The following is a 55,583-nucleotide window of genomic DNA, read 5'->3' as shown; positions in this document are numbered from 1 at the left end:
CGTGCCCTTCATGATCGCGGGACCGCTCGGTCTCGTGGGCCTCTATATCCGCATGAAACTGGAAGAAACGCCGGCGTTCAGGAAGGAAGCCGAGACACGCGAGGCGCATGAACGGTCGCGTCCGAAGCAAACGTTCGCCGAGCTTCTCTCGCAGCAGTTCAAGCCGATGATGCAATGCGTCGGCCTCGTGCTGATCTTCAATGTCACAGACTATATGGCGCTGTCGTACCTGCCGAGCTTTCTGTCGGCCACCCTGCATTTCGACGAAACGCATGGCCTCTTTCTCGTGCTGCTCGTGATGGTGCTGATGATCCCGATGACGCTCTTCGCGGGCCACCTTTCCGACCTGATCGGCCGCAAGCCGGTGATGCTGTTCGGCTGTATCGGGCTCTTCGCGCTCTCGATTCCCGCGCTTGTGCTCGTGCGCGCGGGCGCGCTGCTGCCGGTGTTTCTCGGGCTGCTGATACTCGGCGCGCTCCTTTCGACATTCACGGGCGTGATGCCTTCAGCGCTGCCCGCGCTCTTTCCGACGCGCATTCGTTTTGGCGCGCTCGCCATCGGCTTCAATGTGTCCGTGTCCCTGTTCGGCGGCACGACGCCGCTCGTCACGGCATGGCTCGTCGATGCAACGGGCAATCTGATGATGCCCGCGTATTACCTGATGGCGGCATCCGTGATCGGCGCGGTGTCCGTGCTCGCGTTGCGCGAGACGGCGCGCGAGCCGTTGCTCGGCTCGGGGCCGTGCGTCGCGACTAAAGCGGAAGCGCTCGCCCTCACGCGCAAGAAGCTGAAGGTCGTTCGGTCGGGCAAACGCGAGCGCGAGGTCGTGCCGCAAAAGAAGCGCGCATGAACGTCGCCGCATTCATGCTGCAAGCGCGTTCTTCAACGCTTCGAGAAACCTCACGTAAGCGGTCGCGCCCGGGTCCGCGTGCCCGATGCTGCGCTCCTGCACCCACGCGGCGCGGCCCTTTTTCGATTGCATCGTGGCGGTCGCGCTGACCTGCTCGCGGGCCTTCGCGATCATCGCGTCGAGCGCGTCCGTCGCGTTGCCTTGCGATGCGGCCAGCACATCGAGACTCGGCACGAGTGCATCGAGCACGGTCTTGTCGCCGACCTGACTCTTGCCGCGCTCGATGATGCGCGCCGCCACCGCCTGGCCGATTCCGAGCGCTTCGTCGCGCCCGATCGCGTCCTTGTCCTTCACCGTCTTCGCGGCAGCGAGCAGGCCACCGCCGACGAGCGCGGCGAACGTCGATGGATTCGCCGTCGAAAACGCCTTGGCGGCGGCAAGCATGACTTCGTTCAGTGTCGCCTCTTCGGGCAGCGCGCCCAGTGCCTTCACGACCGCCGCCGATCCCGACTGCACCGTGATCCCGAGATCGCCATCGCCGAGCGCGGCATCGAGATCGCGCAGTTCGTCGGCATGTGCGGGAAGCGCGTTCAGTGCGCGCGTGAGGATGTCCCGCAGTTCCTTGCTCGTTACGCTCATCGCAGCTCCTTTCAGGACTCGGTGCCGTCGCGGAAGAACGGCGAACGCGCGGGCGCTTCGAGCAGCGCTTCGAGTTCGTCGTCGAGCAGCATCACCGTGATCGATGCGCCCGCCATTTCGAGGCTCGTCACGTATTCGCCGACATACGAGCGCGCGATCTTGAGCCCTTCGTCGGCGATGAGCTTCGCGCAACGTCGATACAGCAGATAGAGTTCTTCGAGCGGCGTCGCGCCGAGGCCGTTGACGAGCAGCGCGACGCGCGAACCCTTCGGCGCGGCGAGATCATCGACGATCTGCCGGGTGATGCGCTCGGCGATGGCATCGGCGGATTCGAGCTTGCCGCGATGCGTGCCCGGCTCGCCGTGTATGCCGATCCCGATCTCCATTTCGCCTTCGGGCAACGTGAATGTGGGCTTGCCGGCGGCGGGCAGGATGGTGGGGGACAGGCCGACGCCCATCGTGCGGCAGTTCGCGTTGGCCTTGGCGCAGATGCGCGCGACATCATCGAGCGAATCGCCGCGTTCGGCCGCCGCGCCTGCGCATTTGAAGGCGAACACCATGCCCGCGACGCCGCGGCGGTCGTCTGCGCGGTCTTTCGGCGCGGAGGCGACATCGTCGGTCAGCACGACCGTTTTGATGTCGATGCCTTCGGCGTCCGCGAGGTCCGCTGCGAGGTCGAAGTTGAGCACGTCGCCGCCGTAGTTGGCATAGACATAGAGCACGCCGGCGCCGCCGTTGACCGCTTTCGTTGCTTCGAAGATCTGCTCCGATGATGGCGATGAGAATACGTTGCCGACCGCTACGCCGCCGCACAGGCCCTCGCCGACGTAACCGAGGAAGCCGGGCATGTGGCCCGAGCCACCGCCGGTGATGATGCCTACGCGGCCTGGTTTTGGAGCGTCGGCTCGGACCAGCGCGCGGTGGTCTTCAGTCGCCGGTTTGATCCATTTCGGATGGGCAAGTAGTAGTGATTCGATGATTTCATCGACGAAATTTTCGGGCTGGTTGATGATCTTTTTCATGGTTTTGTGGCTCCTTTGTCTCGTTGGTTCGTTTGCGCTTGCGCTTGCGCTTGCGTTTGCGTTTGCGTTTGCGTTTGCGTGGAATCCTGTTTTCTTGTCGGTCTATTAGCACTGCCCCTGTGCGGGGCGGCAGTCACTTTCTTTGCTGCTGCAAAGAAAGTAACCAAAGAAAGCAGCTCCACACGCCCGCGGTCACACGCAGTTTGGCCACGCTTGCCAGCCCATCGTGGGCTGCCTAAGTGTCGCCCTCAAAGGACTAACCGGGCTTGGATCGCGCACGGTCTGTCACCTCGCGTCGCATGGCGGAGCGGTTCAGCACCAAATGGCTCCAGCCCGCTTCGCGGCCGTTGGGTCAATCGGGTCCGCCCGAACTTTCTTTACTAACGCCTCCATCTCACTGCAAGTGCCGACCGATGTTGTCCCTTGCAGACCCAGCGGCAGCGCGTAGCGCTGTGCCGAAGCTATTTCGTGCTGAACCTGTGTCCTTAGAGCACTAGCTTGTCAGACCGTGCGCGATCCAAGCCCGGCGGGGCCTATGAGGGCACTCTCTACAGAGCCCACGATCGGCTGGCAAGCATGGCCAAACTGCGTGTGACCGCGGGCGTCTCGAGCTGCTTTCTTTGGTTACTTTCTTTGCAGCAGCAAAGAAAGTGACTGCCGCCCCGCATAGGGGCAACGCTAATAAACCAACAAGAAAACGGGATCCAGCGAAGCAAAAAAAAACATCAAACCTTCCTCCGCTGACTAAGCGCATCAAGCAACACAGCAGCAAAAATAACGCCGCCTTGAATGAACTGAGTCCAGAACGGATTCACGCCGAGCAACGAGAGGCCCACGTTGATGACGCCGATCAGCACCACCCCAATGAACGTCCCGACGATAGAACCGCGCCCGCCCGCAAGCGAGGTCCCCCCAATCACAATCGCCGCGATGACCTGCAACTCGAGCCCATTAGCCGCCGAAGGCAAAGCAGAATTCAGCCGCCCGGCAAGCACGATCCCGGCAATCGCCGCGGTCACGCCCGCAAGCATGTAAGTAAAAAACACGACACGCCTCACAGGAATGCCAGCAAGCCGCGCCGCTTCCTGATTGCCGCCGACGGCAAACACCTGATGCCCGAACGTCGTCTTGCGCAACAACACATGCCCGGCGACGAACACGACCAGCATCACGATCATCGGCATCGGCAAGCCCGCGACCGTCTTCGCACCGAACATCGTGAACGCGTTGGGAAAATCGAACTTCGTGCGGCCATCGGAAATGGCGAGCGTGAGGCCGCGCGCCATCGCCATCGCCGCCAGGGTGACGATGAAAGGCACGAGCCTGAGCCACGAAATCGCGAGCCCGTTCAGCGCGCCCGCGAACGCGCCCACCGCAAGCGCGACGCACAGCCCCGCAACGCCCAGGCCGACCGCGCCCGGGCTCGACCCCGCCATCACGGTTGCCGCCACCATGCCGCTCAACGCGACGAGCGAGCCGACCGACAAGTCGATGCCCGACGTGATGATGACGAACGTGCCGCCCACCGCCGCGATGCCCACCACCGACACCTGCACCATGATGTTCGTGAGCGTGCTCGTGGTGAGAAACTCCGGCGATGCGATCGACAACGCAATACAGATGATGACGAGCGCCGCGAACAAAGGCCCGATGCCGCTCCTCAATTGACGGATCACGCGGCGCGACAGCGCCTCCGTGTCCGAACGTTCGGCTGCCGTGGAGGTCATGCGCCTGCTCCTGTCGTTGCCCACTGAATGACCGTTTCCGAATCCGCCTTGTCGCGCGCGATCTCGGTCACGATGCTGCCGCGATACATCACCAGCACGCGATCCGACATGCCGAGCAACTCCGGCAGCTCCGAACTCACCATGACGACGGCCGCGCCCGCGCGCGCCATCGTCACCATGTGCGCGTAGATTTCGGACTTCGCGCCCACGTCGATGCCGCGCGTCGGTTCATCGAGCATGATGACGACGGGACTCGTCGCCGTCGCGCGGCCGAGAATCACCTTCTGCTGATTGCCGCCCGACAGCGTCCCCGTGATCTGCAGCACCGACGACGCACGCACGCCGAAGCGCGCGCTCGCATCCTGCGCGAGCTTGCGCTTCTTCGCGCGGCTCACGAAGCCGCCGCTCGCGAGCGCCTTCAGGCTCGACAACGCGACGTTTTCTTCGATGTTCGCTTCCAGCACGAGCCCTTCGAGCTTGCGATCCTCCGACGTATAGACGAGCCCGTGACGCACGCCTTGCGTCGGCGAATGATTGGTGATCTTCCTGCCCTTCACGAGAATCTCGCCATTCGTCACAGGCAACGCGCCGAAGATCGTCTTCAGCAATTCCGTGCGTCCCGCGCCCGCGATGCCCGCAATGCCGACGATCTCACCCGCGCGCACGGAAAAGCTCGCATTGCGCAGAAGCGGCGCGCTCGCGAGATGGCGCACTTCGAGCACGACAGGACCATATTCGCGCGGTTCCCACGGATAGAACGATTCGAGATTGCGCGCGACCATCGCCTGTACGAGATCCGCTTCGGTCCATTCGGACATCGGACGCGCGCCGACCGTTGCGCCATCGCGCATCACGACGGCGGAATCCGCAAGCTCGAACACTTCCTCGAGATGATGCGAGATGAAGATGATGCCCATGCCTTCCGCGCGCAGCCGCCGCACCACCGCATACAGGTTGGCGATGTCATGGCTTTGCAGCGCGGCGGTCGGTTCGTCCATTACGAGGATGCGCGCATCGCGCGCGATCGCCTTCGCGACCTCGACGAGTTGCCGCTTGTTCAAGGGCAGATCGCCGAGCCGCATCCACGGCGGCACGTTGTCCAGGCCGACGCGCGCCAACGCCTCGCGCGCCATCGTGTTGGCCTCGCGCATCCTCACGAAGCCGTTGCGCGAAGGCATGCGGCCGAGAAAGAGATTCTCCGCGACCGTCATGTCGTTGATGAGCGAAAGCTCCTGATAGATGACGGCCACGCCCGCATCGATCGCCGCATGGGTGCCGCGCGCGAGCGGCATGCCGTCGATGTCGATCGTGCCTTCGTCGGGTTCATACGCGCCCGACAGCACTTTCACGAGCGACGACTTGCCCGCGCCGTTCTCGCCGACGATCGCGAGCACATGTCCCGCGTGCAGATCGAGGCTCACGCCGCGCAGCGCTTTCACGCCGGGAAAGCTCTTGACGATGCCCTGCATGCGCAACAAGGGCATCGCTGCATTCGAAGCGGCGCTCGCTCGCGCCCGGGTTTCGACTCTCATGTCGTGCGTTCCGTGTGCGGGCCGCGCGTCGCTGAAACACGCGGCCCCCGGTTGCCCTTACTGCTTCACTTCCTCGGACCAGAGGCCGTACTTCTTTACTTCATCCGAGTCGATGTTCGACTTGTCGATGAGCATCGTCGGCCACGCATAGTTCGCGGGCACGTCCTTCTTCGCGTTGTAGTCGGCGATGAACTGCAGCGACTTCGCCGCCATCTGGATCGGGTTCTGCGAGATCGTCGCGTCCTGCTTGCCCGCGCGGATCGCGGAGAGCGCCTGCGCGGTGCCGTCGGCGCCGATCACGAGAATATGCGCCTTGTCGCCGAGCGGCTTGTAGCGGCCCGCGTTGTCGATGGCCTTCTCCGCGCCCACGGTGTTGTCGTCGTTCGCGCCGAAGACTGCATCGATCTGCGGGTATTTCTGGAGGATGCTGGTCATCGCGTTGAGCGACTTCTCCTGATCGAAGGCACCTTCCTGACGCGCAACCACCTTGATGTTCGGGTACTTCGCGATCTCCTCGCTGAAGCCCTTCTCGCGATCCGTTGCGGCGGTGGTGCCGACGAGACCGATCAGATCGACGACGTTGCCCTTCTCTTCGCCGTAGCGCTTCTTCAACTGCTCGGCGATCCACTTCGCCCCCGTCTGCCCGAGCGCGACGTTATCCGACGCAACGAACGACGTGACCTTGCCGCCATCCGAGCCGCGATCCAGCGTGAAGACCGGGATGTTCATCGAGTTGGCTTTTTCGACCGCGGGAATGATCGCCTTCGAATCGATCGGGTTGAGCACGAGCGCGGTCACGCCCTGGCTCAGCAGATTGATCGCATCGTTGACCTGCTGTTGCGCGTCGCCGTTCGCATTGGTCTGCACGAGATCGAAGCCCTGATCCTTCGCGCCGCGCTCGACGCCCGCCTTCAGTCCGACGAAGAACGCGTTGTTCAATGTCGCGATCGAGAAGCCGATCTTGGGCTTGCCGCCGGCGGCGGTTGCGGCCGGCGCGCTCGCCGGGGCGCTGGCGGGCGCGCTCGCGCTCGCCGCCGAACTCGTGCTGCTCGTCGATGACGTGTTGTCGCTCTTCGAGCATCCGCTCAACGCGGCCGCCGCGCACAACAATACGGCGCCGCCGGACTTTCCGAACGTTCCCCAACTGTCGAATCTTGCCGAACTCCATGCCATGGCTGTCTCCGTTGTACGAGTTGTTCAATGCGAGTTTCGTTGCGATGAGGCTTCGCTTCCCGTCACGCGTTTCAGCGATCCTCCGTGTTGCGCCTGCCGTAAGTCTTGAACTTCTCCAGCACTTCATCCATCTGTTCGTCGGAAAGCAGGGGCGGCGGGCCGATCTGCAACGCCAGCAGATATTGCTTCGACAGCACCTCCACTTCATGCGCGAGCCACACGGCGCGCGCGAGGTCCGCACCGAGCGCGATCACGCCATGATGCGCGAGCAGGCACGCGCGGCGATCGGCGAGCGCGGCGAGCACATGGTCGGACAACTGCTGGCTGCCGAAGACGGCGTAAGGCGCGCAGCGTATCGATTTGCCGCCCGCTGCCGCGACCATGTAATGCAGCGCGGGAATATCGCGCCCATGAATGGCGAGCGCGGTGGCCGCGATCGAATGCGTATGCACGACTGCGTCGATATCGTCACGCGCACGCAGGATGTCGCGATGAATGCGCCATTCCGACGAGGGCCGTTCAATGCGCAGAAGCTCGGCATCGTCGGCGATATCGAGCGGCAGCCACACGATGTCCTTCTCGTCGAGTTCGCGCGCGCTCACGCCGCTCGGCGTGATCAGCAAGCCCGCGCGATATCGCGCGCTCACATTGCCGGACGTGCCCTGATTGATGCCGAGCCGCTCCATCTCGAGCGCCGTCCCGACGATCGCGCGGCGCAGCGCGCTTTCATCGGCCGCGCTCATGCGGCGTTCCCCTCTGCGGCGAACAGCGTTTTCAGCGAGCGCTCGAACGGCGCATGCACGATGCCGCGCTCCGTGACGAAGCCGCTGACGAGCGCATGCGGTGTGACATCGAACGCGGGGTTGCGCGCTTTCATCGCATCGGGCGCGATGCGTCGTCCGGCGAGGTGCGTGACCTCCTCGGCATCGCGCTCCTCGATTTCGATGCCTGATCCGCTCGGCGTGCGCAGATCGAGCGTCGATGAAGGACAGGCGACATAGAACGGAATGCCGTAATACTGCGCGGCGATGGCGAGCCCCAATGTGCCGATCTTGTTGGCGAAGTCGCCGTTCGCGGCGACACGGTCCGTCCCGACGATGACGACATCGACGAGTCCTTGCGACATGACCGACGCGGCGGCGCTGTCCATGATGAGCGTGACATCGACGCCCGCCTGCTGCAATTCGAACGCCGTGAGACGCGCGCCCTGCAGAAGCGGACGCGTTTCATCGGCATAGACCTTGAACGCGATGCCCGCGCGATGCGCCGCGTAGATCGGCGCGGTGGCGGTGCCGATGCCGCTCGTCGCGAGCGCGCCCGCATTGCAGTGTGTGAGCACGCCGCATCCTTCGCGGATAAGCGGCATGCCATGCTCGCCGATGCCTTCGCACAACGCCTGATCTTCTTCGTGTATGCGCTTGGCTTCCGCGACGAGCGCTTCGTAGAGCGTCGCGGCATCGCTCGCATCGACATCGCGTGCATGACGCAGCATGCGCCGCACGGCCCAGCTCAGATTGACCGCCGTGGGCCGCGCCGTTTCGAGCCAGTTCGCATGACGTTCCAGCTCCGTTCTGAACTGCGCGACGGGCAGCGCGGTCGATCCGCGCATCGCGATGCAAAGCCCATAAGCGGCCGCAACGCCGATCGCCGGCGCGCCGCGCACACGCAACTCGCGAATGGCGCGCCACACCGCTTTCACATCGGCGATGTTCTCCACCACGATCTCATGCGGCAAACGCGTCTGATCGAGCAGCAGCAGATCGCCGTCGCGCCATTCGATCGTGGGTGGAAGCGTGGTGAACAAGGGCTGCGAAGCCATGAGATCTCCTGTCACATCGTCGCGGTATCGCGCTGAATGTCGCGCGCGAGCGCCGCCACTTGTTCGATATCGCCGAGCGTGGCGCGCTCGACGAGTAACGCTTCCGCGCAACGCAGGCAGCGCACTTCGATATTCGCCCGCGCTTGCGCATCCGGAATGCGCGTGACTTCCGCGACCTTCGCCATGCCGACGATGCGGCGAATCATCTTGCAGCCCGCGAAGCCGAGCGTATCGGCCAGCAGCCGCCGCATGAAGTGCGTGCGGTACGCCGTGAGCGCGCGGCTCTCCGCGTCCCCGCCGATGAAACGCCGCTTGCTGCGGCTTTCGTGATCGCGCCACAGTTCGACGAATTGCGCGCTGAAACCGCTCCAGATGCGCATCATCTGTTCGAGCAGCCACTCCTGATACGCGACGGGATCGCGCCCGTCGATGCGCCCATGCCAGTCGCGCGAGAAATACGCGAGCAACAGATTCGCGATCACCGCGCCGACATCGAAGCCCATCGGTCCATAGAACGCGAACTCGGGATCGATCACGAAGGTGTCTTCTTCGTTGACCATGATCGAACCGGTATGCAGGTCGCCGTGCAGCAAGGTCTCGGCGTGATTCATGAACGCCCACTTCATGTCGGCCGCCGCGATGCGCAATGGCGCATGCGTTCTCAGCCTTTCGATCGCAGCTTTGGGCAGCGCGGGACTATAGACGTTCGACGGATGATCTTCGAACGGAAACGTGAACACGAGATCTTCGGTGATCTTGCACAACTCCGCATTGACCGCGGCGCTCGCGGCCTGCTTCTTGATGTCGGGCGCGAGAAAGAGATCGGAGCCGTAGAAGAGCGTGTGCGCGAGATAGGTCGAGAGATGATCCGCGAGACGCGGATACATCGCGCCATCCATCAGCCCTTGCCGCAGGATGCGATGCGAGGCGAGGTGTTGCATGACCACGAGAAAGCGCTTGCTGTCCGCGTGATACACCTTCGGCACATGACGCGGACATAGCGCGCCGAAGCGCCGCAACGCAGCGACTTCGTGCTCCATGCGCTGACACGAAAGCGGCCACGTCTTGCCGACGAGCCGCAAAAACGGCGGCGCCTGCTTGACGACGACGCTGCGCCCCGGCGCTTTCGCGTTCGTCACGAAGTACACGTAGTTCAGATTGCCGTCCCCTACTTCGACGACTTCGAGATCGTCGGGGTCGCCCAGCAGCGCGCGCACGTCGGGCACGCCGCCGAGATAGGCGGCGAGTTCCTGCGCGGTGAAAGCTTCAAACTCCATCGGTGTCTCCTCCGATGTTGCCCGGGCGCGTGCATCTTGCTCAGCGACGCTTGCGCACCAGATCGAACTTGAAGATGCTCGTGTTGTAGTAGTCGTTGCTATAGCAAAGCGGCTCGCCGCTCTGATCGAAATCCACTTCGTCCAGCAGCAGAAAAAGGCCGAAGCCATCGCCCAGTTCCGGCAGATCGCGCGGCGTGAGAATGGTCGGCTGTATCGACGTATGCGTATGCGACAGCCGCCGCCCCGTGCGCGCGAACATACCGAAGAGCGATTCGCCCAGCTCACCCTCGGCGGCATCGAACACGTGCTTCGGAATCGTGTCGATGCAATACGCGGCGATCGCGTCATCCGCGCGCCGCACGCGCTCGATTCTCACGCACGGGTCGCCGTACTTGATGGCGAGCTTTTCCGCGAGACTCTCCGAAGCCGCGACAGTATCCATCTGGATGCGGCTCGTCGATGGCACCGCGCCCACACTGCGAATCATGTCGGTCACCGACATCAGATCATCGAGGCCGCCGTGCAGCTTCAGCGAAATTTGTCTGATGAAGGTGCCCTTGCCTTGCTGACGCGACAACAAGCCATGCGAGATCATCTGCGCCACGGCTTCGCGCAGGCTGGAGCGGCCGACGCCGAGCAGCTCGCAAAGCTCTATCTCAGTGGGAATCTGATCGCCGGGCTTGAGCTTGCGCTCGCGGATCATGGTGAGGAGCGACTCCTGGATCTTGTCGCTCATCGATCGCTCGACGCTCAGGCGCATGAAGGTCTCTCGGATGACAGTCCATGAAATATACATCAGACGTCTGATGTTTCTCTAAGGACTTTCCCGAAGCGCTTAATGCCTTAAACGCACGATTTTCATGACGCAGGTGCAGCACGAACAAGCCCGTCACGCGCAGCGCGACGGGCATCGCAGTGCACGAATTTTCGCGCTACGCCGGCGTGGCAATGCGGATGAACGGCGTGATGTTTTTCATCGCGCGCTCGACGTAGGCTTCCTTCTCGCCGACGGGCGCGACGTAATGCATCGCGCTGCGTGCCGCTTCGATGCCTTCGAGCCGAGCGATCATCCAGGCCGCGAGATATTGCGATGCGAGGCATCCGCCGGCCGTGGCGACGTTGCCGTTCGCGACGAACGGTTGATCGAGCGTGCGCACGCCCGCTTCCTCGACCCACGGCTTCGTCGTCACATCCGTGCAGGCGGGAACGTCCTGAAGCAGGCCGAGCTTCGCGAGAATGAGCGTGCCCGAGCATTGCGCGGCCAGCAACTGGCGTGCGGGATCGAGTTTGATGCGCGCCATCAGCGACGCATCGGCGACGACCTGGCGAGTCAGCCTGCCGCTGCCGACGATCACGGCGTCGGCATTCGCGGCTTCTTCGAGCGTGGCTTGCGCCTTCAGCACGACGCCGTTCATCGAACGCACTTCTTCGGATGGACACGCAATCGACACGGTCCAGTCCGGCTTTTTCACGCGATTGAGAATGCCGAGCGCGATCAGCGAATCCAGTTCGTTGAAGCCCTCGAAAGTGAGAATGGCAATGTGCATGATGTGCTCCTTTCAGCGCATGTGTGGCATGTGCGCATGCTACGGTCGAAAATGAATACAATCAAAAAATTGTCATGAATACATCCGCTTAGGCCGCTCATGCCGAAACCGCCGCGCTACAAGCAAATCGTCGACAGATTCGTTGAGGACATTCGTTCCGGTCGCCTCAAGGCCGGCACACGTCTGCCGACGCATCGTGAACTCGCCGCGCGCGAAGGACTCGGCATCGTGACCGCGACGCGCGTCTATGCAGAGTTGAACGCGATGGGTCTCGTGAGCGGCGAAACGGGACGCGGCACCTTCGTGAAGGAAACGACGCTCGCGCGTGAACTCGGCATCGATCAGGTGGCCATCGCCGCGGACATGGTCGATCTCAACTTCAACTATCCCGCGCTGGCGAGTCAGGCGGAGTTGCTGCGCAATGCGTTGCGGCAGTTGTCATCGGCGGGCGATCTGGAAGCGTTGCTGCGCTATCAGCCGCATGGCGGACGCGCGCGCGACCGGGCGGCGGTCTCGCGTCATCTCCTGCGCGGCGGCCTGGATGCGAGCGCGGATCGCGTGATGCTCGTCGATGGTGCGCAGCACGGCCTCGCCACGACCGTGATGGCGATGCTGAAACCCGGCGACGTGGTCGCCGTCGACACGCTGACCTATCCCGGATTCAAGTTGCTGGCCGAAGCGCATCGGCTCGAACTCGCCCCGCTGCCGGCGTCGGGCGCGGGCCCCGATCCGGACGCGCTCGATGCGCTATGCAAGCGGCGACGCGTGCGCGCCATCTACACGATGCCGACGCTGCACAATCCGCTCGGCTGGGTGATGACGGCGACGCGGCGCAGGCAACTCGTATCGATTGCGCGCAAGCATGGCTTCGTCATCATCGAAGATGCGGCTTACGCCTTTCTCGCCAGCGATGCCCCGCCGCCGCTCGCCGCGCTCGCGCCCGAACTCACGGTGTACGTGTCGGGATTTTCGAAGAACGTGGCGACGGGCTTGCGTGTCGGCTACGTCGTCGCACCGCCCGAATGGGTGCCGAAGATCGAACGCGCGATCAGAGTGACGACCTGGAATACGCCCGGGGTGATGACGGCCATCGCGTGCGGCTGGCTCGAGGACGGCACGGTGGACAGGCTCGAAGCGGACAAGCGCGCGGATGCTTCGATGCGTCAGGCGATCGCGTCGAGCGCCTTGGGACGATTGAAGCGGGTCGCGCATCCTGCTTCGTATTTCGTATGGCTGCCGATGCCTGGGGACGTGCGCGCGGACGGTGTCGCGGCGGCGCTGATTAAAGAGCGGATCTCGGTGTCGCTGGCCGGGCCGTTTTGCACCGCGGCGCAGGTGCCGCATGCGTTGCGGCTCGCGCTGGGATCGGTGGATGCGGGGACGTTGAGGGAAGCGTTGGGAAGGGTCCGGGAGATCGTCGAATCGCAGGTCGATATTTAGCCCGCGATCCGAATAACCTAGCACCACGGTTGTTTTTTCCGGCGTAGTCACGCCGCGCTTTGCAGCATATCGAGAAAGGCGCGCACTTTCGCGCTCAGCAATCGCCGCGAACTATAGAGCGCCCAGATTTCGACGGCCGGTCCCGCATCGAGTCCGAGCCTCGCGAGCCGTCCAGCGGCAATCTCGGGTTCGACCAGCAAGCCCGGCAATAACGCCACGCCCGCGCCTTCGAGCACGGCCTCGCGCGCCATCAGCAACGACGACAGGCGCAAAACCGGCTCGGGCGTGATCGTGCGCTCGCGGCCGTCGCCGCCTTGAATTCGCCAGGCCGTGCCGCCCGCGCGCGCGAGCACGACGGCAGGCAAGGAAGATGCGCCTTCGTCGATCGTGAAGCCGCGCGCCGCGACCAGCACGCGCCGGTCGATCGCAATGCGGCGTCCCACGAGCAATTCGTCGGCGTCGGGATCGATGCGGATGACGAGGTCGTATCCGTCCTGCACGGGGTCCGCGACACGATCCTCCGCGACGATCTCCAGCTCGACCTGCGGATACGCCGACGCAAAACGCGACGCGAGGCGCGGCAGCACGACATGCGCAAACACGATCGGCGCGCTCACGCGCAGGCGTCCGCTCGGCACGGGCGCGCGCGAGCGAATCGTTGCGCCCGCGTCGTCGATTTCGGCGAGCAGGCCGCGCGTGCGTTCGTGCAGGACACGGCCTTCCTCGGTCAGCCGCAGCGTGCGCGCGCCGCGCTCGATGAGCCGCACACCGAGACTGTGCTCCAGGTCCGCGACGCGCCGCGAGAGCGTGGCTTTCGGGCGGCCCGTGCGACGTGCGGCGGGTCCGAAGCCACCGTGTAACGCGACGGTGTTGAAATCGGCGAGTGCGGTCAGGTCCATGATCGTTCCATCGTTGAGACGAGCTGTCCCGAAGCAGGGTCTATCGGCTCGAAACCGGAACAATTATCGTAGGCGCTGTGTTCAACGGATCCAAGGAGATCGACATGACTATTCTCGTGACGGGCAGCACCGGCGTGATCGGCACACAGGTTCTCGACCATCTGAAGGACGGTGGCGCGAACGTGCGCGCGCTGACGCGCTCGCCGGAGCGCGCGAGTTTTCCGGCGGGCGTGACGGCGGTGAAGGGCGACCTGACTGAAATCGGCGCGCTGCGCGAGACGATGAAAGACATCGACACGCTCTTTCTTCTCGCGCCGAACGCCCCGGACGAACTGACGCAGGCCCTGCAGGCAATGAGCATCGCGCGCGAGGCGGGCGTGAAGGGCATCGTGTATCTGTCGGTGTTCAAGGGCGATGCCTACACGGACGTGCCCCATTTCACCAGCAAGCACACGGTCGAGCGCATGATCGAACACTGCGATCTCCCCGCGACGATCCTGCGCCCAGCCTACTTCATGCAGAACGACATCCGCCTGAAGGATGCACTGCTGCATCACGGCGTATATGGCATGCCGATCGGCGCCAAAGGCATTTCGATGGTGGATGTCCGCGATATCGGCGATGCCGCCGCGCGCGAACTGTTGCGCCGCGAACGCAGCGACGCGCCCTTGCCGCGCGAAGCCTATGAACTCGTCGGCCCCGATGCGCTGACGGGCGACAGCATCACAGCGATCTGGCGCGATGCGCTGCAACGCGAGATCCGCTACGGCGGCGACGATCTGGACGCGCTCGAAACCCGCATGAAAGGCGCGGGCCCGGATTGGCTCGCCTACGACATGCGTCTCATGATGCAGCGCTATCAACAGGATGGCGCGGTGGCCTCGGCACAGGAAGTCGGGCGCCTGACTTCGCTGCTCGGCCGTCCGCCGCGTGACTATCGCGATTTCGCCGCCGAAGCCGCACGCGAATGGGCCACGCAATAAAGCGAAGTGAAAACGCCGGGCTCGGCAGAAAGACGCCCGGCCCGCGACGCAGAATTCACCGCAAACGTTTGCCCGATATTTATGTTCCAATTGACGAAATTATCCGTCTTGCAAACTACGATGCCTCCGCGATTCACGATCGCGATCCATCGATTGGACATGGCCCATGCGGACTCAATACGAGGCGTCGAGCCCGGAAAGCAATATCAAGGCGAAACATGAGCAACTGGCGCATTTCCAGCGATGGTTCGCCACGTTCGCGAGCCTCGCCCATTCGCGGCTTCCCTTGTCCGCTTATCTGCAAAAAGTCACCGACACGCTGAGAGAAGTCGCGGGCGTCGCGTCCGCCGTGGTGGAATGGATCGAAGGCGACTCGCTCATCTATCGCGCGGTGAGCGGCGCGGCGGCGGCGCACATCGGCGTGCGGCTGCCTACTGCCGGCAGCCTGTCGGGCCTGTGCATCACGCGCCAGCAGGCGCTCATCTGCCGCGATTCGGCGACGGACCATCGGGTCGATCGCGCCGCATGCGAGGCGGTCGGCGCCGTGTCGATGGTGGTCGCGCCCGTCGTCTACGAAGGCCGCTCGGTTGCGGTGCTGAAGCTCATCTCCGGCGAGGCCGATCATTTCGGGCCACCCGATATCAGCATTCTCGACGCGTTTTGCGCGTGCATCGCGGAGACCATCGCGCGCGAGGAAATCGCGCAGGAAAACCGCAAGCTCGTGAAGGAAAACGCCAGCGTGACCGCGGATCTTTCAGTCGAGTCGTCGCTGCGCATCGAATTCGAAAAGAAGCTCGCCGACGCCATGCGCCGACGCCAGACCGTGCTCGACAACGCGCATGTCGCGTTCGTGTCGATGGACGAGGCCGGCATGGTCGTCGACTGGAACGAGGCCGCTACGCTCCTCTTGGGCTGGAAGCAGCAGGAAGTGACGGGCCGCGAGCTTGCCTCGCACATCGTGCCCGAGCGCTTTCGCGACGCGCATCGCGCCGGACTCACGCGCTATCTCGCGACGGGCGAGGCGCGCATGATCAACCGGCGCTTCGAGCTGCCCGCGCTGCGCCGCGACGGCAGCGAGTTCGCCGCCGAGCTGACGATCAGCGAAGTCTGGTACGAAGGCCAGCGCCAGTTCGCGTGCTTCGTGCACGACATCACCGACCGGCACGTCGCGACCGAGGCGAACGAACGTCTGCGCCTGCTCATCGACTCGGTGAGCGACTATGCGATCTGCATGCTCGACCAGAACGGCCATGTGCGCTCGTGGAACGACGGCGCGCGTGCGATCTACGGCTTCTCGGCGGCCGAAGCGATCGGCCGGCATTTCGCGCTCTTCTACACATCCGACGAACACGGGCGCGACCGTCCCGGCGACGACCTCGCGCTCGCCGCGAAGCGCGGCCGCATCGAGCACGAAGACTGGCACGTGCGCAAGGACGGCTCCGAGTTCTGGGCGCACGTCATGCTGAGCGCGCTGCCCGGCAACAGCGACGGCGAGCAGAGCTTCGTCAAGATCACGCGCGACATGACCGCGCGGCGGCGTCTCGAGGAACTGGAAGCATCGAGCCGGCGCATGAACGAGTTTCTCGCGTTGCTCGGTCACGAGCTGCGCAATCCGCTCGCGCCGATCCGCAACGCGGTGAGCATCCTCAAGCTCAAGGCGTCCGACGATGCCGAGGTGGTCCGCAGCCGCCAGATCGTCGATCGTCAGCTCGCGCATCTGACTCGGCTCGTCGACGATCTGCTCGAAGCCGGGCGCGTCAGCTCGGGCAAGATCCGCCTGACGACGGCGACCGTCGATATCGCCGATGTCGTGCATCTGAGTGTCGAGGCCAGCCAGCCGCTGTGCGACGAGCGCGGGCAACGCATCGACGTGAAGGACAGCGGTCAGCCCCTTTTCGTGAACGGCGATGCGACGCGGCTCGTGCAGGCGCTCAACAATCTGCTCAACAATGCGTCGAAGTTCAGCCCGCCCGGCTCGACGATCACGCTCGAAGTCGGCCCGCGCGGCGGCTCGGTGCTGGTGCGCGTGACCGACGAGGGCCGCGGCATTTCTTCCGAGGCGCTCGGCACCGTGTTCGATCTTTTCGTGCAGGAGCATCCGCCGGGGGCGCATCCGGACGAAGGCGGTCTCGGCATCGGCCTGACGCTCGTGCGCGCGATAGCGGAACTGCACGGCGGGCATGTCGAGGCGAAGAGCGGCGGCGCGGGACGAGGCAGCGCGTTCTCGCTCTGGCTGCCGCTCGCCGAGGCGCCGGCGAGCGGCGCACCGGCAGGCGGGACGCCGCTCGCCGTGACGAGCCGTCAGCTCGACGTGCTCGTCGTCGATGACAACCGCGATTCCGCCGACAGCATGACGCTGCTCGTCGAGCTGCTCGGCCACAACGCGCGCGCCGCCTACGACGGTCCGGGCGCGCTCGATTTGTTCGAAGCGCTTCGGCCGCAGGTCGTGCTGCTCGATCTGTCGATGCCCGGCATGACGGGCTTCGACGTGATCCGCCGCATGCGTCAGGACGGCGACAAGCCCGGCGGCACACGCGCGATCGTCGCCGCGATGACGGGCCTCGGCTCGGACGAAGACATGGCGCGCACGCGCGCCGCCGGTTTCGATGCGCACCTCGTCAAGCCGGTCGATCTTCCGGAACTGGAGCGCGTGCTGGCGCTGGCGGCGCGCGTCTGACGATTTCCGGCGCGCCGGGAACGGCACGCACGCGCGCGGGCGTTTTCGCGAGGCGATACGGCACTTTCCGCACCGGCCAGAACGCGCCGTTAGCATCGGCGTCGCGCAAATCGTCGAACTCACCGGGCAGTTGCGTGGCAGGGCCGGTGCGCGGCAGCGTCCGGGCGCGAAGGTCGCGCTCGCGGAGAACAACGGCGGTCAGCTTGCGGGCGATTCGGCCGTCGCGCTGGTCACGATTCTCTCGACGTAAGCGCGGTGCATTCCACCGTCACATTGCCCCGCTCCTCGAAGCGCGCGAGCACCGGCGCTTCGGCCAGCGCGTCGGTGACGAGCGTCCAGTTGCGCTCGAGCGGCGTCCAGTGCTGCTGGCTCGCGCGCTCGAGCTTGTTCGACGTGACCAGCACGAACACGCCCGCCGCCTGCGCGATGATGCATTCCTTCAGAAACGCCTGCTCCGCCGTCGCTTCGCACAGTCCGCGTCCGGCGACGACACCGTCCGCGCCGAGAAACGCCTTGTCGAACGTGACGCGCGTGAGCGCCACCTGCGCGATGGGCCCGAGCGTGCTCATGCTCGATGGCCGCACGTCGCCGCCGATCAGCGTCACGCGCACGTCCGCCGACGCGAGCACATTGACCGCGAGCAGATTGTTGGTCACGACGTGCACTTCCGAACGGCCGGCGAGCCAGCGCGCGAGCGCCGCCGTGGTCGTGCCGCCATCGAGGAAGATGGTGTCGCCGTCCTGCACGTGACGCGCGGCCGCGCGCGCGATCGCCTCCTTTTGCTCGCGAAAACTTTCGCGGCGCGTATCGAGCGATTCTTCCGGCTCGTGCATGCCCACCGATGCCGCGCCGCCGTACGTGCGCACGATGCGCCGCTCCTCGGCGAGCGCGCGCAGGTCGCGGCGCACCGTCGCTTCCGACATGCCGAAGTGCTCGCACAGCGCGGCGACATCGTTCATGCCGGAAAGCACGGCCTTGAGCATGGCTTCGCGGCGTTTTTCGACTTTCATCCTGTTCCCTGAGTTCTTTGCGGTTCTGACGGCGACGCACAGTGTAGCGAACCGGCCGGGTCCGTCGAATGCTGGCGGTTCATTCTGAACGTATCGCAAGCAATTTGATCGATTCGATCAGAGTAAACCCGCACGACGACGGATTTGCGCGAAATACGCCGAAGGACTACACTCCCATACGCTCGATTCGATCACTTTATGATCGAATCGCGCAAAAACCACTCTGGAGACTTGCATGGCTCAGATTCATATCAAGCGCGCCGTCGAGCGCGTGCCTGGCGGCATGATGATCGTCCCGCTTCTGATCGGCTCGCTGATCGCGACCTTCGCGCCGAACATGCCGAAGTTCTTCGGTTCGTTCACGAACGCGCTCTTCACCGGAGCGTTGCCGATTCTCGCGGTGTTCTATGTGTGCATGGGCGCGAGCATCAACGTGAAGGCGACGCCCTATCTCCTGAAAAAAGGCGGCGCACTGTTCGCGACGAAGGTCGGCACCGCGGTCGTCGCGGGCGTCGTGCTCGGGCACTTCCTCGGCGAGCAGCCGATCACGTCGGGCGTGTTCGCGGGCATCTCGACACTCGCTGTCGTCGCCGCGATGAACGACACGAACGGCGGCCTGTACATGGCGCTGATGGGGCAGTACGGCCGTTCCGAAGATGTGGGCGCCTACACGATCATGTCGCTCGAATCCGGCCCGTTCCTGACGATGGTCACGCTCGGCGTCGCGGGTCTCTCGGCGTTTCCGTGGCCGACGCTCGTCGGCAGCATCCTGCCGCTCGTGGTCGGCATGCTGCTCGGCAATCTCGATCGCGAGATGCGCGACTTCCTCGGCCGCGCCGTGCCGGTGATGATTCCGTTCTTCGCGCTGGCGCTCGGTGCGAGCCTCGATCTGCACAAGGTCTGGCAGGCGGGCCTGCTCGGCATCGGCCTGGGCTTCGCGGTCGTCGTCGTGACGGGCATTCCGCTTTATTTCGCGGATCGTCTGACGGGCGGCACGGGTGTCGCGGGCGCGGCGGCGGCGAATACCGCGGGTAACGCGGCCGCCGTTCCGGCGCTGATCGCGGCGGCCAATCCCGTCTATAACGAAGCGGCCAAATCCGCAACGCTGCTCGTCGCGGCGTGCGTCGTCGTGACGGCAATCGTGTCGCCGATATTGACCGCGTCGATTGCGAAACGCGTGAACGCGCAAAACGATGCGCGCTTGGCATCGAAGACACGCGAGGCCACGCAATGAAGAGCTTGTTGATCGTCGCCGACGATCTGTCCGGCGCCGCCGATTGCGCGATCGCGTTCGCGGCGGCCGGACTGAAAACCGTCGTCTCGCTCGATGAGAACGCATCACACGCGAACGCAAGAGTCATCGCGGCGGACACCGACACGCGCCGCCTCGCGCCCGCCGACGCCGCGAAGCGCACGGCGAGCACCTGGCAGACGCTGCGCGCGCCGGGCCGGCGTCTCTACAAGAAGATCGATTCGACCTTGCGCGGCAACTGGAGCGCGGAAGTCGCGGCGCTGACGCGGCTCGCCGGACCGGCGATCGTCACGCCCGCGTTCCCGGCGACGGGCCGAACCGTGCGCGATGGCCGTGTGTTCGTGCGCGGCGTGCCGCTCGAAGACACCGAAACGTGGCAGCTCGAACACGCCGGGCAAAACGCGGGGTTGCGCGCGATGCTCGACATGGTCGGCCTGCGCGTCGCGCACGTTTCGCTCGATGCGTTCCGGGCCGCGCCGCACGACGTCGCCGCGATGATCGCATCGGCGGCCGCGTCGGCGGATGGCATCGACGCCATCATCGTCGATGCCGAAACCAGCGGCGATCTGGCCGCGCTTGCCCGCGTGACCGCATCGGTCGATGCGCCGTTTTTCTGGGTCGGTTCCGGCGGACTCGCGCGCGAACTGGCCGCCCTGCCCGATCTCTTCGATGCCGATGCGTCCTCGCACCCGGCAAGCTCGATCGATCCGACGCAAGGCCCGATCCTCGCGCTCGTCGGCAGCCTCTCCGCGATTTCCGAGCGTCAATGCGCGATGCTGTGCGCCGAAGCCGGCGTGCGCGAAATGATCGTGCCGCCCGCCGTGCTACGCGATGGCGCGCAACACCCGCAATGGCAGGCGTGGCATGAACGAATCGGCGATTCGGTGCGCGGCAGGGAAGACGCGATCGTGCGCATCGGCCGCGACGACGCGTTCGATCCCGCCGAAGGCGCGCTGCTGTCGAACGCGCTCGCGGCGCTCGTCGCGCCTCAATTCGACGCGCTCGGCGGACTGATCGCGACCGGCGGCGAAACCGCGCGCGCGATCCTTTCCGCCGCGAGCGTCGGCAGCCTCGAACTCGTGCACGAAATAGAAGCGGGTGTCGCGCTCGGACGGCCAGCGGGCGGCACAGGCCCTTCCATCGTCACGAAAGCGGGCGCGTTCGGCAGCGAGCACGCGCTGCTCGGCGCCTACCTGCATTTGCGCGGCGCGGATATTCCCGTCGCGCGTTAAGACACGACATCACCAGACGAAAGATCATGACCAACACACTCCCCGTAATCGGCATCACGATGGGCGACGCGAGCGGCGTAGGCCCGGAAGTCGTCGTCAAGAGCCTCGCGCACGACGCCGTCCATCGGCAGTGCCGTCCGCTCGTGATCGGCGATGCGCGCCGTCTCGAGCGTGCGAACGAAATCGTCGGCGGCAAGGCGACCGTGCGACGCATCAAGGATGCGACCGAAGCGCGCTACGAGCCGGGCGTGATCGATTGCATCGATCTCGGCCTGATTCCCGACGACCTGCCCTTCGGCGAGCTTTCCGCCGTCGCGGGCGATGCGGCGTATCAGTACATTGCGCGCGCCGTCGAACTGGCGCAGGCGAACCAGATCGACGCGATCTGCACCGCGCCGCTCAACAAGGAAGCGCTGCACGCGGGCGGCCACAAGTTTCCCGGTCACACGGAGATGCTCGCGCATCTGACGGGCGTCGATGAAGTGTCGATGATGCTCGTCGCGCCGCAACTGCGCGTGATCCACGTGACGACGCATATCGGCATCATCGACGCGATCCGCAAGATCGAGCCGGGCCTCGTGCAGCGCACGATCGAGCGCGGCAACGCGACGCTCGTGAAAGCGGGCATCGAGAAGCCGCGCATCGGGGTGTGCGGGATCAATCCGCATGCGGGCGAGAACGGGCTGTTCGGCTATGGCGAGGAAGAGGAAAAGATCATCCCCGCCGTGAAGGTCCTGCAGGAACGCGGTCTCGATGTGACCGGCCCGCTGCCTGCCGATACGCTCTTCTACCGCGCGGGGCGCGGCGACTTCGATCTCGTAGTCGCGATGTATCACGATCAGGGGCACGGTCCGGTGAAGGTGCTCGGTCTCGAAGCGGGCGTGAACGTGACGGTGGGGCTCGATGTGATTCGCACGTCGGTGGATCACGGCACGGCGTTCGATATCGCGGGCAAGGGCATCGCCGATGAAGGCAGCATGCTCGAAGCGCTGCGTCAGGGCGCGGAGCTGGCGACGCGGCGTCACTGAACGCAGTTGGCGCGATAATGGGTGCTTCACACGAAGCACGCGCGCCGACCGATCATGACCTCTTCCTTCGATACGCTGCACGACATATGGCGCATCGCCGGCTTGCCCGGCGATGCGCTTTCTTTCATCGACCTTCCGGGTCGCGATCCGGTTTTTCCATCGAGCTTCGCCGTCGGCACGGCGGCGCAGGCGAGCATCGGCGCGGCCGCGCTCGCGGCGTGCGAGCTTGGTGCGCTGCGTGGCGGCGCTCGGCAGCGCGTGTCGGTCGACATGACGCATGCGGCGGTCGAATGCACCGGCGCGTTCATGGTCGATGGCAAGGAGCCGGAAACGTGGGGACGCTTTTCCGGGCTCTATCGCTGCGCCGATGGCTACGTCCGCATTCACGCGAACTTCGAACATCATCAGGATGGCGCGCTGCGGCTGCTCGGGCTCGATCCGAAAACGGCGACGCGCGAAGACGCCGAGCGCGCGTTGCTCGCGTGGCGCGGCTGCGATTTCGAGAACGCGGCGGCGGAGCGTGGGCTCGTCGTCACGATGCTGCGCACCTTCGATGCGTGGGACGCGACGCCGCAGGCGCAAGCCGTCGCCGCGCAGCCATTGATGACGATCACGCGCATCGGCGATGCGGCGCCTCTCGCGTTGCCGCCCTTGTCCGCCGATGCGCGTCCGCTCGACGGCCTGCGTGTGCTCGATTTCACGCGCATTCTCGCGGGGCCGGTCGGCGGGCGCGCGCTGGCTGCATTCGGCGCGGACGTGATGCTCGTGAATGGACCGCATCTGCCGAATATTCCCGCGATTGCGGATACGAGCCGGGGGAAACGCTCGGCGTTGCTCGACCTTCGCTTGGCTTCGGATCGCGACACGCTCTGGCGGCTGATCGATGACGCGCATGTGTTCGCGCAGGGGTATCGGCCGGGCGGGATCGCATCGCTGGGTTTCGGGCCGCAGGCGCTGGCGGCGCGCAGGCCGGGGATCGTCTATACGTCGCTGAGTGCGTATGGCACCGAGGGTCCGTGGGCCGAGCGGCGCGGCTTCGATTCGCTCGTTCAGACCGCTATGGGTTTCAACGCAGCCGAAGGCGAAGCGGCGGGCGAAGGCAAGCCGCGTCCCTTGCCCATGCAGATGCTCGACATGGCGAGCGGCTTCCTGATGGCGTTCGGCGCGGCCGCCGCGCTATGGAAACAGCAGCGCGAAGGCGGAAGCTGGCATGTGCAGGTTTCGCTCGCGCAGACGGGGCACTGGGTGCGCGGACTCGGGCGCGTGGCGGGCGGGCTGAAGACGGCGAAGCCGGATTTCGCGCCGTATGTCGAGCGGTACGAATCCGGTTTCGGCGAGCTGATGGCCGTGCGGCCGAGCGCGCAACTGGCGCGCACGCCCACGGGCTATACGCGCAATTCGGCGCCGCCGGGGACGTCGGACGCGCGGTGGTGACGCGCGTTTGCTGAACCGCTTCAAAGCGCGAACGTCCTGCGCGCGAGCGCCAGATATCCGCCCAATCCCAGCATGACGGCACCCGAGGTGCGTGTGAGGAATCTCGCGCGCGCGGCACGTGCGGCACTCGAGCCGAGCAGGCGCGACGCCGCGAGCACCGCGCCGACATCGACGAGCGTATTCAACGTGACGCAGATGCTCCCGAGCAGCACCAGTTGCGGAATCAACGCCTGACCTTGCGCGACGAACTGCGGAAGGAACGCCAGGAAAAAGAGCGCGGTTTTCACGTTGAGCGCTTCGACGAGAATGCCTTCGCGGAACGCGCGACGCGCACCGTGCGACGTAACCGGGGCGAGATCGGCTGCCTCTTCCTTGCGGATCAGAAGGCGAATGCCGAGGTAGATCAGGTACGCAGCCCCGATGTATTTGACGATGCTGAAGAGCATCGCCGACCGGGCGATCAGCAGAGAAAGGCCGAGCGCCGCGGCAGCGACGTGAAACAGGCCGCCGACCGCCGTGCCGAGACACGACGCCATGCCTTCGGCGCGGCCTCCTGCGACGGTTCGCGCGACGACATAAGCGATGCCGGGGCCGGGCGTAATGGCAAGCACGGTCGCCGCGATGAGAAATGTAAGGAAGGTCATGGTCTGTCACCCGGCCCGCGACATCGCCTGAGCCAGCTCATCATGTCCGCGCGCTTGCAACGTATCGGCTGCATTGATTCGATCGCGCGCCTCCTTGTTCTGGCTCAGCTTCGATTTGCCCACGAGCGATGTCACGGCGATCTCGATGCCCACGATGTTTCGCAACATGCCGTCGATGAACTCGGGTTCGGAGTCGCCCATCTTCCACGGCTTCGGCTCGTTCGCCTCGTGCCGCCGCGTCAGGCGCGCGACGAGGCCGCGCACGAACGGCTCGTCATCGCGCACGGTGAGCACGCCGTGCGCGTGCACGACTTCGTAATTCCACGTCGGCACCTGCCGATGCGCCTCGTGCTTGCTCGGATACCAGTTCGGCGAGATATACCCCTCGGCGCCGCGAAAAATCACCATGACGGGCGTGCCGGTCGGGTATCGCTGCCAGATATCGTTGGCGCGCGCCACGTGCGCGGTGAGCAACCCGTGCGTGCCCCGGTCCGGATCGAATTCGAAGGGAATGTGATTGGCGTCCAGACCGGCGTCGTCGCGCGTGACGAGGATGCCGAGCGCATGCGCGCGAATGATCCGTTGCAACTCTTCGGGGCGAGTTTCTGCGAAATGCGGCGGGATATACATCGTGAATGCTCGACTGATGTGACGGAACTCCGTGACTATCGCCCGAAACAGGCACAATACGAAGGTCCAGTTTCGGTCGATTTTCATGGTCCAGTTGAACAAGCCTTCGTCGAGCGCGGTCGGTACGGGACAACGCATCTACGATTTGCTGCGCGCGCAGATCGCCGACGGCACGTTGCCCGCAGGCGCGCCCGTGCCATCGACGCGCGCGCTGGCGGCGGAGCTGGGCGTCTCGCGCACCACGGTTACCGCCGCCTACGAACAGCTCGCGGCCGAAGGCTTTCTCGTCACATCGGCGGGCCGCGTCGCACGGGTCGCGACGCCGCCCGTGCCCGTCGCGCCGCCCGGCCCCGCGCGTGTCGCCCGCACGGCGCCTGCGCTCTCCGCATACGGCCGGCGCGTCTCCGGCCTGCCCATGCCGGTTCTGCCTCAGACGAAGAAGGGCACTGTCAGCTTCCTGTACGGCGCGGTGTCCGCGCGCGACTTCCCATCGCTGATCTGGAAGCGGGCTTATCAGGCCGAGTTGCTGCATCAGCCGGACAGCCTCTACTACGTCGCGCCCGAAGGCGATGCCGCGCTGCGGCGCGCGCTGCAGGCGTATCTGGGCCGGGCGCGCGGACTCGTCTGCGACAGTGAGCAGATCGTCGTGGTGAACGGCACGCAGCAGGCGCTCGATCTATGCGCGCGCGTTTTGCTCGATCCCGGCGATACGTTCGCGTTCGAAGACCCGGGCTATCTGATCGCGCGCCACTGCTTCGAAGCGTCGGGCGGCGTGCCGCTGCCCGTTCCCGTCGACGAACATGGTCTCGACACGCGCCGTCTGCCCGCTCGCGGCCGCGCGCGGCTCGCCTACGTGACGCCATCGCATCAGTTTCCGTTGGGCGGCGTGTTGCCGGTCGGGCGCCGGCTCGAACTGCTCGAATGGGCGCGACGGCACGATGCGTGGATCATCGAGGACGACTACGACGGCGAGTTCCGTTACGGCCAGCGCCCGATCGACGCATTGCAATCGATCGATTCGAATGGCCGCGTGATCTACATCGGCACATTCTCCAAGGCGCTTTCGCCGCATCTCCGTCTGGGTTACATGATCCTGCCGCACGATCTCGTGCCGGTGTTCCGTCAGGCCAAAAGGCTGAGCGACCGTCATTCCGCGGTCATCGATCAGCGTGTTCTCGCATCGCTGATCGAAGGCGGCGCGTACGAACGTCACGTGCGGCGCGTGCGGCGGGAATACGAACGGCGTCGCGCCGCACTGCTCGATGCCATCGCGTGTCTTCTGCCGCGCCGCGCGGAGGTGACCGGCAGTGCCGCCGGGCTGCATGTCACGCTGTGGCTGCCGTTTCTCGATTCGAACGATGAGGCGGCGCTCGTGGCCGCTGCGCATGCGAAAGGCGTGGGTGTCTATCCGGTGTCGCCGCTCTATGTCGCGCCGGCCGTTGCCGCGCGCACCCGGCCCGCCGGCCTGATCCTCGGCTATGCCAGCGTGCCGGTCGATCAGATTCGCAGAGGTATCGAGATACTCGCCGGCGTGATCGGCGATACGAGCGCCTGAGTTCGCCTGCGCGGCAGCGTCAGGCCGACTGCGCTTTGGGCTCGCTCGTCACGCCCGCGTCGATGCTCACCGGCACGCGCCGCGCGAGCGCGCACATCAGCTCGTAGCCGATGGTGCCGGACGGCTCGGCCACCTCGTCCACCCGGACGTGCTCGCCCCACAGTTCCACCGATGATCCGATGCCCGCCGCCGGGCACGGCGTGAGATCGACGGTGAGCATGTCCATCGACACACGTCCGACGATGCGCGTGCGCACGCCGTCGATCATCACGGGTGTGCCCGTCGGCGCGTGGCGCGGGTAGCCGTCCGCGTAGCCGCATGCGACCACGCCGATTCTCATCGCGCGATCCGCCGTGAAGGTGCGGCCATAGCCGATCGTCTCGTTCGGCGCGAGCGTCTGCACGCCGATGATGCGGCTTTCGAGCGTCATCGCCGCGCGCAGGGCGAAGCCTTCGATGTTGCGCGCGCGGCCCGTCGGCGACGCGCCATAGAGGATCGTGCCGGGCCGCACCCAATCGCGATGCGCGCGCGGATGCCACAGCACCGCCGCCGAATTGGACAGCGAGCGCGTGCCGGGAAGATTGCGCGTGGCGGCATCGAACTCGTCGACTTGCCAGTCGATCGCGCCATCGTCCGCGTTCGCGAAGTGGCTCATCAGGCCGATCAAGCCGACCGCGCCGATGCCCGACGCTCGCTCCCACGCGGCTTCGAACTCGCCCGGCCGGTAGCCGAGCCGGTTCATGCCCGAGTTCATCTTCAACTGGATGTCGATGCGTTCGCTCGGCCGCGCCGCTTTGAGCAGCGCGAGTTGCTCGTCGCAATGCACCGTCACGGTGAGGCGATGACGATCTGCCGTCTCGACGTCCGCAGGCTCGAAAATGCCTTCGAGCAGCAGAATCGGTTTCGTCCAGCCGAGTTCGCGCACGCGCACGGCTTCGTCGAGATCGAGCAGTGCGATGCCGTCCGCTTCCGCGAGCGCCGGATAAATGCGCTCTATTCCATGACCGTAGGCATTCGCCTTGATCACGGACCAGACGCGCGAGGACGGCGCCATGCGCTTGACGAGTTGAAGGTTCTGACGAACGGCGTCGAGATGAATGCGCGCGGAAATCGGACGTGGCATGACGTGCTGGATGCGAGGTTAAAGGCAGTGGATCGACGAATCGTATCGGCCAAATCGCAGTAGTTGTTATTTTATTTGCGATGTTTTTTGGTCGAAACGACTGACGGCTTCGGAGCCGTTCTGGCGCGCTTCGGCGTATGGTGTCGTTCATGCCGCGCCGCCGAGGAGCACGCCATGAACGACGCCCGCCGTCTCGCCTGTCTGCGTATCGTGCTCGTCATCGTCGGGCTGATCGCGCTGTTCGGCCTCTATCCGCTGATGTTGCTGTGGCCTTCGGGATGGGCATGGGAAAGCGGCCACGCGGGCCGCTCCGAGTATGCGCTGATGATCGTCGGCATCTATGCGACGCTCGGCGTGTTTCTGCTCATCGCATCCCGTGCGCCGATGCGGCATCTGAGCCTCATCTGGTTCACGGTGTGTTCGAGCGTCGTGCACGGCGCGATCATGACCGTGCAATCGTTCGGCGGCGCGGGACATTTCGGTCACCTGGCGGGCGATGTCCCCGCGCTTTTCATCGTCGCCGCCGCGCTCGCCGTCTTCACACCGCGCGGCGACACGGCGCGCAAGCTCAGCTCAGATAGCCAAGATGCTCAGCCAGAATGACACTGCCGACGCCGATCAGGACCAGACCGCCGACGATTTCCGCCCGCTTGCCGATGGTCGCGCCGACGAGCCGCCCGACCATCACGCCGATCGTCACCATCAGCATGGTCGCGAAGCCGATGGTCGCGGCCGTCGAGAAAATATCGACATCGATGAACGCGAGGCCTGCGCCGACCGCCATTGCGTCGATGCTGGTCGCGAAACCGGTGAGCGCGAGCACCCAGAACGAATGCGAGTTGGGTCTTTCCTCGTCGTGGGCCGCTTCGCTCAAGCCTTCGCGAATCATGCGCGCGCCGAGCACGAAGAGCAGGCCGAACGCGATCCAGTGATCCCAGGCCGTTACATACTGCGCGGCCGCCTTGCCCAGCGCCCAGCCGACGAGCGGCGTCAGCGCCTCGATCACGCCGAAGATCACGCCGGTCTTCAACGCTTCCGCGATGCGCGGCTTGTGCAGGGTCGCGCCCTTGCCGACCGCGGCGGCGAAGGCGTCGGTGGACATGGCGAAGGCTAGAAATATCGTAGAGGCGAGGTTCATCGAGTAGCGCTCTGGTCGGGCAAGATGGAACGACAGAACACGCGCCCGACCGGTCGCGAATTCCGTCGATGGTCTTGCCAACCTGTGACGGCTGCCCATGCCACGGTCTGAACGACCGAGCGTGTTGACATGAGCGCTTTTCCAGTGCGGAAAAGCCGGCTACTCCCCAGCGAAGAAGCGTGAGCTTAACACGGGTGCATGGGCGTTCCTGCGTCCATGAGACGGGTTGGGGTACAGTGGGCGGGCAATGCCGCCGTTCCCACCTCATGCAGACAGCACCGAGAAGGAGGCACCATGCAGGCAGGTCAACCGACTCAATCGGCCGCGCGCGAAGCGGTCGAGCGCCTTTATCGCGCGTTTTCCACCAAGGACGTCGCGCTCTTGCGGCAGGCCGTCACCCCCGACTGGGAGTACATTCCCGAGCCGCCCGGACAGAAGCCAGGTCCCGATCAGATGATCCCCATCTTCGATGATCTCGCGACCGCGCTGCCCGACATGCGCATCGACATTCTCGACATGCTGGTGCAGGACGATCGCGTCGGCATTCGCGCGGAAGTGAGCGGCACGCAGTCGGGGCCATTGCTGGGCATCGCCGCGACGAAGAAGCCGATCCGCTTCGCAATTCATTCGTTTCACCAGCTGCGCGATGGGCTCGTGTCGAAAACGTGGCATCTCGAAGACTGGCTGAGCGTGTTCCGGCAACTCGACGCAGTGCCGCCGAGGGTCAATCCGCCGGTTTAGCCGCGGCGCGTGCGCGGCTTCGCGCGGCAGGCGCGATGCCCTCTCAAACGTCCCAAGGACTTCCGCGTGCAAGGAAATTTGTTGCAACGCGTCAAATGTGCTAACCTAGGGTTATTACCTAGTTAGTTACCCCTAGTCCGGAGTCCATCATGGGAATCATCGCCGCAACGCCCATCGCCCTCGTTTCCTTCATCGCCGCCAAGCTGCGCGCCGCCACGCGCGATGCGCTCATCGCACGCGCCAAGGTCAGCGCGCTGATGGCCGAAGCCTATCGTCGGACGTAATGCGCCGGCGCGGGAGACAAGTCCCGCGCCTCCTTGCATCGCTCACTGCAACGTGTAGGCGATCACGTAATCGCCCGCTTTGGTGCCGAGCGAGCCGTGGCCGCCCGCCGTCACGAGCACGTACTGCTTGCCGTTCGCATCGGCGTAGCTCATCGGCGTCGCCTGTCCGCCTGCCGGCAGACGCGCTTCCCAAAGCTTCTTTCCGTCGCGCACGTCGTACGCCCGCACGTATTGATCGAGCGTACCCGTCAGGAACGCGACGCCGCCCGCCGTCACGATCGTCCCGCCGAGACTCGGCACGCCGAGCGGCATTGGAACGGGCAGCGGCGCGCTGTCGACGATCGTGCCGTTCTTGTGCATCCACGCGATCTTGTTCGTGCGCAGATCGACAGCCGCCATGTAGCCCCACGGCGGCGCCTGACACGGAATCCCGAGCGGCGACAGAAACGCGCTGATCTCATAGGCGAACGGCGTGCCGCGCGCCTGCTTGATGCCGCTCGTCTCGCTCGTGCTCGTCGCGCCTTCCTGAAGCTTTTCGCGCGGAATCAGCTTCGACGTGAACGCCATGTAATCCGGATTTGCGATGAGAATCTGCCGCACCGGATCGACTGAAATTCCGCCCCAGTCGAACACGCCGAAATTGCCCGGGAACACCAGCGTCCCCTGTTCCGATGGCGGCGTGAACGGCCCGTCGTAGCGCAGGCTCTTGAACTTGATGCGGCACCAGAGCTGATCGAACGGCGTCGTGCCCCACATGTCCGCTTCCTTCACGTGCGGCGGATTGAAGTTGAGCGCGGAGACCGCCTGGGTCGGCGCGGTGTGATCGCCCTTCGCCGCGCCCTGCGGCACCGCCACTTCGCTGATCGGCACGATCGGCTGCCCGGTTTCGCGATTCAGCACGTAGATGCTGCCCTGCTTCGTCGATGCGATCACCGCCGGCTCCGTGCCGTGCGCCGTCTGCAGGTCCACGAGCGTCGGCTGCCCGCCGACGTCCATGTCCCACAGATCGTGATGCGTGAACTGGTAGTTCCAGCGCAGCTTGCCCGTCGCGGCATCGAGCGCGACCACGCCCGCCGCGAATTTTTCCGCCTGCGGCGTGCGCCCGCCGCCCCACAGGTCGGGCGTCTGGTTGCCCATCGGGAGATAGATCATGCCGCGCTTCTCGTCGACACTGAACATCGACCACATGTTAGGCGAGTTGCGCACGTAGGTCCCACCGGCCGCGATGGGCTCGGTGGCGTCCGGATTGCCCGGATCCCAGTTCCAGACGAGATGGCCGTCATTGACATCGAACGCGCGGATCACGCCCGAAGGCTCATTGTTCGATTCGTTGTCGGTCACGTGGCCGCCGACGATCACGAGGTTGCGGAACACCGCCGGCGGCGACGTGGAGTAATAGCCGCCCGGCGTGAACGGGCCGATGTTGGCGCGCAGATCGATCGCGCCGCCCTTGCCGAAGCTCGCGCACGGCTTGCCGGTTTCTGCGTCGAGAGCGATCAGGCGGGCGTCGGCGGTCGGCAGGAAGAGGCGGCGCGGGCATTCGGCCAGCGCCGTGGTCTGCGCGGGCGTCTGCACCGGCGCGGCGGGCTCCGATGCCGCCGCAGGCGCGGACGCGGCCAGTGCCTCGGTTTCGGACGACGCAACCGGCGCGCTCGCTTCGGCCGGCGCGGATGCCGCCGCAGCCTCGGATGGCATCGGATGCATGGACGTATCGTAATAAGCGACGCCCCGGCAAGTCATATGCTCCCAGTGCTTGAAGCCGATCGGGCTCTGGATCTGCGGGTCGAAGCGCCACTTTTCCTTGCCGCTCGCCGAATCGAGCGCGATCACCTTGCTGTGCGGCGTGCACAGGAAGATCGTGTCGCCAACCTTGAGCGGCGTGTTCTCGTCGGTGGTCTCGGTCGGATCGCCTGCGCCGGGCATGTCGCCGGTGCGATACGTCCACGCCACCTTCAGTTGATGCGCGTTCTCCGGCGTGATCTGCGTGAGCGGCGCGTAACGCTGCGCGAGCGGCGAGCCGCCATAGTCGATCCAGTCGCCCGGCGCACGGCCGGTCGCGGCGTTGGCGTCGGGCTGATTCGCGTCGGCGGCGACATTCACGTCGATGCGCCCCGGCCGATCATGCGGATCGATGAAATACGTGCCGATGCCGAGCAGCAGTGCGAGCACGATCGCAGCCGCGAGCGGCGTGCGCGCCCCGCGCGCGGTCGCGGGCGGGCCGAACAGCGCGCCGCGATGCACGAACGGAATCAGCAGCCAGATGCCGAGCAGCACCCAGATCCACAGACGCGGCATCAGTTGCCAGAAGTCGAAATGCACTTCGAACACGGCCCAGATCGTCGAGCCGAATAACACGAGCGCGAAGAGCAGCAGCGCGGAGCGCCGCCGTATCAGCAGCAAAAGGCCTGTCAGGGCGATGGCCGCGCCCGCGATCGCGTAGTACCACGATCCTTTCAGCGCCACGAGATACCCACCGCCCGCCGCCAGCAACACGCCGATGACAATGAACACGATGGCCGTAAAAAACGTGAGCGGATGAAGTCTTCCGTTGACAGCCATGCTGAAACCCTCCGTGACGATGAATGGCGGAACACGGCCGAGGAGACGGTCGTGGTTCGGACGCTGTCGCGTCGTGGATGGGAGCAATCGTTGTGCCGTTCGGCCGGAGATGGACGCGCGCGGAGCTGGCTTTACAGATGACTTTCGGGGAAAAGGCGCGTGCGCGCCTTCCGGTCAGAGCGGCCGCGGCCAGAGTCCGCCGCACGCATTCGCGGGCATGACGCCGGACACGAACGCGGCCTTCAGATCGGCGCGTTCGGAGAAGCGCGGCGCATCGAACCACAGCAGGAATTCGTCGCCCCAGTTGCCCCACGCGTTTTCGTCGAAATCGAAATCCTCGTCGATGCGCCCGTTGTCGCGCAGATAGGCACCGACCAATTGCGTGCCGTTCCAGTATGCGACGGCGACGTCGGTCAGATCGGCCGTCACGCCGCGCGGAAGATCGCGCAGCAGCATCGCGACATGCGCCTTGAACGATTTGAATTCGGTCGGTCTCATCGCGTGCTCCGCTTCAAAGAAGTGCGTGAAAAAAACCTGCATGCGGCGTGCTCGTTCAGCCGAACACGCCTTTATTCAAATCCTTTTCGAACGCGGCGGTCCATTGCGTGCCGTGTCCAATGCGATATTCGCGTTCCTTCAGCGTGGAACGTCGCGTGATGGTGACGAGGCCCTGCAACGGATAGACATCGTCCACGACATCGGACTCGCCGCCTTCCTGCACGAGAAAATCGCTCTCGTCGAGCCGATGGCGCTCGAGAATCGCGAGGAACTCCGCCTTTTCGTCCGGCGCGATCACAGTCATGAGACCCTCCAAGATCGAAGGCTGCTTCCATTCAAAGTAGCACACGCGCGGCGCAACGTCGGCGCATATCTTGCGACGAGCGCGGGACGGCGCACGCGCCATGTCTCAGGAGGAGTCGATCACGATGAAACACGCATCAATCACGATGTGCGCCGGCGCGCTTGCAACGCTCGTCGCATGCACGCACGCCCATGCCGACGATGCCATCTGCGGCACGCTCGAAAGCGCAACGAACGGACAGGACGGCATGATCGCGCTGCGCGAAGGAGAAAGCGTGAATTTCTGGCGGGGCGGCACCGTGCGGCACGGCGCGTTGCACGTCTACAAGGACGGCGAGGTGTATCGCGTGTACTGGCAGCCGGAGGGGAGCGGCGACCTGTACGTGCTCGCGAATGAAAGCGCGACCAGCGCGCGGCTCATCCTGACGCCGCCGCGCGGCACGAAGGTCGACACGGGACCGGGCAGCCTGCCGCCGCAGAAAGTGCTGTCCTGTCCCGCGCTATAGCGGTTACTTCGCGGCGAGCACCTTGCCGATCGCATCGGCGACGATCTGCACGTTGCTGTCGTTCAGGCCCGCGACGCACATGCGGCCCGAGCGCAGGATATACACGCCGAATTCCTCCTTGAGGCGATCCGCCTGCTCCGCGACGAGACCCGTGTACGTGAACATGCCGCGCTGCTTGATGTAGCGCGTGAGCATTTCGCCGCGCACGTGGTCCTTCAGGCCGTCGTGAATCGCCTGGCGCATGCGCGCGATGCGCTGGCACATCGACGCAAGCTCCTGCTCCCACGACTGCTTCAGTTCGGGCGTGTTCAGCACATGCGTGACGATCTTCGCGCCGTGCGTCGGCGGATTGCTGTAGTTCGCGCGCACCGCGCTCGTCAACTGGCCGAGCACGCGGTCGGCCGCCGCGGCATCGTCGCTGATGACGTGCAAGCCGCCGCAGCGCTCCCCGTACAGCGAGAAATTCTTCGAGAACGAATTGGCGATGAACGCCGGCACGCCACGGCGCGCAAGTTCGCGCACGGCGAACGCGTCGTCGTCCAGACCCGCGCCGAAGCCCTGATACGCCATATCGACGAACGGCAGCAGATCGCGCTTCTGGAGCACGTCGATGATCTTCACCCATTGCGCCTGATCGAGATCGACGCCCGTCGGGTTATGGCAGCACGCGTGCAGCAAGACGACACTCTTCGCGGGCAGCTTGTCGATGGCTTCGAGCATCGCGTCGAAGCGAAGGCCGCCGGTGGCTTCGTCGTAATAGGGGTACGTGTTCACCTCGAAGCCGGCACGCTCGAAGATGAACCGATGGTTCTCCCACGTCGGATCGCTCACCCATACTTTCGATTGCGGGAAATAACGCTTGATGAAATCCGCGCCGACCTTCAGCGCGCCCGAGCCGCCGAGCGTCTGCACGGTCGCGATGCGGCCGCCCGCGCGCGACGGGCTGTCGTTGCCGAATACGAGTGCCTGCACGGCGTCGCGATAATGCGCGAAACCGGCCATCGGCAAGTAGGGCTTCGGGCCGGGATCCTTCAGGATCGACAGTTCGGCCTCGCGCACCGCCTGCATCACCGGCAGGCGGCCTTCGTCGTCGAAGTAGATGCCGATGCTCAGGTTGACCTTGTTGGTGCGCGGATCCTTCTGGAAATTTTCGTTCAGCGACAGGATGGGGTCGCCGGGGTAGGCATCGATATGTTCGAACATGGTGTCGGTATCAGGACGAGAGATCAGCGGGATTGCAGGCGGTGGGCGCGCTTTGCGTCAGCGCCCCTTTTTTTGAGATAGTAGCCGATTCCGAGAACGGCCAGCCAGGCGGGGATCAGATAGACGGACAGGCGCAGGTCCGGAATCTCGTACATGACCCACGCGATGCCCGCGAGAAATGCGAGCACGATGTAATTCGTGAACGGATGGCCGAAGCTCCGAAACGATGTCGTCTCGTTGCTCGCGCGCTTTTGCCGGCGAAACATCAAGTGGATGATGCTGATCATCGCCCAGTTGATGACGAGCGCCGACACCGCGAGGCCCATCAAAAGCCCGAACGCGCGCCCCGGAATCGCGTAGTTGATGACGACGCACGCCGCCGTGACGATCGCCGACACCGCAAGCGCCGCGAGCGGAATGCCGCGCCCGCTCACGTTCAGCAGCGCGCGCGGCGCGTTCCCCTGCTGCGCGAGGCCGTAGAGCATGCGGCTGTTCGCATACACGCCGCTGTTGTATACGGACAGCGCGGCCGTCAGCACGATCACGTTGAGCCCGTTCGCGACGAGTGTGCTGTTCATATCGCGGAAGATCAGCACGAACGGGCTGCCGCCGGTCGCCACCTTGTCCCACGGATACAGCGCCAGCAGCACGCCGAGCGCGCCGACATAGAAAATCAGGATGCGATAGATGACCTGATTGGTCGCGCGCGGAATGCTGCGCGACGGATCTTCCGCTTCCGCCGCCGTGATGCCGACGAGCTCCAGCCCGCCGAACGAAAACATGATCACGGCCATCGACATAACGAGCCCGCTCACGCCGTTCGGAAAAAAGCCGCCGAGCCGCCAGAGGTTCGTGACGCTCGCCTCCGGTCCGGCCTTGCCCGACGCGAGCAGATAGCCGCCGAACAGGATCATCCCGACGATCGCGGCCACCTTCACGATCGCGAACCAGAATTCCGTTTCGCCGTAGGACTTCACGCTCGTCAGGTTGATCGCATTGACGATGACGAAGCACCCGAGCGCCGATATCCATGTCGGCAGCCCCGGCCACCAGTACTGCATGTAGATGCCGACGGCGGACAGCTCCGCCATGCTCACCAGAATGTAAATGGCCCAGTAATTCCAGCCGGAGATGAACCCGGCGGCGTGGCCCCAGTACTTGTCGGCGAAATGGCTGAAGGAACCGGCGACCGGTTCGTCGACGATCATCTCGCCCAGCTGCCGCATGATGAAAAACGCCATCAGCCCGGCGATCGCGTAACCGAGCAGCACGGACGGCCCGGCGAGCTTGATGGTCTGTGCGACGCCGAGAAAAAGCCCGGTGCCGATCGCGCCGCCGAGCGCGATCAGCTGGATGTGGCGGCTCTTCAGCCCGCGCCTGAGTTCGTGTTGGGATGCTTCGTTTGTCTTGCCTGAAACCATGTCGATGCCTGCATGAACCGCAAAATTACCCGCTCGTTTGACGGGACGATCGACCGCGTCGTTTCGTCCGACTTTTCCGCGCTTCTAATCAGATAAAAAGTGTTGTTTTTTCGTGCGGATGACCCCACAGGCCGCTGCAAAAAAGGCCGATTATCTGTCGACGGATCTGCGATTTTACCGCCCGGCGACCCCAGAAGCCTTGATGGGCGGACCTACCGCAGCGCGCGTCCCGGACCTGAGCGCCGCACAACAAACGAACTGAGGCCGAAATCAGGGGTTGTTCGGAGGATTGCCCGGCGCGCATCGGCGGGAGAATCGCATCATCCACTCACAACGGGGTCGCCATGTATCAGACGATGGAAGGAAACGCCAGGCCGCATCGAACGGCGCAGTGTTTCACTGAAGGATCGCAGGACAGCGCGGCGGCGACGCAAGCCGAATTGCTGCACGCGCTGCAGGCGGCGTCGGACAACATCATGCGCCTCGCGGGCAAGTTGCGCGGCGAGCGCGATGCAACCGACGACGACGCCGTGACCATCACCGAGCAGCATGCGCTCGCGCAACAGCTGATCGGACGCTTGCTGGCGCTGCCCGCGTCGCAGGCGTAACGGACCAACAGGGCCAGCGCGGGCGGCACGAGCCCCCCGCGCTCGGAGCATCGGGGAGAAGGAAAATGAGCTACTTGACGATCATCGCCGCGGTCTGGGGAATTTGCGCGGTCTGCGCGGTGCTGTTCATCCGCGGCGCGGCGCAGCGCAATCATGAACCGCTGCGTGAGCAGCGCGACCGCGAGCCGGCGGCGCATGCGTCGAAGGATTTCAGCCGTCCGGTCTGACCCGGTGACTCCGGCGAGGCGCCCATGCGCCTCGCTGGAAAAACATCAGAAAGCAGTGCCCAGCCTTACTTGCCCGCGTCGATCGCCGCGACCGCCGCGCGCAAGCCCAGCAGATAGCTGTCCACGCCGAAGCCCGAAATCTGCCCCTTGGCGATTTCCGCAAATACCGATTTGTGGCGGAATTCTTCCCGCGCGTGCACGTGCGACATGTGCACTTCGATGACCGGTGCGCTCAGAATGGCGAGCGCATCGCGGATCGCGTAGCTGTAGTGGGTCCACGCGCCGGCGTTGATTACGATCGCATCGACCTTTTCCTCGAACGCGCGATGAATGCGCGAGCACATTTCGCCTTCGATATTCGTCTGGTAGCACTCCACGTCCACGCCCAGCTCCTTGCCCAGCGCGGCCATTTGCTCGTCGATTTGCGCGAGCGTCGCCGTGCCGTACTGTTTCGGGTCGCGCTTGCCGAACATGTTGAGGTTGACGCCGTGCAGCGTCAGGATCTTTGCCATGTGATTTCCTTGAACTGGATGGGGGAATTGAAGAGATTCAGGCGGTCTCGACGATCTCGCCGCTCGTGGCGGCGCGCGCGATGGCCTCGGTGATCCGCAGATTCTGCAGCCCGTCGCGCGCGCTGACAATAGGCTCGGCTTCCCCGCGCGCCACGCGCCCGAAATGTTCCATCTGACGCGCGAGCGGATCGTCGCGCTGCATTGGCACGATGCTTTCCTCGAACGGCTTCCACCATGAGCGCTCGCCCGCTGCGGCGTAGGACTTGAGACGCATCGTGGGGACGGAAAGCGAGCCGAAGGTGCCCGCGATCACGTAGCAGTCTTCATCGGGATAGGTCGAATATGCCTTGTTCTCCTGCGAGGTCTGCTCCCAGCTGCGCGGGGACGCGGCCGTGTCGGACAGCATGAACGTGCCGAGCGCGCCGCTCGCGAAGCGCAGATTGACCGCGACGGTATCCTCGACGGCAAAGCCGCGCGTCGCGTGCGAAGCGAATGCCTGCACCGCGACGATCTCGCCGCACAGCATGCGCAGGTTGTGCACTTCGTGGATCATGTTCAGCAGGATCGGCCCGCCGCCCGGCTCGCGGCGCCACGGCGCACTCGCGTAATACTCGTCGGGCTTGAAGAACACCGCGCTGCCCATCACCGCGACGAGCTTCCCGAGCCGTCCTTCGTCGATCACCTGCTTCGCGCGCGCCATGATCGGGCTATGCGCGCGATGATGGCCGATCAGCACTTTCACGCCCGAGCGTTCGATTTCATCGACGAGCGCCTGCGCTTCTTTCACAGTCGGCGCGACAGGCTTTTCCAGCAACGTCGGCACGCCGGCCGCGAGGCAGATGCGCGCGTGCTCCACATGCAGCTGGTTCGGCGTGGCGAGCACGATGCCGTCCGGGCGATCCTTCGCGAGCAGTTCATCGAGCGTTCTGTAGAGCGGCACGCCCGCTTTCTCCGCGATGGCCGCCGCCGGCGCCGGATCGACGATGGCGCTAAGCGTGCACGTCGCGCTCGCCTGCGCGACGCCCATGTGCGCCTGGCCGATATAGCCTGCGCCGGCCACCGCGATGCGTGTTTTGGCTGAGTCAGTATTCACTTGAATTCACCGGGTCGATAAAAAATAGCGCGTGCGAGGACACGCGGACGGCGCGGGTTGCGCGCCGCCGTGAGAAAAACAATCGGGGAAATGAGGCTCAGGAAGCGCGCGCGTTCGCGACCGATTCCGCGCGCAAGCGCTCGTACTCGGACTTCTCGACCGGCCGTGCGTCCTGTTCGCCGAGCTGGCTGAGCGGAATGCGGTACGTCTCGCGCGCGCTCCAGGCGGCCACGGCGGCGATGATCGTGACCGCGAGCGTGATCGAGCCGATGATGAGCGGAATGTTCGTCGCTCCGGGCGGCGCGACGGTGGCGAAGAGCGCGGGCAGGAGCGCCGTGATCGTCGTGCCGACATTCTGCGCGATCGCCATCGCGGACACGCGGGTGCGCGTCGGGAAGAGCTCCGGGTAGAAGCTCGGGAAGATCGCGTTATAGCCCTGATAGACGATGCCCCACATCAGCAGCGACGCGGCGATCGCCAGGCCGACGCTGTGAATGCTGATCGCATAAAGATACAGATACGACAGCAGCCCCGACGCAATCGCACCGACGATGATCGGCGGCTTGCGCCCGATCTTGTCGGAGAGATTGCCGACGAACGGAATCACCAACACGGCGAGAATGTTGCCGACGACCGGAATCCACAGATACACGCTCTTGTGAAAGCCGACGCCGTAAGCCGGCTGCACCGCGTACGCCGCGCCGAAAATGGTCGCGACCACGGGAATCACGTTCATCAGCGCCATGCAGACGACGCGGATCATGTCGGCGAGGTTGTACTTGAAGGCATCGACGATCGGCGAGCGCGGCACCGCGCCCTTTTCGCCTTCCTTCTCGAACGCAGGCGTCTCGTGCACTTCGCGGCGGATGATGTAACCCGCGACCAGCACGATTGCCGAGAGCAGGAACGGAATACGCCAGCCCCACGAGTTGAACGAATCCTCGGGCATGAAGTACGCGAGCGGCAGGAACACGGCGGCGGCGAGAATCTGGCCGGCCTGCACGCCCTGCAGCGTGAAGCTCGCGAAGTAGCCGCGCCGCCCGAACGGCGAGTGTTCGAGAATCATCGAACTCGCGCCTGAGATTTCACCCGCGACCGCGAAGCCCTGGACGAGCCGCAGAATCACGAGCAGCGCCGGCGCGAGCATGCCGACGCTGTGATACGTCGGCAACAGGCCGACGGCCATCGTCGAGAAGCCCATGAGGAACATGCACAGCACGAGCACGGTCTTGCGGCCGTGCGTGTCGCCGTAGTGGCCGAGCACGAACGCGCCGATCGGCCGCGCGACATAGCCCACGCCGTAGGTTGCGAGCGACGCGACGATCGCCACTTTCGGATTTCCCGACGGAAAGAAAAGCTGCGGGAAGATCAGCGCTGCGGCTTGCGCGTAGATAAAGAAGTCGTAGTACTCGAGCGCCGAGCCTATCCACCCGCTCGCGGTGGCTTTCTTCGTCTGCTTCCGGTGCTCGGCGTGCGACTCGCCTGGCGCGCCGGGAGGAAGAGAGTTCGTGTCCATGACGTCTCCATTTATGTTTCGCACGACGGTTTCTGTGGCCATCTTTACGACGACGCTGCGCTTTCGTTCTTCATCGACGACGCCCGCGCAAGGGGCGCGCGCGGACGTTCGTCCATCATCGCCTCTGAATCGAAAGCTTTCGATGAGGCAAAACCCGCGCGCCGGCGTCTGACTGCAAGGATTGAGCGCAAGATTACTATGTCCGCCGGCTAGCATAATCCAGCGCGGAGGAAAGTCAGAATGCGCTCCGGGCGAATAATCGGCGGCGCCGCGCATGCGCAGCGTCGAGCCCGTGCCTAAAGTATGTGCACACGCGGCCGTATACACGAGTACCGGCGGCGACGGCATCGCCGCCCGCGGTTTTTCGTCCTCTCGCTGGCCCCGGTCTTCCGTATGTCAGGCAATCCGTCCTTGATCGATTCGATTCTGGCCACGCCGGCGACAGAGAACGGGCGCATCACGACCGCCATTCGCGCGTCGCTGCTGTCGACACTCGTCGAGGACGTCCGCCCGCTTCTGCTGTCCGGCATTTCCAGCGCCTTCGTCGCGATGATCGCGCTCGGCCGTCAACAGGCGGTCTGGGCGATGCTCTGGGTCGCCGCCGACGCGCTCCTGCTCGCCGTGCGCCTGTCGATCGTGTGCCGCTACCGTGCGCTGAGCCGCCCGGTCGCGCCGCATCCCGGCCCGTGGGCGGGGCGCTACGCACCGTTCGCGCTCGCGACGTGTCTCGTGTCCGGCCTCGGCGCGATGGCCTGCGTGATTTCCGGCGACGCCGTGCTCGCCTCCCTCGCGATCATGGTGACGGCGGGCCTGCTCGGCGGCATTGCGTCGCGCAACGCGGGCACGCCGCATCTGGCGATCGCGCAGGTGTGCCTCGGCGCGCTGCCGATCGGCGTCGGCGGCCTGTTCGGGCCGGCCGGCTACTGGATTCTCCTGCCGCCGCTCTTTCTTTATATCGGCGCGATGTGCGCGGTCGTGCAGCGCCACTACTCCGGCCTCGTCGCGCTGATGACCGCCGAGCAGGGCCATGCCGAAATCGCCGCGCGCTTCGACGCGGCGCTCGCGCATATGCCGCACGGTCTGTGCACCGTGGATGCGTCGGGCAAGGTGGTGATCGCGAATCGCAAGGCGGCGGAGCTGTTCGGCGCGACCGTCGAAATGCTGCGGCTGAACGTGTCCTTGCCCGAGTTCATCGGCTACGTGGGCGTGGCGAAGTTCGGCGAGACGCTGCGCGCACAGTTCTCCGAGCGCTGCGCGCAATGGCTCGAGGCGGGCAAGCTGCCGCTCGATCTGCCGCTGCGCGACGGCCGGCTTCTGGAGCTGAGCCGCAACCCGGTGCCGGACGGCAGCGCGGTGATCATCATCGAGGACGTGACGGAGCGCCGCAAGGCCGAGGCGAAGATCCTGCACTGGGCGCATCACGATTCGCTCACGGGCCTGCCGAACCGGCGCTATCTCGGCGATCATGCCGAGCGTCTGATGGCGGGCGGCGCCGGCCGCGAAAAGGTGATGGTGATGTACGTCGATCTCGACGGCTTCAAACGCATCAACGACACGCACGGCCATAACGCGGGCGACGACCTGCTGAAGCTCGTCGCCGATCGCCTGCGCAACGCGATGCGCCGCGGCGAGCTGGCCGCGCGTCTGGGCGGCGACGAATTCGCGATCGTCGCGACGTACATCGCGGATGCGTCGAACACCGCTTTCGCGCGCAAGATCATCCGCGAACTGTCCGCGCCCTACGCGCTCTCGTGCGGGCTGACGGTGCGCGTGGGCGTGAGCGTCGGCATCGCGCTCGCCCGTCCGGGCGAAGTGTTCGAAAGCGCGTTGAAGCGGGCCGATGCTGCGCTCTATGAAGCGAAATCGGAAGAGCGCGGCGGATTTCGGTTTTCCGGCCGCGACGGCGATGCGGTGGCCAACGACGAGCAGGCCGTCGCCGCGCTGGGCGAGCGCGGCCGCGCGTGGTAGCGCATCACACGTTGGTATGAACGCGCCGAGCCCTTCGTAGAATGGCCGGCGCGCGTGCGCTTCTCTAAGCTGACGTCATGGTCACGCACTGGGAGCGCATCATGGCCGATACATCGACACGCAGGCTGTTATCGGGCTGCGCCGCCGTGCTGGCGTTCGGCACGTGGTATTCGCTGAACGCGCCGCATGACTGGAGCGCGCTCCCTCGCGCCGGTTGCGACACGGAGTTGCCGCTGGAGCGGATCGCGCTCGACGAAGAAGCGGCACCGGCGATCAAAACGCCGCTGCGATAACCGCGCTCACGGCCGTTGCGCCCGCGACGGCGTCGATGCGCCCTGCGGCATCTTCACGCCGAGCGCTTCGGCCTTCAGCACGAGATCGGCGAGCGAGCGCGCCGCCATCTTCTTCATCGCCTGGCCGCGATGAATCTTCACCGTGATCTCGCTCAGGTTCATCTCCGCCGCGATCTGCTTGTTCATCAGACCCGACACGACGAACGCCATGACCTCGCGCTCGCGCGGCGTTAGCGATTCGTACGAGCGGCGCAGGTCCGCGACGGAGCGGCTCGCCGCGCGCCGTTCCTCGTCGGCTTCCAGCGCCTGCGCGACGGCATCGAGCATGTCCTGATCGCGGAACGGCTTCGCGAGAAAATCCCGGGCGCCCGCCTTCATCGCCTTCACGGTCATCGCGATGTCGCCGTGCGCCGTCATGAATACGATCGGCAAGCCGACCTGGCTCGCGGCCATCTGCTCCTGCACGGCGAGCCCGCTCTGCCCTTTCAGCCGCACGTCGAGGATCAGGCAACTGGGCACCTCGGGCATGTCATACGCAAGGAACTCGTGCGCGGACGCGAACGTCATCACGTTCAGGCCGACCGAGCGCAGCAGCATGCGAAGCGCGTCGCGCATCGATTCGTCGTCGTCGACCACGTAGACCATCGCGGCGTTCGTTTTCGCGTCCGCGCCCTTGTCAATGCTCATCGTCTCCCCCCTGGTTTTCGGGCAGCACGAAGCGCAAGCGCGCGCCGCCTTCATCGGGCGACTCCGCCCATATCCTGCCGCCGTGCGCCTCGATGATCGAACGGCAAATCGACAAACCCATGCCCATGCCTTCGGCCTTCGTCGTGAAAAACGCGTCGAAAAGACGGCGCGCGCTGTCGACGCTGATGCCCGTGCCGGAATCCTGCACGGTGATCTGCGCGTAGCCTTCGTCGCTCGGGCTCGCGCCCGTCGCGACACGCAGCACGCGCGGCCCGTTCACGCCGGACATCGCCTGCGCGGCGTTCATCATCAAGTTGATGAGCACCTGCTGCAACTGCACGCGATCGCACCGCACGGTAGGCGAAGGCGTCGCGAGCTCCGTTTGCACTTCCACGCGATGACGTCCGAGCTCGCGCCGCACGAGTTCGATCGTCTCCCCGACGATCTCGTTCACGTCCAGCGTCGCGGGCTGGCTGTCGCGCTTTCTCGCCATCGCGCGAATGCGTGCGATGACCTCGCTCGCGCGCCTCGCGTCGCGAATCATCTGCGTGATCGATTGCTGCGCTTCCGCGATTTCGGGTTGCGCGCGGTTGAGCCAGCGCAGGCCGGCATCGCCGCTCGTGACGATCGCGGCCATCGGCTGCGTGACTTCGTGCGCAATGGACGCCGCCAGTTCGCCCAGCATCGTCACGCGCGTGACGTGCGCGAGTTCGGCGGTCGAACGCGCGAGCGCTTCCTGGGCGAGCTTGGTGTCGGTGACGTCCATCAGCGCGCCGACGTATTCGTCGCCATCCGCTTCGGTCGATGCGCGATGGGCGACGAAATGCACATGCTTGACCGACCCGTCCGGCAACAGAAGCCGATGCTCCACGTCGATGTCGCACACGCCGCCGATCGCGGCTTCATGCGCGCCGCGCACGATCCCGATGTCGTCGGGATGCGTGCGCGCGAGAATCGCTTCGACGGACGGCTCGACATCGCGCGGGTAATCGAAGATGCGGTACGCCTCGTCGGACCACCACATCGTGCCGGCGGGCAGGCGCGTCGCGATGCTGCCGGTGCGCGAAAGACGCTGCGCGTCGAGCAGAAACGCCTCGCTGCGCTTGAGCGCATCGCGCTGGCGCTGCAATTCCGCTTCCATGCGCTTGCGCTGCGTGATGTCGTTGCTCGTCGCAAGCACGGCGCACGGCAGGCCTTTCGCGTCGCGCAGCAACGCGGCCCGGCTCGCGATCACGATCTCGCTGCCGTCGTGCCGCACGCGCGTGATCTCGCCGTCCCATCGCCCCGAGCGCAGCAGTTCCGCTCGAATCTGCGCGTGCGGCACGGGCGAGTTCGACTGTGTCATGCTATGAATCGGCTGGCCGATCGCCTGTTGCGCCGAGTAGCCGTATAGCACTTCGGCGCCGCGATTCCAGAAGGTGATTCGCTCGTTCATGTCGTGCGCGACGATCGCGTCGTGCGCAAGATTGAGCAGTTCGAGCTGCTCCTGCATCTTGGTCGTCGTGGCCAGATTGCGCAGCGACAGAATGGCGGTCGTGCCGATCGCGAGCAGGCTCACCGCGCAGCGCGCGAGCGCGCCGCCCGACACGTTTTCGTCGTGCGAGAGAACGAAGCCGACGAGCGTCAGCACGACGCAACCCCACGCCGTCGTGACGGTCGCGGTGCGATTGCCCGTCGATGCGACGAGCAGCACGACGACGACATACAGCACCGCGATGGCGATATCGAGTGGTGTGAGCGCGTCGATCAGAAAGACGACGAGCGCAATGGCCGCCGCTAGGATCGACACGATGCGGGTATCGTGACGCACCGCGCGCGGCGCGCTCTGGAATGTCTCCATCACGGCCGGTCGGACGCCGGCGAATGGAAACGAACGACGAACGAGACAGGCGGCATGGTCATTGAGCGTTCGAGAAGCGTTCGTTGAAAACATCGCGGCCTGCGCGCGGCAGACAGAACCATGCGCGCCAGCCGGATGACGCCATGAATTCTATTCCTTCCAAAAACCTTGCTTGATGCGTTCCAGGCAATCGGCGACGACGGTTCCATCGACGGGCTTGCTGAGAAAACACACCGCGCCGCCGTCGAGCGCCTGACGGCGCGCGGCATCGGACGCGAACGCGGTGATGAACATGATCGGCACGCCCGCTTTCAGTTCGCGCAGGCGCTGCTGAAGTTGAAGGCCGGACATGCCGGGCATGTTGAGATCGGTGATGATGCACGCGAGGCCCTCGAGTGGATCGGCGTCGAGGAACGACTCCGCCGACGGATACAGGCTGACCTCCCAGCCGAGCGAGCGCAACAGGCTGGAGGAGGCGACGCGGACGGATTCGTCATCGTCGATCACGGAAACTCTGGAAGGCGATTGCAAGGGCGTTGTCCTGGACCGTGCGTGAATATCGGCGGGCATGGGACGGGTCCACCGCCTCGATGGAACTCATCTTACGCACGCGGCAACGGCCGCGAAATCATATGTACGTATAGCTTGAGGCCTCCGCTTTCATCCAGGCATTCGTCGGACGATACCGGCGCGCAGGGCGTGTCGAGCGCGTTACGCGCGAACCCCGTATAGTCCCGTTCTGCCACTCCGGGAACCCACATGTCGACTCCAACATCGAGCGCGCTCGACGGCGGCAAGCACGTCGAGCTCACGCGCGGACTGATCGCGCTCTTCGCGTTCTGCTGCGGCGCGATCGTCGCGAACCTGTACTATGCGCAGCCGATCACCGAGCTGATCGCGCCCGATCTGCACATGGCGGGCGGCACGGCGAGCCTGATCGTGTCGCTTACGCAGATAGGCTATGCGCTCGGTCTGTTTTTCATCGTGCCGCTCGGCGATCTGCTCGAAAACCGCAAGCTCATGATCGCGACCGCGCTCGTGTCGATCGCGAGCCTCACGGCGGCCACGTTCACGCACACGCCCGGCTGGTTTCTCGTGATCTCGCTCTTGATCGGCTTTTCGTCGGTGGCGGTGCAGATCCTGATTCCGCTCGCGGCGCATCTCGCGCCGGACGAATCGCGCGGCAAGGTGGTCGGCACCATCATGAGCGGACTGTTGCTCGGCATTCTGCTGTCGCGGCCGATATCGAGCCTCGTCGCGGGCCACTTCGGCTGGCGCGCGATGTTCGGCGCGGCCGCCGTGCTGATGATCGGCATCACGACCGTGCTCGCGCTGACGATCCCGCGCCGCCAGCCGAGCCATCAGGCGACGTACTTCGAATTGATCGGCTCGCTCGGCCACCTCGTGCGCACGATGCCGGTGCTGCGTCATCGCTCGCTGTATCAGGCGCTGATGTTCGCGTCGTTCAGCCTCTTCTGGACCGGCATTCCTGTCGAACTGACGCGGCACTACGGGCTCACGCAGACGGCTATCGGCATCTTCGCGCTCATCGGCGCGACGGGTGCGACGTCCGCGCCCATCGCCGGGCGTCTCGCGGACGCGGGCCACACGGTGCGCGCGACCTTCATCGCGCTGATTCTCGCGGCGCTCGCGTATCTGCCGATCGTGATACATCCGGCATGGGGCATCGGCGCGCTCGTCGTGACGGGCATCGTGCTCGATTTCGCCGTGCAGATGAACATGGTGCTCGGCCAGCGTGAAATCTACGCGCTGCACGCCGCGAGCCGCAACCGCCTGAACGCCATATACATGACGAGCATCTTCGTGGGCGGTGCTTTCGGCTCGGCGTTCGCAAGCCCGCTGTACGAGCGCGGCGGCTGGATGCTCGTCGCGACCGTCGCCACGGTGTTTCCGCTCATCGCGCTGGCGCATTTCATCCTGATCGGCCGGCGTCATTCGGCCCGAACCTATACACAAGGATAGGCGGCCCTGTATCCACGGCTGATGGCGCGAAGCGCTTCGCGAACGTATCTTCATTCCATCGTTGACATGATCGGAATCGGAGGCGAAGCGGATATGGACAAGCTCTTCAGCATTCGGGTGTTCTCACGCGTCGCCGAAACCGGCAGCTTCAGCGGCGTCGCGAAAGATATGGATTGCAGCGTGGGCATCGTGTCGCGGGCAATCGCCTCGCTCGAAGACGGCCTGCACACGCGGCTCCTGCAGCGCACGACGCGCCGCGTGTCGCTCACCGACAGCGGCGAGCGCTACTACCGCAAATGCAGGAAGATCCTCGCCGACATCGACGCCGCCGACGCCGAAGCGAGCGATGCCGCCATGATCCCGCGCGGCCGCCTGCGCGTGCACGCGGCGCCCGATCTGGGCCTCGCGCAGTTGATGTCGACGATCGTCGAATACCGGCGCGCGCATCCGCAAGTGACGGTCGATCTGAAGCTGCTGGCGGGCATGCCGGACCTCGTGCAGGAACAATTCGACGTATCGGTGCTGTCGGCCGCCTCGCTGCCCGATTCGGGCAACGCGTACCGCATCGTCGGGCGCTTTCAGCGTGTGCTGGTCGCGGCGCCGGCGTATCTCGGGCGACACGCGGTGGAGTCCATCTCCGATCTGCCGATGCACGCGCTTACGCGCATCAACGCGCCGTTCGCGCATCCGTGCGACTGGCATGCGGAACTCGCCTCCGGGGTCACCGCCAGCATCGACCAGATCGTGGTCAACGACGCCGGGGCGATTCGCGTCGCGCTTCTGGCAGGCGCGGGCGTCGGCGCGATGCCGCATTACTTCGTCGCCGACGACATCAGGGACGGCCGGCTCGTGCGCCTCTTTCCCGACTATCCGCTGATGAGCGCGAGCGTATATGCGGTGTATCCGTCGCGTCAGCACGTGGACGCGAAGATCAGGACGTTCGTGGATTTTCTGGCGACGTCGCTGAAGGACAAGTTCGATGCGGCGCCGTCGGCAAGCGCGCCGCATGTCATGGCTCAGGAAGTCATGGCTTAGGAATGCGGATGCGGCTGATCATCAACGAGCCGGAAATCGCGTAGATCAGCACGAGCGGATGCAGCGTGAAACCGCCGACGCGCCACGTGCCGAGCCACATGCTCTCGCCGATCGCGCCGGACCATGCGCCGATGGTCAGCAGCAGCACGATCACGAAGGACGTGGGAATCGGTGTGCCTTCGAAATGGGTGACCTTGCCGCCGCCGCCCGACATCTCTTCGGTCGTCACGTTGTAGCGCGCGAGACGCGACACGCCGCACGCGACGAAGTACGCCAGAACGATGCGGTCGTACAGCCCGCGCATGCCGAAGCCATAGCCGATGATCGCCGGCGCGACGCCGAAGGAGATCACATCGGCGAGCGAATCCAGTTCCTTGCCGAGCAGCGACGCCTTCTGACGCCAGCGCGCGATGCGGCCATCGAGCACGTCGAAGACGAGCGCGGCGAACACGAGCGCGCAGGCGAGATAGATATGCAGCACGTCGGAATCGTCGAGATAGGACATCGACGAGAACAGCGCGCCCGTGCCGCACACCGCGTTACCCAGCGTGAACCAGTCGGCCAGGTGGAAATCGCGGATCATCGAGAATCGTTTCATTCGTTTCTGTCTTCGTGACGTTCGGCGGCACCGACGACCAGCGCCGCAAGGCTGTCAAGTCTATCATCGCGCCCTCTTTGCAAAGCACTCCGCATGCCCGCAAACCTGTACGCGAACGTACAGGTTTGCGTTATACTGCGGCATCGATCTGCCCCTCCGGTGCCGTCATGTCCGCGACCAAGCCCGCGCTCCTCACCATCCGCGACGCCGCCGTGCGCCTGCAAGTCACGCCGCGCACGCTCAAGTATTACGAAGAGCGTGGCCTCGTCACGCCCTCACGCAGCGAAGGCCGGTACCGGCTCTACAGCGAGCAGGACCTGGAACTGTTCGCGCGCATCCTGCGGCTGCGTTCGCTCGGATTCTCGCTGCAGGGCATCGTCGAGATGCTGAAACGGCCGATGGAAACGCAAGGCGAAGGCCGTACCGGCTATTCGGCTTCGTCGCTGCGGGAGATCGAGCAGGCGCTGTCGCAGCAGATCGAATCGGTCGATGCGCGCATCGCCGCCGTGCGCCGCGAACTGAAGGAAGCGCAGGCGGTGCGCAGCGAACTCGCCAGCGACCTCGATTATTTGCGGCGCAGAATCGCGGGCGAAAGCAAGGAAGTGCTGCTGGAAGAACGCCTGGCCGCGCGCAAGCGGCGCAAGACGCAGCGCGCCGAGGATGCGGGCGAATGACGCAAGCGCCATATCGGCAGACAAAGCCGGTCGCGGAACGTTTTCCCGGCGATCTGTTTGCGTGGGCTATCGCGCTCGCCACCGGGCTCGACTACTTCGACAACTCGGTCTTTTCATTCTTCACGAGCTATATCGCGGGCGGCGTCAATGCATCGTCCGATGAACTCGTGTGGGCGTCGAGCGCGTATGCGGTAGCGTCCGTGCTCGGCATCCTGCAGCAGCAATGGTGGATCGAACGGCTCGGCAATCGGCGCTATATCGCGGGATGCCTGTTTCTGTTCGCGGCGGGTGCGGTGGCGGCGACGCTATCCGAATCGGCCATCGAGCTGGCGCTCGCGCGCGGCTTTCAGGGCTACTTCATCGGCCCGATGATGAGCGCCGCGCGCATCCTCATTCAGACGCGCTTTACGCAAGAGACGCGCCCCGCCGCGACGCGCCGCTTTCTCAACATGATCCTGCTCGGCACTGCGCTCGCTCCCTTGTGCGGCGGCTATCTGGTCGCATCGCTCGGCTGGCGCGCGCTCTTCTCGTGCACCGCGTTCGCGGGCGTCGCGCTCGGCATGCTGGCGTTCGTCGCGGTGCCGTCCACGGGCCGCGTACATCCCGAGGCGCGCGGCGAAGCGCACTTCTGGCCGTACATCATCTTCGCGTTTGCGCAGGGCGCGCTGCAGATCGTCATGCAGCAAGTGCGTTTCGAGCTTTTCAGCACGTCGCCCGAGCTCATCGTGCTGACTGTTGCCGGGCTGCTGTCGCTCGGCTGGTTCATATGGCATCAGTGGCATCATCCGAAGCCGCTGTTGCGGCTGCATGCGCTGCGTGAAAAGACGTTTCAGGTGGGCATCGTGCTGTACATCGCGTTCTATTACATCAACAACGCGATGAGCTTTCTGGTGTCGCGCCTGCTCGAAGGCGGGCTCGGCTATCCGGTCGAAAACGCGGGGCGGCTCGTCGGCTTCACGTCGATGGTCTCGCTCGGCATGGCCGTCGTCTATTTCCGCTACGCGTCGCGCATCAGGCACAAGAAGTGGATGATCATGGCCGGCTTTCTGCTGGCCGCGTTCATCGGCACATGGATGATCGGCTTGCCGCCCGACGTGAGCATGCCATGGCTCATCGCGCCGATGGTCCTGCGCGGCATGCTGCTGCTCTTCATCGCGCTGCCGGTCGCGAACCTGACATTCCGTGTGTTCGCGGTCGAGGAGTACAGCCACGGTTATCGTTTCAAGAACATCGTCAAGCAACTGACGTATTCGTTCTCGACGGCGACCAACATCATTCTCGAACAGCATCGCGTCGCGCTGCATCAGACGCGGCTCGTAGAAACGGTCAACCCGTATGACCCGACGTTTCAGGGCGTATATCAGAGCCTGCTCGGCGCGTTCGAGCGCATGGGCCACAGCGCATCCGAAGCGAAGAGCCTCGCGCTCGTCGAGATCGGCCGCATCGTCACGCAGCAGGCGAACTTCCTCAGTTCGCTGGATGGCTTCTATTACATCATCGGCGTCGCACTGTGCGCGAGCGTGATCGCCGCATGGCAGAAGCGAATCGACTGATCCGTCTCAGAGCACATAAAAAGTGGACACACTCAGCAGCATGCGGATGTTCGCCCGCGTAGCCGAAGAAGGCAGTTTCACCGCCGCCGCGCAACGCATGAATATATCGACGGCCGCGACCTCGCGGGCCATCGCCGCGCTCGAAGCGCATCTGAATACGCGGCTCCTGCATCGGAGCACACGGCGCGTGATCCTCACCGAGGCGGGCAAGCGCTATCTGCAGCGCTGCGAGCAGATACTCGCGTGCGTCGACGTGGCCGAAGCCGAAGCCGCCGATGCACAGTTGCGCCCTTCCGGGCACTTGCGCATTCATGCATCGACGAGCCTCGGGCAGTCGTATGTCGTGCCCGCCATCGTGCGCTATCGGGAACGTCATCCGGCGGTGTCCGTCGATCTGACGCTGTCGCAGCACACGCCCGATATCATCGACGAAGGCTACGATCTCACCGTGCAGGCGAGCATCGCCGAGTTGCCGGATTCGAGCCTCGTCGCGCAGCGCCTCGGCACGGTGCATAGTGTGCTGTGCGCGTCGCCGGCGTACTTGCGCGGGCACGGCGAGCCGCGCACGCTTGCGGAGTTGTCGCGTCATCCGTGTCATCAACTCGTCTCGCCGCTCTTTCCGCGCGATGTCTGGACCTTCGAAGGCCCGAAGGGCACGGAGACCTTCGCGCTTGCGAAGACGAACTTCGGCGTAAATGTCGCGGGCGCGCTGGCGGTCGCGCTGCGCGAGGGCGTGGGCATCGGCGCGCTGCCGATGTCGACGGCGAGCAAGCTGCTCGAAAGCGGCGCGCTCGTGCGCGTGCTGCCTGACTATCGATTGCAGGCGCTCACGCTTTACGCGCTGTATCCGTCGCGGCAGTATCTCAATGCGAAGGTCAGGACGTTCGTCGAGTTCGTCAAGGACGTGGTTCCGCGGATACTGGAGAGCGATGCCGCTCATATCGATGCGCCGCGGGAGAGCTGACATTACAGCCTGAAGTTTTCCTTGATCGTGGCGATGAGCACGTCGATCGCGTCGCTTGCACGGCCGGTGCCATCCCGCATCAAAACGACTTCGTGATCGCCGATATGCGGAAGCATGTCCAGCACTCGCATATCTTCGCTGACGCGCGCGCGGTCGAGCAGCGTCACGGCAAGCCCCGACTCGACGCAGGTCTTGATGACCTGGCTCGACGCACTGTCGAGCACGACGCGCCATTTGCGCCCGGCACGCTCGAGCGCAGTCGTCATTGCCACACGATAGGGGCACGGCTCGCCGTATAACGCCAATGGAAGCGGGCGGTCCTCGGCCAGCACGAAGGTCGAACTCCCGACCCAGACCGGCGTGGTCATCGTCAGGACATCCGCCGGTCTGCTCGCTTTGACGGGTTGAACCAATAACGCGACGTCGAGCTTGCCGCGCGTCACCCAGTCCCGAAGCTTGAGGCTCGGTGCGGTTTTCACTTCCAGCACCACATTGGGCCAGCTGACCGCGAAGCCCGGAAGAATATCCCGGACGATATGCGCGGCATACTCGTCCGGCACGCCGAGCACGACGCGTCCCGCGAGCGTTTTTCCCTGAATTTCCCGCAGCACGCGGTCATGCGCGCTCAACAGCTCGCTCGTACCTGCAAGCAGCCGTTTGCCGAGCGCGGTCAGCGTGACGGACTGGTTGTCCCGGTCGAGCAGCCTGCCACCGGCGATGGCTTCGAGGCGCTGGATATGAATGCTGACCGCAGCCGGGCTTCTATGCACATGCTCGGCCGCCGAGCGAAATTTGCCGAGCCGGGCCACCGCATGAAAGGTGCGCAAGAGTTCGATATCGAGGACCGATTCCATGATGGTTCAACCGTATTGAACGACCTCATCAGTATATTTTGATTTTCTAATCGCCGATCGCAGACTACGCTGGACGCATGACAAAAGTTTCGCGACCCGGCCTTGCCTCGAATCCGCCTGCCATTGATGCGCTACGCCTGCCTTTGCCGGCATTGGAAGCGCTGATGGTCGTCGCGTGGAGTTCGGGCTTCGTCGGGATGCGATTTTCCACGGACTACGCGCCGATGTTTCTCGTCGTGCTGTGGCGTTGTGCGGTCATTTCGATCTGCCTGCTTCCCTTTGTCTTGCGGGAAATAATCGGCGCGCCGCCATCCGTGGTGGCGCGGCAGGCTGCAATCGGCTTGTTCGCGTTGGCAGGCTATATCGCAGGCGTTGGGAAGGGGATCGAGCTCGGCGTATCAGCGGGTCTTTGCGCGCTGATTGCCAATCTTCTGCCGGTTGGCACGGTCGTCATTTCATCCCTGGTTCTCAGGGAGCGCAACTCGGGCCGGACATGGGCCGGCATGGCGCTCGGGCTGGCCGGGGCAATCATGGTCAGTCATGACGCGTTGACCCTCGGCTCCGCTCCTCGTTGGGCATACGCCTTGCCGGTCGCGGGCATGATGTCGCTGGCGGTGGCCACGGTCTGGCAGCAACGGACCGCCTCTCGCACCGGCTCGCTGAGTCTCTTGTGTACTCTCTGGATACACTGCGTCGTGTCATGCCTCGTGTTCTTCTGTCTGCAGCGTTCGCAAGGGAGCGTGATGCCGATCGCGACCACCGGCTTCGCCGCCAGCGTTTGCTGGACGGCGGTCATCTCGACACTTGGTGGTTACGGGCTGTACTGGGTATGCCTGCGGCGGTCGTCGCCCGCACGCGTGTCGAGCGTCCTGTTCCTGAGTCCTTCGGTCACTTTCGTATGGGCGTGGGCACTATTCGGAGAGCCGCTCTCCTGGCCGATGCTCGGCGGAACGATAGTCTCCGGCCTGGGGATCGTCGTGATGACTCGACGGCCGCGCGACGGCCGCGCGGCTCGACAACTCTGAAGCCGCCAACTTTCCGCGCGGCCTCGACGCAATAACCGCTTCGGGCCGCACGTCAATCCGCCGATGGCTCGCACTCGCTGACGAAGGAAGATTTGGCGGCCGGCCGCTCCAGTGCGGCAAGGCGTTGCAGCGCTAACAGACCGAGCACGGCGAGCCCGCATCCCAACGTGAAGTCGGCGCTTACCCCGGCATGGTCGACAATCGAACCGCCCACTGCGGACCCGGCGGCGATGGCGACCTGAATGATGCTGACGAACATCGCCGAGCCCGCTTCGGGCATGTCCGCCGTGCCGTGCTGAATCCATACGCTGAAGCAGAGCGGCAGCGCGCCGAAGGCGACGCCCCAGAGCAGCATCCCTGCTGCTTCACCTACGATCGAATGGTCGAGCACCAGCATCGACGATATGGCGATCAGCAAGAGCAAGATCATCGCCGCGACGGACTTTTTCAGGTGGTTCGCAACCGCCATCGACATCAGCGCATTCGAAAAGAATCCCACCAGGCCGAATCCGAACAGCAGCAGCGTAATACCGCGCACGGAGAAATCCTGCTCCAGCAGCGGCGCGATGTAGGTGTATGTCGAGAAATGCGCTCCGAACACGAGCGCGACCATCAGCAGACTCCACCGGGTTTGCGGACGCCGAAGCAATGTTTTGAAATCGGAAACGCGCAGCGCCGACGCAGACGGCAGCGACGGCACGAGGAGCGCCTGTGCCGCAAGGGCGAGCGCCACGAGTCCCGCGGTCGCGGCGAACGAGGCTCGCCACGACGCGAACGAAGCGATGAACGTGCCGAGCGGCACGCCGATGACCGTTGCACACGTGACGCCCGTCAGAATGGTAGCGGTGGCCTTTGCGGCATCCTTCGGTTCGACGAGTCGGGGCGCAGCGGCCGTCGCCAAGGTCCAGAATCCACCCAGCGCGGCGCCGAGCAAGGCGCGGCCAGCGAGGAGAACCGGGAAACTCGTAGCGATTGCGCACAAAACGTTGGAGATCAAGAGCACTGCCGTCAACAGCAGAAATACGAAACGGCGGTCCATGCGTCCAGCACCGGCAATCAGCGCCGGCGCGAATATGGCGGCCATGATTCCAGGCATCGTCACCATCAAACCGGCAACGCCAGGCTTGACGCCGAGGTCGTGCGCAATCTGACTCAGAAGCCCGACCGGCAAGAACTCGGCCGTGACGAAGGCGAATGCGCTGACAGCGACCGCGACCACGGAAAGCCATTGGCGCAACGATGTGGTCCTTCCATATGGCGACGCTGATGTCGCAGGCGTATCAATTTGCATAATGACGAATCCGAGATTGAGCCTGCCACTCTATGCGGACTCCGGCGCGGGAAAAAGCATTGCGCCCTGAACAGACAAGCCGACGTGGACGAACAATCCCCGTATCGTGGTGCAAGAGCGTCGGCTGGAACCTCGGGGCGCAGTCGCGGCTCGCGACCTTGCATATCTGACTCCGTATGTGTCGTTGCTTCTCGCCGTACCGACCGACTCGCCCGGAAACGCTTGCAGGAGCGCCCGTGGCGAAGCCGGGCAGCTTGGGAGTACTCTAACGTTGCTGGACCTACATCTTTGGACGGAGACAGCACAATGCGCACCGCTTCAGAAGCAACGTCCGGCCTTGAAGGGCACACGCCCGAGTCGCTGCAAACGCTCGCCTCATACCTGGAAATATCTCTGGAAAAGGGTAAGTGCGTGGTCATGATGCGCCGCGATAAAGACATTTTCGCGGTGTACATCGGCAATCCCGCGGACGAGGACGTCAAATTGACGAGCCAGGGCACGGTTGCGACGGCGGTAGCAGAGGAAATACTTGAACTGACCCAGGTCGGGTTGAATCGGATGACAGTCGGCGATCAGACGTATCGCTTCTTTCGAAGCTTTACGCACGTCTCCGACGCTGGCGCGGTGGTATTTGCGCCGACCTAGTGTCTTGAGTTAAAAATTCGTTGCCTTATTTGCGTGATGTACTAACCTGGATTGCAGGGTTCGCAAATAAC

At 64.8% G+C, this 55,583-nt stretch carries 54 protein-coding genes, 1 pseudogene and 1 riboswitch (1 of these 56 running past the window's edge); of the genes and pseudogenes, 25 read left to right on the top strand and 30 right to left on the bottom strand.

Features of this window, described 5'->3' with window-relative positions:
* Positions 1–850, top strand: the 3' portion of a protein-coding gene (gene proP, locus NCT32_RS25120) for a glycine betaine/L-proline transporter ProP (RefSeq protein WP_061116232.1). Its footprint begins 623 nt before the window's first position; 850 of the gene's 1,473 nt are visible here — the last part of the coding sequence; its start codon lies beyond the left edge, outside the window; it ends in the stop codon at positions 848–850.
* A gap of 12 nt (positions 851–862) precedes the next feature.
* Here proP and NCT32_RS25115 read toward each other — a convergent pair whose 3' ends face one another.
* The 10 genes from NCT32_RS25115 to NCT32_RS25070 all read right to left on the bottom strand — a co-directional run bounded on the left by NCT32_RS25115 (position 863) and on the right by NCT32_RS25070 (position 11,586).
* Positions 863–1,489 carry a DAK2 domain-containing protein gene (locus tag NCT32_RS25115; protein WP_061116231.1) on the bottom strand — a complete coding sequence of 209 codons (627 nt, stop codon included), beginning with the start codon at positions 1,487–1,489 and terminating at the stop codon, positions 863–865.
* Between the two features lie 11 nt (positions 1,490–1,500).
* Positions 1,501–2,511, bottom strand: coding sequence for a dihydroxyacetone kinase subunit DhaK (locus tag NCT32_RS25110; RefSeq protein WP_250490613.1), 1,011 nt, complete (start codon positions 2,509–2,511; stop codon positions 1,501–1,503).
* 725 nt (positions 2,512–3,236) lie between these two features.
* Positions 3,237–4,238 (bottom strand): ABC transporter permease, encoded by a 1,002-nt coding sequence (locus tag NCT32_RS25105; RefSeq protein WP_061116229.1) that lies wholly within the window; start codon positions 4,236–4,238, stop codon positions 3,237–3,239.
* Positions 4,235–5,770 carry a sugar ABC transporter ATP-binding protein gene (locus NCT32_RS25100; RefSeq protein WP_061116228.1) on the bottom strand — a complete coding sequence of 512 codons (1,536 nt, stop codon included), beginning with the start codon at positions 5,768–5,770 and terminating at the stop codon, positions 4,235–4,237. Before NCT32_RS25100 ends, NCT32_RS25105 begins: the two co-directional genes overlap by 4 nt.
* Positions 5,771–5,827: 57 nt before the next feature.
* Complete coding sequence (locus tag NCT32_RS25095) at positions 5,828–6,943, bottom strand: sugar ABC transporter substrate-binding protein (RefSeq protein ID WP_061116227.1); 1,116 nt, start codon at positions 6,941–6,943, stop codon at positions 5,828–5,830.
* A 71-nt stretch (positions 6,944–7,014) separates the two neighbouring features.
* Complete coding sequence (locus NCT32_RS25090; RefSeq protein ID WP_061116226.1) at positions 7,015–7,686, bottom strand: L-fuculose-phosphate aldolase; 672 nt, start codon at positions 7,684–7,686, stop codon at positions 7,015–7,017.
* Positions 7,683–8,762 carry an S-methyl-5-thioribose-1-phosphate isomerase gene (gene mtnA, locus NCT32_RS25085; RefSeq protein ID WP_061116225.1) on the bottom strand — a complete coding sequence of 360 codons (1,080 nt, stop codon included), beginning with the start codon at positions 8,760–8,762 and terminating at the stop codon, positions 7,683–7,685. Before mtnA ends, NCT32_RS25090 begins: the two co-directional genes overlap by 4 nt.
* Before the next feature lie 11 nt (positions 8,763–8,773).
* Entirely contained in the window at positions 8,774–10,039 is a 1,266-nt protein-coding gene (mtnK, locus tag NCT32_RS25080) for an S-methyl-5-thioribose kinase (protein ID WP_061116224.1), read from the bottom strand.
* A gap of 40 nt (positions 10,040–10,079) precedes the next feature.
* Complete coding sequence (locus NCT32_RS25075; RefSeq protein ID WP_250477784.1) at positions 10,080–10,775, bottom strand: GntR family transcriptional regulator; 696 nt, start codon at positions 10,773–10,775, stop codon at positions 10,080–10,082.
* 196 nt (positions 10,776–10,971) lie between these two features.
* Positions 10,972–11,586, bottom strand: coding sequence for a DJ-1/PfpI family protein (locus tag NCT32_RS25070; RefSeq protein ID WP_061116222.1), 615 nt, complete (start codon positions 11,584–11,586; stop codon positions 10,972–10,974).
* 99 nt (positions 11,587–11,685) lie between these two features.
* Here NCT32_RS25070 and NCT32_RS25065 point away from each other — a divergent pair, with 99 nt between their 5' ends.
* Entirely contained in the window at positions 11,686–13,026 is a 1,341-nt protein-coding gene (locus NCT32_RS25065) for a PLP-dependent aminotransferase family protein (protein ID WP_061116221.1), read from the top strand.
* Between the two features lie 47 nt (positions 13,027–13,073).
* On the opposite strand, the gene NCT32_RS25060 is transcribed toward NCT32_RS25065, so the two are convergent.
* Complete coding sequence (locus NCT32_RS25060) at positions 13,074–13,925, bottom strand: LysR family transcriptional regulator (protein ID WP_061116220.1); 852 nt, start codon at positions 13,923–13,925, stop codon at positions 13,074–13,076.
* 104 nt (positions 13,926–14,029) lie between these two features.
* On the opposite strand from NCT32_RS25060, the gene NCT32_RS25055 reads away from it, so the two are divergent.
* The 3 genes and pseudogenes from NCT32_RS25055 to NCT32_RS25045 all read left to right on the top strand — a co-directional run.
* Positions 14,030–14,908, top strand: coding sequence for an SDR family oxidoreductase (locus NCT32_RS25055; protein ID WP_061116512.1), 879 nt, complete (start codon positions 14,030–14,032; stop codon positions 14,906–14,908).
* A 166-nt stretch (positions 14,909–15,074) separates the two neighbouring features.
* Positions 15,075–17,585, top strand: coding sequence for a PAS domain S-box protein (locus tag NCT32_RS25050; RefSeq protein WP_061116219.1), 2,511 nt, complete (start codon positions 15,075–15,077; stop codon positions 17,583–17,585).
* A gap of 97 nt (positions 17,586–17,682) precedes the next feature.
* Positions 17,683–17,835 (top strand): annotated as a pseudogene (locus NCT32_RS25045) (thiolase C-terminal domain-containing protein); the annotation flags it as partial.
* Here NCT32_RS25045 and NCT32_RS25040 read toward each other — a convergent pair.
* Complete coding sequence (locus tag NCT32_RS25040; protein ID WP_250490612.1) at positions 17,816–18,595, bottom strand: DeoR/GlpR family DNA-binding transcription regulator; 780 nt, start codon at positions 18,593–18,595, stop codon at positions 17,816–17,818. The pseudogene NCT32_RS25045 and the gene NCT32_RS25040 overlap by 20 nt on opposite strands.
* A 235-nt stretch (positions 18,596–18,830) precedes the next feature.
* Between NCT32_RS25040 and NCT32_RS25035 the strand changes: the two genes are divergently transcribed.
* Genes NCT32_RS25035 through NCT32_RS25020 form a run of 4 tightly spaced genes read left to right on the top strand, consistent with a single transcriptional unit; the run spans position 18,831 to position 23,541 of the window.
* Positions 18,831–19,829: a 2-keto-3-deoxygluconate permease gene (locus tag NCT32_RS25035; RefSeq protein ID WP_061116217.1), complete on the top strand. Its 999-nt coding sequence runs from the start codon at positions 18,831–18,833 to the stop codon at positions 19,827–19,829.
* Positions 19,826–21,079: a four-carbon acid sugar kinase family protein gene (locus NCT32_RS25030; RefSeq protein WP_061116216.1), complete on the top strand. Its 1,254-nt coding sequence runs from the start codon at positions 19,826–19,828 to the stop codon at positions 21,077–21,079. The genes NCT32_RS25035 and NCT32_RS25030 overlap by 4 nt, the downstream gene beginning before the upstream one ends.
* Positions 21,080–21,105: 26 nt before the next feature.
* Positions 21,106–22,107 carry a 4-hydroxythreonine-4-phosphate dehydrogenase PdxA gene (gene pdxA / locus NCT32_RS25025; RefSeq protein WP_061116215.1) on the top strand — a complete coding sequence of 334 codons (1,002 nt, stop codon included), beginning with the start codon at positions 21,106–21,108 and terminating at the stop codon, positions 22,105–22,107.
* A 54-nt stretch (positions 22,108–22,161) separates the two neighbouring features.
* Positions 22,162–23,541, top strand: a complete 1,380-nt coding sequence (locus NCT32_RS25020; RefSeq protein ID WP_061116214.1) for a CoA transferase — start codon at positions 22,162–22,164, stop codon at positions 23,539–23,541.
* Positions 23,542–23,561: 20 nt separating this feature from the next.
* Here the strand turns inward: NCT32_RS25020 and NCT32_RS25015 are convergent, their stop codons facing one another.
* Positions 23,562–24,185, bottom strand: a complete 624-nt coding sequence (locus NCT32_RS25015; protein ID WP_061116213.1) for a LysE family translocator — start codon at positions 24,183–24,185, stop codon at positions 23,562–23,564.
* A 6-nt stretch (positions 24,186–24,191) separates the two neighbouring features.
* Positions 24,192–24,815: an FMN-binding negative transcriptional regulator gene (locus tag NCT32_RS25010; RefSeq protein WP_061116212.1), complete on the bottom strand. Its 624-nt coding sequence runs from the start codon at positions 24,813–24,815 to the stop codon at positions 24,192–24,194.
* Positions 24,816–24,900: 85 nt separating this feature from the next.
* Here NCT32_RS25010 and NCT32_RS25005 point away from each other — a divergent pair, with 85 nt between their 5' ends.
* Positions 24,901–26,370: a PLP-dependent aminotransferase family protein gene (locus NCT32_RS25005; RefSeq protein WP_061116211.1), complete on the top strand. Its 1,470-nt coding sequence runs from the start codon at positions 24,901–24,903 to the stop codon at positions 26,368–26,370.
* Between the two features lie 19 nt (positions 26,371–26,389).
* Here the strand turns inward: NCT32_RS25005 and alr are convergent, their stop codons facing one another.
* On the bottom strand, positions 26,390–27,493 hold the full coding sequence (gene alr / locus NCT32_RS25000) for an alanine racemase (RefSeq protein WP_061116210.1): 1,104 nt from the start codon (positions 27,491–27,493) through the stop codon (positions 26,390–26,392).
* A gap of 174 nt (positions 27,494–27,667) precedes the next feature.
* On the opposite strand from alr, the gene NCT32_RS24995 reads away from it, so the two are divergent.
* Positions 27,668–28,096, top strand: coding sequence for a DUF6632 domain-containing protein (locus NCT32_RS24995; protein ID WP_061116511.1), 429 nt, complete (start codon positions 27,668–27,670; stop codon positions 28,094–28,096).
* Here NCT32_RS24995 and mntP read toward each other — a convergent pair.
* Positions 28,062–28,631, bottom strand: coding sequence for a manganese efflux pump MntP (gene mntP / locus NCT32_RS24990; protein ID WP_061116209.1), 570 nt, complete (start codon positions 28,629–28,631; stop codon positions 28,062–28,064). The two genes, NCT32_RS24995 and mntP, sit on opposite strands and share 35 nt — an antisense overlap.
* 7 nt (positions 28,632–28,638) lie before the next feature.
* Positions 28,639–28,811: riboswitch (yybP-ykoY riboswitch) on the bottom strand.
* A gap of 114 nt (positions 28,812–28,925) precedes the next feature.
* Between mntP and NCT32_RS24985 the strand changes: the two genes are divergently transcribed.
* Together NCT32_RS24985 and NCT32_RS37310 are read left to right on the top strand one after the other, a co-directional pair.
* Positions 28,926–29,372 carry an ester cyclase gene (locus NCT32_RS24985; RefSeq protein WP_061116208.1) on the top strand — a complete coding sequence of 149 codons (447 nt, stop codon included), beginning with the start codon at positions 28,926–28,928 and terminating at the stop codon, positions 29,370–29,372.
* Positions 29,373–29,521: 149 nt separating this feature from the next.
* Positions 29,522–29,656 (top strand): hypothetical protein, encoded by a 135-nt coding sequence (locus NCT32_RS37310; RefSeq protein WP_284502400.1) that lies wholly within the window; start codon positions 29,522–29,524, stop codon positions 29,654–29,656.
* Between the two features lie 42 nt (positions 29,657–29,698).
* On the opposite strand, the gene NCT32_RS24980 is transcribed toward NCT32_RS37310, so the two are convergent.
* The 3 genes from NCT32_RS24980 to NCT32_RS24970 form a co-directional block, all read right to left on the bottom strand.
* The gene (locus tag NCT32_RS24980) at positions 29,699–32,215 is read right to left on the bottom strand and encodes a glucose/quinate/shikimate family membrane-bound PQQ-dependent dehydrogenase (RefSeq protein WP_061116207.1); all 2,517 of its coding nucleotides are present in this window, start codon (positions 32,213–32,215) and stop codon (positions 29,699–29,701) included.
* A 174-nt stretch (positions 32,216–32,389) separates the two neighbouring features.
* Complete coding sequence (locus tag NCT32_RS24975; protein WP_061116510.1) at positions 32,390–32,713, bottom strand: hypothetical protein; 324 nt, start codon at positions 32,711–32,713, stop codon at positions 32,390–32,392.
* Positions 32,714–32,768: 55 nt separating this feature from the next.
* The gene (locus tag NCT32_RS24970) at positions 32,769–33,017 is read right to left on the bottom strand and encodes a hypothetical protein (RefSeq protein WP_061116509.1); all 249 of its coding nucleotides are present in this window, start codon (positions 33,015–33,017) and stop codon (positions 32,769–32,771) included.
* A gap of 124 nt (positions 33,018–33,141) precedes the next feature.
* Between NCT32_RS24970 and NCT32_RS24965 the strand changes: the two genes are divergently transcribed.
* Positions 33,142–33,522, top strand: a complete 381-nt coding sequence (locus NCT32_RS24965) for a hypothetical protein (RefSeq protein ID WP_061116508.1) — start codon at positions 33,142–33,144, stop codon at positions 33,520–33,522.
* Between the two features lie 3 nt (positions 33,523–33,525).
* Here the strand turns inward: NCT32_RS24965 and NCT32_RS24960 are convergent, their stop codons facing one another.
* Positions 33,526–34,725, bottom strand: coding sequence for an amino acid aminotransferase (locus NCT32_RS24960; protein ID WP_061116206.1), 1,200 nt, complete (start codon positions 34,723–34,725; stop codon positions 33,526–33,528).
* Between the two features lie 23 nt (positions 34,726–34,748).
* Positions 34,749–36,146 (bottom strand): amino acid permease, encoded by a 1,398-nt coding sequence (locus NCT32_RS24955; protein ID WP_061116205.1) that lies wholly within the window; start codon positions 36,144–36,146, stop codon positions 34,749–34,751.
* 344 nt (positions 36,147–36,490) lie between these two features.
* Between NCT32_RS24955 and NCT32_RS24950 the strand changes: the two genes are divergently transcribed.
* Complete coding sequence (locus NCT32_RS24950) at positions 36,491–36,754, top strand: hypothetical protein (RefSeq protein ID WP_061116204.1); 264 nt, start codon at positions 36,491–36,493, stop codon at positions 36,752–36,754.
* Between the two features lie 74 nt (positions 36,755–36,828).
* Entirely contained in the window at positions 36,829–36,981 is a 153-nt protein-coding gene (locus NCT32_RS24945; protein ID WP_250490634.1) for a hypothetical protein, read from the top strand.
* A 65-nt stretch (positions 36,982–37,046) separates the two neighbouring features.
* Here the strand turns inward: NCT32_RS24945 and aroQ are convergent, their stop codons facing one another.
* The 3 genes from aroQ to NCT32_RS24930 form a co-directional block, all read right to left on the bottom strand.
* Positions 37,047–37,493, bottom strand: coding sequence for a type II 3-dehydroquinate dehydratase (gene aroQ, locus NCT32_RS24940; RefSeq protein WP_061116203.1), 447 nt, complete (start codon positions 37,491–37,493; stop codon positions 37,047–37,049).
* 37 nt (positions 37,494–37,530) lie between these two features.
* Positions 37,531–38,586 (bottom strand): Gfo/Idh/MocA family oxidoreductase, encoded by a 1,056-nt coding sequence (locus tag NCT32_RS24935; protein ID WP_311768196.1) that lies wholly within the window; start codon positions 38,584–38,586, stop codon positions 37,531–37,533.
* A gap of 97 nt (positions 38,587–38,683) precedes the next feature.
* A complete protein-coding gene (locus NCT32_RS24930; protein ID WP_061116202.1) occupies positions 38,684–40,102 on the bottom strand; it encodes an MFS transporter in 1,419 nt (472 codons plus the stop codon).
* A gap of 393 nt (positions 40,103–40,495) precedes the next feature.
* Between NCT32_RS24930 and NCT32_RS24925 the strand changes: the two genes are divergently transcribed.
* Both NCT32_RS24925 and NCT32_RS24920 read left to right on the top strand, forming a co-directional pair.
* A complete protein-coding gene (locus tag NCT32_RS24925) occupies positions 40,496–42,070 on the top strand; it encodes a sensor domain-containing diguanylate cyclase (RefSeq protein WP_086960695.1) in 1,575 nt (524 codons plus the stop codon).
* 77 nt (positions 42,071–42,147) lie between these two features.
* Positions 42,148–42,363: a hypothetical protein gene (locus tag NCT32_RS24920; RefSeq protein WP_061116201.1), complete on the top strand. Its 216-nt coding sequence runs from the start codon at positions 42,148–42,150 to the stop codon at positions 42,361–42,363.
* 6 nt (positions 42,364–42,369) lie between these two features.
* Here NCT32_RS24920 and NCT32_RS24915 read toward each other — a convergent pair whose 3' ends face one another.
* The 3 genes from NCT32_RS24915 to NCT32_RS24905 form a co-directional block, all read right to left on the bottom strand.
* Complete coding sequence (locus tag NCT32_RS24915; protein WP_061116200.1) at positions 42,370–43,050, bottom strand: response regulator transcription factor; 681 nt, start codon at positions 43,048–43,050, stop codon at positions 42,370–42,372.
* Positions 43,040–44,890 (bottom strand): ATP-binding protein, encoded by a 1,851-nt coding sequence (locus NCT32_RS24910; protein ID WP_061116199.1) that lies wholly within the window; start codon positions 44,888–44,890, stop codon positions 43,040–43,042. The genes NCT32_RS24915 and NCT32_RS24910 overlap by 11 nt, the downstream gene beginning before the upstream one ends.
* Before the next feature lie 150 nt (positions 44,891–45,040).
* Positions 45,041–45,421: a response regulator transcription factor gene (locus NCT32_RS24905; protein WP_250477777.1), complete on the bottom strand. Its 381-nt coding sequence runs from the start codon at positions 45,419–45,421 to the stop codon at positions 45,041–45,043.
* Positions 45,422–45,649: 228 nt separating this feature from the next.
* Between NCT32_RS24905 and NCT32_RS24900 the strand changes: the two genes are divergently transcribed.
* Together NCT32_RS24900 and NCT32_RS24895 are read left to right on the top strand one after the other, a co-directional pair.
* On the top strand, positions 45,650–46,873 hold the full coding sequence (locus NCT32_RS24900) for an MFS transporter (RefSeq protein ID WP_061116197.1): 1,224 nt from the start codon (positions 45,650–45,652) through the stop codon (positions 46,871–46,873).
* Positions 46,874–46,939: 66 nt separating this feature from the next.
* A complete protein-coding gene (locus tag NCT32_RS24895; RefSeq protein WP_250477776.1) occupies positions 46,940–47,908 on the top strand; it encodes a LysR family transcriptional regulator in 969 nt (322 codons plus the stop codon).
* On the opposite strand, the gene pssA is transcribed toward NCT32_RS24895, so the two are convergent.
* Positions 47,898–48,506: a CDP-diacylglycerol--serine O-phosphatidyltransferase gene (pssA, locus tag NCT32_RS24890; RefSeq protein WP_061116196.1), complete on the bottom strand. Its 609-nt coding sequence runs from the start codon at positions 48,504–48,506 to the stop codon at positions 47,898–47,900. The genes NCT32_RS24895 and pssA overlap by 11 nt on opposite strands.
* A 167-nt stretch (positions 48,507–48,673) precedes the next feature.
* Between pssA and NCT32_RS24885 the strand changes: the two genes are divergently transcribed.
* Genes NCT32_RS24885 through NCT32_RS24875 form a run of 3 tightly spaced genes read left to right on the top strand, consistent with a single transcriptional unit; the run spans position 48,674 to position 51,697 of the window.
* Positions 48,674–49,180, top strand: a complete 507-nt coding sequence (locus NCT32_RS24885) for a MerR family transcriptional regulator (protein WP_061116195.1) — start codon at positions 48,674–48,676, stop codon at positions 49,178–49,180.
* Positions 49,177–50,733: an MFS transporter gene (locus NCT32_RS24880; protein WP_250490611.1), complete on the top strand. Its 1,557-nt coding sequence runs from the start codon at positions 49,177–49,179 to the stop codon at positions 50,731–50,733. The genes NCT32_RS24885 and NCT32_RS24880 overlap by 4 nt, the downstream gene beginning before the upstream one ends.
* 22 nt (positions 50,734–50,755) lie before the next feature.
* Positions 50,756–51,697: a LysR family transcriptional regulator gene (locus tag NCT32_RS24875; RefSeq protein ID WP_061116193.1), complete on the top strand. Its 942-nt coding sequence runs from the start codon at positions 50,756–50,758 to the stop codon at positions 51,695–51,697.
* A gap of 2 nt (positions 51,698–51,699) precedes the next feature.
* Here the strand turns inward: NCT32_RS24875 and NCT32_RS24870 are convergent, their stop codons facing one another.
* Positions 51,700–52,551 carry a LysR family transcriptional regulator gene (locus NCT32_RS24870; RefSeq protein WP_061116192.1) on the bottom strand — a complete coding sequence of 284 codons (852 nt, stop codon included), beginning with the start codon at positions 52,549–52,551 and terminating at the stop codon, positions 51,700–51,702.
* A 77-nt stretch (positions 52,552–52,628) separates the two neighbouring features.
* Here NCT32_RS24870 and NCT32_RS24865 point away from each other — a divergent pair, with 77 nt between their 5' ends.
* The gene (locus NCT32_RS24865) at positions 52,629–53,576 is read left to right on the top strand and encodes a DMT family transporter (RefSeq protein ID WP_250477775.1); all 948 of its coding nucleotides are present in this window, start codon (positions 52,629–52,631) and stop codon (positions 53,574–53,576) included.
* A gap of 52 nt (positions 53,577–53,628) precedes the next feature.
* On the opposite strand, the gene NCT32_RS24860 is transcribed toward NCT32_RS24865, so the two are convergent.
* Positions 53,629–54,867: an MFS transporter gene (locus NCT32_RS24860; RefSeq protein WP_061116190.1), complete on the bottom strand. Its 1,239-nt coding sequence runs from the start codon at positions 54,865–54,867 to the stop codon at positions 53,629–53,631.
* 306 nt (positions 54,868–55,173) lie between these two features.
* Here NCT32_RS24860 and NCT32_RS24855 point away from each other — a divergent pair, with 306 nt between their 5' ends.
* The gene (locus tag NCT32_RS24855) at positions 55,174–55,512 is read left to right on the top strand and encodes a hypothetical protein (RefSeq protein ID WP_061116189.1); all 339 of its coding nucleotides are present in this window, start codon (positions 55,174–55,176) and stop codon (positions 55,510–55,512) included.
* Positions 55,513–55,583: the final 71 nt, after the last annotated feature.

It is taken from the genome of Caballeronia sp. INML2, assembly GCF_023631365.1.
Classification (GTDB): Bacteria; Pseudomonadota; Gammaproteobacteria; order Burkholderiales; family Burkholderiaceae; genus Caballeronia; species Caballeronia turbans.
The sequence above is the reverse complement of the archived record's forward strand: the minus strand, read 5'-3'. Positions and strand labels throughout refer to the sequence as shown.

What these genes read in the sequence shown, in the direction of transcription:
- NCT32_RS24960 (WP_061116206.1), bottom strand. Translation starts at nt 34,725, where the DNA reads ATGTTCGAACATATCGATGCCTACCCCGGCGACCCCATCCTGTCGCTG.
- NCT32_RS24995 (WP_061116511.1), top strand. Translation starts at nt 27,668, where the DNA reads ATGAACGACGCCCGCCGTCTCGCCTGTCTGCGTATCGTGCTCGTCATC.
- NCT32_RS24930 (WP_061116202.1), bottom strand. Translation starts at nt 40,102, where the DNA reads ATGGACACGAACTCTCTTCCTCCCGGCGCGCCAGGCGAGTCGCACGCC.
- NCT32_RS24900 (WP_061116197.1), top strand. Translation starts at nt 45,650, where the DNA reads ATGTCGACTCCAACATCGAGCGCGCTCGACGGCGGCAAGCACGTCGAG.
- NCT32_RS25100 (WP_061116228.1), bottom strand. Translation starts at nt 5,770, where the DNA reads ATGAGAGTCGAAACCCGGGCGCGAGCGAGCGCCGCTTCGAATGCAGCG.
- NCT32_RS24970 (WP_061116509.1), bottom strand. Translation starts at nt 33,017, where the DNA reads ATGACTGTGATCGCGCCGGACGAAAAGGCGGAGTTCCTCGCGATTCTC.
- NCT32_RS24985 (WP_061116208.1), top strand. Translation starts at nt 28,926, where the DNA reads ATGCAGGCAGGTCAACCGACTCAATCGGCCGCGCGCGAAGCGGTCGAG.
- NCT32_RS24925 (WP_086960695.1), top strand. Translation starts at nt 40,496, where the DNA reads ATGTCAGGCAATCCGTCCTTGATCGATTCGATTCTGGCCACGCCGGCG.
- NCT32_RS25035 (WP_061116217.1), top strand. Translation starts at nt 18,831, where the DNA reads ATGGCTCAGATTCATATCAAGCGCGCCGTCGAGCGCGTGCCTGGCGGC.
- NCT32_RS24880 (WP_250490611.1), top strand. Translation starts at nt 49,177, where the DNA reads ATGACGCAAGCGCCATATCGGCAGACAAAGCCGGTCGCGGAACGTTTT.
- NCT32_RS25090 (WP_061116226.1), bottom strand. Translation starts at nt 7,686, where the DNA reads ATGAGCGCGGCCGATGAAAGCGCGCTGCGCCGCGCGATCGTCGGGACG.
- NCT32_RS25010 (WP_061116212.1), bottom strand. Translation starts at nt 24,815, where the DNA reads ATGTATATCCCGCCGCATTTCGCAGAAACTCGCCCCGAAGAGTTGCAA.
- NCT32_RS24975 (WP_061116510.1), bottom strand. Translation starts at nt 32,713, where the DNA reads ATGAGACCGACCGAATTCAAATCGTTCAAGGCGCATGTCGCGATGCTG.
- NCT32_RS25020 (WP_061116214.1), top strand. Translation starts at nt 22,162, where the DNA reads ATGACCTCTTCCTTCGATACGCTGCACGACATATGGCGCATCGCCGGC.
- alr (WP_061116210.1), bottom strand. Translation starts at nt 27,493, where the DNA reads ATGCCACGTCCGATTTCCGCGCGCATTCATCTCGACGCCGTTCGTCAG.
- NCT32_RS24895 (WP_250477776.1), top strand. Translation starts at nt 46,940, where the DNA reads ATGATCGGAATCGGAGGCGAAGCGGATATGGACAAGCTCTTCAGCATT.
- pssA (WP_061116196.1), bottom strand. Translation starts at nt 48,506, where the DNA reads ATGAAACGATTCTCGATGATCCGCGATTTCCACCTGGCCGACTGGTTC.
- NCT32_RS24885 (WP_061116195.1), top strand. Translation starts at nt 48,674, where the DNA reads ATGTCCGCGACCAAGCCCGCGCTCCTCACCATCCGCGACGCCGCCGTG.
- NCT32_RS25105 (WP_061116229.1), bottom strand. Translation starts at nt 4,238, where the DNA reads ATGACCTCCACGGCAGCCGAACGTTCGGACACGGAGGCGCTGTCGCGC.
- NCT32_RS25075 (WP_250477784.1), bottom strand. Translation starts at nt 10,775, where the DNA reads ATGAGCGACAAGATCCAGGAGTCGCTCCTCACCATGATCCGCGAGCGC.
- NCT32_RS25065 (WP_061116221.1), top strand. Translation starts at nt 11,686, where the DNA reads ATGCCGAAACCGCCGCGCTACAAGCAAATCGTCGACAGATTCGTTGAG.
- NCT32_RS25015 (WP_061116213.1), bottom strand. Translation starts at nt 24,185, where the DNA reads ATGACCTTCCTTACATTTCTCATCGCGGCGACCGTGCTTGCCATTACG.
- NCT32_RS24870 (WP_061116192.1), bottom strand. Translation starts at nt 52,551, where the DNA reads ATGGAATCGGTCCTCGATATCGAACTCTTGCGCACCTTTCATGCGGTG.
- NCT32_RS25095 (WP_061116227.1), bottom strand. Translation starts at nt 6,943, where the DNA reads ATGGCATGGAGTTCGGCAAGATTCGACAGTTGGGGAACGTTCGGAAAG.
- NCT32_RS24950 (WP_061116204.1), top strand. Translation starts at nt 36,491, where the DNA reads ATGTATCAGACGATGGAAGGAAACGCCAGGCCGCATCGAACGGCGCAG.
- NCT32_RS25115 (WP_061116231.1), bottom strand. Translation starts at nt 1,489, where the DNA reads ATGAGCGTAACGAGCAAGGAACTGCGGGACATCCTCACGCGCGCACTG.
- NCT32_RS25110 (WP_250490613.1), bottom strand. Translation starts at nt 2,511, where the DNA reads ATGAAAAAGATCATCAACCAGCCCGAAAATTTCGTCGATGAAATCATC.
- mntP (WP_061116209.1), bottom strand. Translation starts at nt 28,631, where the DNA reads ATGAACCTCGCCTCTACGATATTTCTAGCCTTCGCCATGTCCACCGAC.
- NCT32_RS25050 (WP_061116219.1), top strand. Translation starts at nt 15,075, where the DNA reads ATGCGGACTCAATACGAGGCGTCGAGCCCGGAAAGCAATATCAAGGCG.
- NCT32_RS24980 (WP_061116207.1), bottom strand. Translation starts at nt 32,215, where the DNA reads ATGGCTGTCAACGGAAGACTTCATCCGCTCACGTTTTTTACGGCCATC.
- NCT32_RS24855 (WP_061116189.1), top strand. Translation starts at nt 55,174, where the DNA reads ATGCGCACCGCTTCAGAAGCAACGTCCGGCCTTGAAGGGCACACGCCC.
- NCT32_RS25060 (WP_061116220.1), bottom strand. Translation starts at nt 13,925, where the DNA reads ATGGACCTGACCGCACTCGCCGATTTCAACACCGTCGCGTTACACGGT.
- NCT32_RS25070 (WP_061116222.1), bottom strand. Translation starts at nt 11,586, where the DNA reads ATGCACATTGCCATTCTCACTTTCGAGGGCTTCAACGAACTGGATTCG.
- NCT32_RS24915 (WP_061116200.1), bottom strand. Translation starts at nt 43,050, where the DNA reads ATGAGCATTGACAAGGGCGCGGACGCGAAAACGAACGCCGCGATGGTC.
- NCT32_RS24955 (WP_061116205.1), bottom strand. Translation starts at nt 36,146, where the DNA reads ATGGTTTCAGGCAAGACAAACGAAGCATCCCAACACGAACTCAGGCGC.
- mtnK (WP_061116224.1), bottom strand. Translation starts at nt 10,039, where the DNA reads ATGGAGTTTGAAGCTTTCACCGCGCAGGAACTCGCCGCCTATCTCGGC.
- NCT32_RS24860 (WP_061116190.1), bottom strand. Translation starts at nt 54,867, where the DNA reads ATGCAAATTGATACGCCTGCGACATCAGCGTCGCCATATGGAAGGACC.
- NCT32_RS24965 (WP_061116508.1), top strand. Translation starts at nt 33,142, where the DNA reads ATGAAACACGCATCAATCACGATGTGCGCCGGCGCGCTTGCAACGCTC.
- mtnA (WP_061116225.1), bottom strand. Translation starts at nt 8,762, where the DNA reads ATGGCTTCGCAGCCCTTGTTCACCACGCTTCCACCCACGATCGAATGG.
- aroQ (WP_061116203.1), bottom strand. Translation starts at nt 37,493, where the DNA reads ATGGCAAAGATCCTGACGCTGCACGGCGTCAACCTCAACATGTTCGGC.
- NCT32_RS24920 (WP_061116201.1), top strand. Translation starts at nt 42,148, where the DNA reads ATGGTCACGCACTGGGAGCGCATCATGGCCGATACATCGACACGCAGG.
- NCT32_RS24910 (WP_061116199.1), bottom strand. Translation starts at nt 44,890, where the DNA reads ATGGAGACATTCCAGAGCGCGCCGCGCGCGGTGCGTCACGATACCCGC.
- NCT32_RS25005 (WP_061116211.1), top strand. Translation starts at nt 24,901, where the DNA reads ATGGTCCAGTTGAACAAGCCTTCGTCGAGCGCGGTCGGTACGGGACAA.
- pdxA (WP_061116215.1), top strand. Translation starts at nt 21,106, where the DNA reads ATGACCAACACACTCCCCGTAATCGGCATCACGATGGGCGACGCGAGC.
- NCT32_RS24865 (WP_250477775.1), top strand. Translation starts at nt 52,629, where the DNA reads ATGACAAAAGTTTCGCGACCCGGCCTTGCCTCGAATCCGCCTGCCATT.
- NCT32_RS25055 (WP_061116512.1), top strand. Translation starts at nt 14,030, where the DNA reads ATGACTATTCTCGTGACGGGCAGCACCGGCGTGATCGGCACACAGGTT.
- NCT32_RS37310 (WP_284502400.1), top strand. Translation starts at nt 29,522, where the DNA reads ATGGGAATCATCGCCGCAACGCCCATCGCCCTCGTTTCCTTCATCGCC.
- NCT32_RS25040 (WP_250490612.1), bottom strand. Translation starts at nt 18,595, where the DNA reads ATGAAAGTCGAAAAACGCCGCGAAGCCATGCTCAAGGCCGTGCTTTCC.
- NCT32_RS25030 (WP_061116216.1), top strand. Translation starts at nt 19,826, where the DNA reads ATGAAGAGCTTGTTGATCGTCGCCGACGATCTGTCCGGCGCCGCCGAT.